The 43,289-nt window shown below is 63.4% G+C and carries 43 protein-coding genes; 16 read left to right on the top strand and 27 right to left on the bottom strand.

Features of this window, described 5'->3' with window-relative positions; translation table 11 throughout:
- The first annotated feature begins 50 nt into the window (after nt 1-50).
- From NA11_RS01995 to NA11_RS01980, 3 genes are all read left to right on the top strand, one after another.
- A protein-coding gene (locus NA11_RS01995; RefSeq protein ID WP_141717344.1) for an IS3 family transposase occupies nt 51-1,309 on the top strand; the annotation gives its coding sequence in 2 pieces (ribosomal slippage) (nt 51-324 and nt 324-1,309; 1,260 coding nt in all).
- A 271-nt stretch (nt 1,310-1,580) separates the two neighbouring features.
- On the top strand, nt 1,581-2,279 hold the full coding sequence (locus NA11_RS01990; RefSeq protein WP_141717343.1) for a hypothetical protein: 699 nt from the start codon (nt 1,581-1,583) through the stop codon (nt 2,277-2,279).
- Nucleotides 2,280-3,029: 750 nt separating this feature from the next.
- Nucleotides 3,030-3,365, top strand: coding sequence for a histone-like nucleoid-structuring protein Lsr2 (locus NA11_RS01980; RefSeq protein WP_069159966.1), 336 nt, complete (start codon nt 3,030-3,032; stop codon nt 3,363-3,365).
- A 721-nt stretch (nt 3,366-4,086) separates the two neighbouring features.
- Here the strand turns inward: NA11_RS01980 and NA11_RS44575 are convergent.
- The 4 genes from NA11_RS44575 to NA11_RS01960 form a co-directional block, all read right to left on the bottom strand.
- Nucleotides 4,087-4,860, bottom strand: a complete 774-nt coding sequence (locus NA11_RS44575; RefSeq protein WP_141717342.1) for a hypothetical protein — start codon at nt 4,858-4,860, stop codon at nt 4,087-4,089.
- A gap of 686 nt (nt 4,861-5,546) precedes the next feature.
- Nucleotides 5,547-6,593 carry a hypothetical protein gene (locus NA11_RS01970; protein WP_069159964.1) on the bottom strand — a complete coding sequence of 349 codons (1,047 nt, stop codon included), beginning with the start codon at nt 6,591-6,593 and terminating at the stop codon, nt 5,547-5,549.
- 43 nt (nt 6,594-6,636) lie between these two features.
- Nucleotides 6,637-9,327, bottom strand: coding sequence for a hypothetical protein (locus tag NA11_RS01965; protein ID WP_069159963.1), 2,691 nt, complete (start codon nt 9,325-9,327; stop codon nt 6,637-6,639).
- 973 nt (nt 9,328-10,300) lie between these two features.
- Nucleotides 10,301-10,900 (bottom strand): TetR/AcrR family transcriptional regulator, encoded by a 600-nt coding sequence (locus NA11_RS01960; RefSeq protein ID WP_069159979.1) that lies wholly within the window; start codon nt 10,898-10,900, stop codon nt 10,301-10,303.
- A gap of 65 nt (nt 10,901-10,965) precedes the next feature.
- Between NA11_RS01960 and NA11_RS01955 the strand changes: the two genes are divergently transcribed.
- Nucleotides 10,966-11,823 (top strand): alpha/beta fold hydrolase, encoded by an 858-nt coding sequence (locus NA11_RS01955; RefSeq protein ID WP_069159962.1) that lies wholly within the window; start codon nt 10,966-10,968, stop codon nt 11,821-11,823.
- Nucleotides 11,824-11,979: 156 nt separating this feature from the next.
- Here the strand turns inward: NA11_RS01955 and NA11_RS01950 are convergent, their stop codons facing one another.
- The 10 genes from NA11_RS01950 to NA11_RS01905 form a co-directional block, all read right to left on the bottom strand.
- Complete coding sequence (locus tag NA11_RS01950) at nt 11,980-12,993, bottom strand: WGR domain-containing protein (protein ID WP_167837534.1); 1,014 nt, start codon at nt 12,991-12,993, stop codon at nt 11,980-11,982.
- 168 nt (nt 12,994-13,161) lie between these two features.
- Nucleotides 13,162-13,374 carry a hypothetical protein gene (locus NA11_RS01945; RefSeq protein WP_069159960.1) on the bottom strand — a complete coding sequence of 71 codons (213 nt, stop codon included), beginning with the start codon at nt 13,372-13,374 and terminating at the stop codon, nt 13,162-13,164.
- Nucleotides 13,375-14,368: 994 nt separating this feature from the next.
- Nucleotides 14,369-14,734, bottom strand: a complete 366-nt coding sequence (locus NA11_RS47135; RefSeq protein ID WP_141717341.1) for a peptidase inhibitor family I36 protein — start codon at nt 14,732-14,734, stop codon at nt 14,369-14,371.
- 369 nt (nt 14,735-15,103) lie between these two features.
- Nucleotides 15,104-15,511, bottom strand: a complete 408-nt coding sequence (locus NA11_RS01935; RefSeq protein ID WP_069159958.1) for a nuclear transport factor 2 family protein — start codon at nt 15,509-15,511, stop codon at nt 15,104-15,106.
- On the bottom strand, nt 15,508-16,206 hold the full coding sequence (locus tag NA11_RS01930) for a YbhB/YbcL family Raf kinase inhibitor-like protein (protein WP_141717340.1): 699 nt from the start codon (nt 16,204-16,206) through the stop codon (nt 15,508-15,510). Before NA11_RS01930 ends, NA11_RS01935 begins: the two co-directional genes overlap by 4 nt.
- Nucleotides 16,207-16,308: 102 nt before the next feature.
- Entirely contained in the window at nt 16,309-17,373 is a 1,065-nt protein-coding gene (locus tag NA11_RS01925; RefSeq protein WP_069159957.1) for a phosphotransferase family protein, read from the bottom strand.
- Nucleotides 17,370-18,575 carry an acyl-CoA dehydrogenase family protein gene (locus NA11_RS01920; RefSeq protein ID WP_069159956.1) on the bottom strand — a complete coding sequence of 402 codons (1,206 nt, stop codon included), beginning with the start codon at nt 18,573-18,575 and terminating at the stop codon, nt 17,370-17,372. Before NA11_RS01920 ends, NA11_RS01925 begins: the two co-directional genes overlap by 4 nt.
- Nucleotides 18,576-18,711: 136 nt before the next feature.
- Nucleotides 18,712-19,539, bottom strand: coding sequence for an SDR family NAD(P)-dependent oxidoreductase (locus NA11_RS01915; RefSeq protein WP_069159955.1), 828 nt, complete (start codon nt 19,537-19,539; stop codon nt 18,712-18,714).
- Nucleotides 19,539-20,336 carry a crotonase/enoyl-CoA hydratase family protein gene (locus NA11_RS01910; protein ID WP_069159978.1) on the bottom strand — a complete coding sequence of 266 codons (798 nt, stop codon included), beginning with the start codon at nt 20,334-20,336 and terminating at the stop codon, nt 19,539-19,541. Before NA11_RS01910 ends, NA11_RS01915 begins: the two co-directional genes overlap by 1 nt.
- A 24-nt stretch (nt 20,337-20,360) precedes the next feature.
- Nucleotides 20,361-21,518 (bottom strand): acyl-CoA dehydrogenase family protein, encoded by a 1,158-nt coding sequence (locus NA11_RS01905; RefSeq protein WP_069159977.1) that lies wholly within the window; start codon nt 21,516-21,518, stop codon nt 20,361-20,363.
- Between NA11_RS01905 and NA11_RS01900 the strand changes: the two genes are divergently transcribed.
- On the top strand, nt 21,499-22,281 hold the full coding sequence (locus tag NA11_RS01900; protein WP_167837533.1) for a TetR/AcrR family transcriptional regulator: 783 nt from the start codon (nt 21,499-21,501) through the stop codon (nt 22,279-22,281). The genes NA11_RS01905 and NA11_RS01900 overlap by 20 nt on opposite strands.
- 194 nt (nt 22,282-22,475) lie before the next feature.
- On the opposite strand, the gene NA11_RS01895 is transcribed toward NA11_RS01900, so the two are convergent.
- Complete coding sequence (locus NA11_RS01895) at nt 22,476-23,204, bottom strand: AraC family transcriptional regulator (protein ID WP_069159976.1); 729 nt, start codon at nt 23,202-23,204, stop codon at nt 22,476-22,478.
- A gap of 100 nt (nt 23,205-23,304) precedes the next feature.
- Between NA11_RS01895 and NA11_RS01890 the strand changes: the two genes are divergently transcribed.
- On the top strand, nt 23,305-24,228 hold the full coding sequence (locus NA11_RS01890; protein ID WP_069159953.1) for a sterol desaturase family protein: 924 nt from the start codon (nt 23,305-23,307) through the stop codon (nt 24,226-24,228).
- A 229-nt stretch (nt 24,229-24,457) separates the two neighbouring features.
- Nucleotides 24,458-24,928 carry a hypothetical protein gene (locus tag NA11_RS01885; protein WP_069159952.1) on the top strand — a complete coding sequence of 157 codons (471 nt, stop codon included), beginning with the start codon at nt 24,458-24,460 and terminating at the stop codon, nt 24,926-24,928.
- A 27-nt stretch (nt 24,929-24,955) separates the two neighbouring features.
- On the opposite strand, the gene NA11_RS01880 is transcribed toward NA11_RS01885, so the two are convergent.
- Together NA11_RS01880 and NA11_RS01875 are read right to left on the bottom strand one after the other, a co-directional pair.
- Nucleotides 24,956-25,459 carry an STM3941 family protein gene (locus NA11_RS01880; RefSeq protein ID WP_141717339.1) on the bottom strand — a complete coding sequence of 168 codons (504 nt, stop codon included), beginning with the start codon at nt 25,457-25,459 and terminating at the stop codon, nt 24,956-24,958.
- Between the two features lie 98 nt (nt 25,460-25,557).
- On the bottom strand, nt 25,558-26,061 hold the full coding sequence (locus tag NA11_RS01875; protein ID WP_141717338.1) for a DUF6299 family protein: 504 nt from the start codon (nt 26,059-26,061) through the stop codon (nt 25,558-25,560).
- Between the two features lie 461 nt (nt 26,062-26,522).
- On the opposite strand from NA11_RS01875, the gene NA11_RS01870 reads away from it, so the two are divergent.
- Nucleotides 26,523-28,067 carry an MFS transporter gene (locus NA11_RS01870; RefSeq protein WP_069159950.1) on the top strand — a complete coding sequence of 515 codons (1,545 nt, stop codon included), beginning with the start codon at nt 26,523-26,525 and terminating at the stop codon, nt 28,065-28,067.
- Between the two features lie 13 nt (nt 28,068-28,080).
- On the opposite strand, the gene NA11_RS01865 is transcribed toward NA11_RS01870, so the two are convergent.
- Nucleotides 28,081-28,485, bottom strand: coding sequence for an SAM-dependent methyltransferase (locus tag NA11_RS01865; RefSeq protein ID WP_141717337.1), 405 nt, complete (start codon nt 28,483-28,485; stop codon nt 28,081-28,083).
- A gap of 173 nt (nt 28,486-28,658) precedes the next feature.
- Here NA11_RS01865 and NA11_RS01860 point away from each other — a divergent pair, with 173 nt between their 5' ends.
- Entirely contained in the window at nt 28,659-29,498 is an 840-nt protein-coding gene (locus NA11_RS01860) for a sigma-70 family RNA polymerase sigma factor (RefSeq protein ID WP_069159949.1), read from the top strand.
- Nucleotides 29,499-29,582: 84 nt separating this feature from the next.
- Here the strand turns inward: NA11_RS01860 and NA11_RS44565 are convergent, their stop codons facing one another.
- The 7 genes from NA11_RS44565 to NA11_RS01825 form a co-directional block, all read right to left on the bottom strand.
- Complete coding sequence (locus NA11_RS44565) at nt 29,583-29,969, bottom strand: hypothetical protein (RefSeq protein ID WP_141717336.1); 387 nt, start codon at nt 29,967-29,969, stop codon at nt 29,583-29,585.
- Nucleotides 29,947-30,519, bottom strand: a complete 573-nt coding sequence (locus NA11_RS44560; RefSeq protein WP_141717335.1) for a hypothetical protein — start codon at nt 30,517-30,519, stop codon at nt 29,947-29,949. Before NA11_RS44560 ends, NA11_RS44565 begins: the two co-directional genes overlap by 23 nt.
- Before the next feature lie 28 nt (nt 30,520-30,547).
- Nucleotides 30,548-31,750, bottom strand: a complete 1,203-nt coding sequence (locus NA11_RS01845) for an FAD-dependent oxidoreductase (RefSeq protein ID WP_069159946.1) — start codon at nt 31,748-31,750, stop codon at nt 30,548-30,550.
- Between the two features lie 84 nt (nt 31,751-31,834).
- Entirely contained in the window at nt 31,835-32,995 is a 1,161-nt protein-coding gene (locus NA11_RS01840) for an MAB_1171c family putative transporter (protein WP_084653942.1), read from the bottom strand.
- Entirely contained in the window at nt 32,992-33,513 is a 522-nt protein-coding gene (locus NA11_RS01835; protein ID WP_069159945.1) for a hypothetical protein, read from the bottom strand. Before NA11_RS01835 ends, NA11_RS01840 begins: the two co-directional genes overlap by 4 nt.
- Nucleotides 33,514-33,597: 84 nt before the next feature.
- Nucleotides 33,598-34,065, bottom strand: a complete 468-nt coding sequence (locus tag NA11_RS01830) for a helix-turn-helix domain-containing protein (protein ID WP_069159944.1) — start codon at nt 34,063-34,065, stop codon at nt 33,598-33,600.
- 267 nt (nt 34,066-34,332) lie between these two features.
- Nucleotides 34,333-34,722: a VOC family protein gene (locus tag NA11_RS01825; protein ID WP_069159943.1), complete on the bottom strand. Its 390-nt coding sequence runs from the start codon at nt 34,720-34,722 to the stop codon at nt 34,333-34,335.
- 516 nt (nt 34,723-35,238) lie between these two features.
- Here NA11_RS01825 and NA11_RS01815 point away from each other — a divergent pair.
- The 7 genes from NA11_RS01815 to NA11_RS01785 all read left to right on the top strand — a co-directional run bounded on the left by NA11_RS01815 (nt 35,239) and on the right by NA11_RS01785 (nt 41,450).
- The gene (locus tag NA11_RS01815) at nt 35,239-35,694 is read left to right on the top strand and encodes a hypothetical protein (RefSeq protein ID WP_141717334.1); all 456 of its coding nucleotides are present in this window, start codon (nt 35,239-35,241) and stop codon (nt 35,692-35,694) included.
- 143 nt (nt 35,695-35,837) lie between these two features.
- The gene (locus NA11_RS01810) at nt 35,838-36,194 is read left to right on the top strand and encodes a hypothetical protein (RefSeq protein WP_069159940.1); all 357 of its coding nucleotides are present in this window, start codon (nt 35,838-35,840) and stop codon (nt 36,192-36,194) included.
- Between the two features lie 217 nt (nt 36,195-36,411).
- Nucleotides 36,412-36,990: a Gmad2 immunoglobulin-like domain-containing protein gene (locus NA11_RS01805; protein ID WP_245745664.1), complete on the top strand. Its 579-nt coding sequence runs from the start codon at nt 36,412-36,414 to the stop codon at nt 36,988-36,990.
- A 149-nt stretch (nt 36,991-37,139) separates the two neighbouring features.
- A complete protein-coding gene (locus NA11_RS01800; RefSeq protein ID WP_069159939.1) occupies nt 37,140-38,318 on the top strand; it encodes a glycoside hydrolase domain-containing protein in 1,179 nt (392 codons plus the stop codon).
- A gap of 38 nt (nt 38,319-38,356) precedes the next feature.
- Nucleotides 38,357-39,667, top strand: a complete 1,311-nt coding sequence (locus NA11_RS01795) for an ABC transporter substrate-binding protein (RefSeq protein WP_069159938.1) — start codon at nt 38,357-38,359, stop codon at nt 39,665-39,667.
- A gap of 53 nt (nt 39,668-39,720) precedes the next feature.
- Entirely contained in the window at nt 39,721-40,593 is an 873-nt protein-coding gene (locus NA11_RS01790) for a carbohydrate ABC transporter permease (protein WP_069159971.1), read from the top strand.
- 23 nt (nt 40,594-40,616) lie between these two features.
- The gene (locus NA11_RS01785; RefSeq protein ID WP_245745667.1) at nt 40,617-41,450 is read left to right on the top strand and encodes a carbohydrate ABC transporter permease; all 834 of its coding nucleotides are present in this window, start codon (nt 40,617-40,619) and stop codon (nt 41,448-41,450) included.
- 21 nt (nt 41,451-41,471) lie between these two features.
- Here the strand turns inward: NA11_RS01785 and NA11_RS01780 are convergent, their stop codons facing one another.
- Nucleotides 41,472-42,575 (bottom strand): glycoside hydrolase family 183 protein, encoded by a 1,104-nt coding sequence (locus NA11_RS01780; RefSeq protein WP_069159969.1) that lies wholly within the window; start codon nt 42,573-42,575, stop codon nt 41,472-41,474.
- 169 nt (nt 42,576-42,744) lie between these two features.
- On the bottom strand, nt 42,745-42,954 hold the full coding sequence (locus NA11_RS46250) for a GNAT family N-acetyltransferase (RefSeq protein ID WP_245745662.1): 210 nt from the start codon (nt 42,952-42,954) through the stop codon (nt 42,745-42,747).
- Between the last annotated feature and the right edge of the window lie 335 nt (nt 42,955-43,289).

Genomic DNA, 43,289 nt, shown 5'->3' with positions numbered 1-43,289 from the left:
GAACCGCCCCGGGTTTCCGGCCGCTTCCTTCTCTGTGAAGGATGTGGGCCATGCCCAAGCGTTATCCGATCGAGCAGCGTGAGCGTGCGGTGAAGATGGTGCTGGACCGACTCGACGGGTATCCGTCGGCGTATGCCGCCTGTCAGGAGCTCGCCCCGAAGCTCGGTGTCCATGCCGAGACTCTGCGTGTGTGGGTGAAGCAGGCCCAGGTCGACACCGGGAAGGCTCCCGGGGTGAGCAGCGCCGAGCAGGCGCGGATCAAGGAACTCGAACGCGAAGTCCGAGATTTGAAGGAAGCCAACGAGATTCTGAAAGCGGCGTCGATTTTCTTTGCGCGGGAGATCGACCCGCGCCGCCGTTGATCTGTGAGTTCATCGATCAGATGCGTGCACGGGGTTTCCGGGTCGATCCGATCTGTCGCGTGCTCACCGAGCAGGGCGTGCAGGTCGCCGGACGCACGTATCGGAACTGGAAAACTGCTGGACCCTCGCAACGGACGGTGACTGATGCGTATCTGACCGACGCGTTGCGCGCCACCGCCGGGACGCCTGAGGGCATGTATGGGCGCCGCAAGATGACCCCGTATCTGCGTCGCCAGGGCCACCGGGTCGGGATCGGCACCGTTGATCGGCTGATGCGCGACGAGGGCCTGTCCGGGGTGATCCGCGGCGGCAACCATCGCACCACGATCGCTGGGAAAGGTGACGGTCATCGCCGTGCCCCGGATCTTCTCGACCGCGACTTCACCGCGGTGGATCCAAATCGTAAGTGGGTCACCGACTTTACCTATGTGCCCACCTGGTCGGGGTTTGTGTATGTGGCGTTCGTGATCGACTGCTTCTCCCGTTCCATCGTGGGCTGGCGGGCAGCCACGATCAAGGACACCGCGATGGTCACCTCCGCGTTGAAGATGGCGTTGTGGCGACGCGACCACGACGGTCACACCGTGACCGAAGGGTTGATTCATCACAGCGACGCCGGGTCGCAATACACCTCGATCAGATTCGCGGAAACACTTGTCGCCGAACAGATTGCGGCATCGGTAGGCAGTGTCGGCGACGCGTATGACAATGCGCTGGCAGAGTCCACGATCGGGTTGTTCAAGACCGAAGCCACCGCTCGTGACAGCCCGTTTCTCACCGGACCACTGCGCTCACTCGAGGACGTCGAGTACGCGACGATGGAATGGGTCGACTGGTACAACAACCGGCGTTTGCACAGCCTGCTCGGGCACATCCCACCCGTCGAGTACGAGGCCGCCTACTACGCTCAACAACAGCCATCCCAGCCGGTGATGACTCAACCATGAAGCCGGCCGGAAAGTGGGGACGGTTCATTCGCCGCAGCCATGGTGATGGAGATAGCGATCATCGCGCTCTTTCTCTCACTCCTGCCGTAGGCATGAATCGGTGGTCAGGGTTTCGACGGCATCACCCGGAACGAAGGAGTTGCCGAACACGGCCTCGGCGGCGCCCCTCGACCCTGTTCGACACGCGGTCGTTTTCCGAACCACCTGGCGGATGGCTCAGAATGCTGGGATGCCTACCGCACACAACCCCGCTACCAGGCTCGCAGCAGTTATGGAGAATCTGCTCCAGCACCAGGATCCTAGTCTCGGAATCAAAGAGGCATTCATGAACTCCCTTGGCTGCGAGTCCGATTCGGAGTTCGCCCGCGAGTTCGGCTACCTACAGACGCTTCCCGCAGCAGTTGCAGAAGCCGTCGAGGCCGTAGCCGATGAGCATGACGATCTGCAACTGCTCATGCAATGGCGCCCCAATATCGAATCGGCTTTGCAGCAGGCGTGGGCGATGACTTCGGCAGCTCGGACGGTCCAGTCCCACTACACCATGAGCGACATCTCGCACCTGCGGTACTGCAGCACTCTGTTGAGCAGAGCAGGCGGCGAAACCCGCGTCGACCAACAGGCCCTCAACGAACTCAGCGACAAGATCCAAGCCCTCTACGAGGACACCTTGGCAGCGGAGACTATCCCGGCCGACCTCCGCGATCTGGTCCTCGGGCAGCTCGACAACATCCGAGTAATGCTGCGGCACTACGCGCTCCGAGGAAGTGTAGGGCTCGCTGAGGCTTTCGAGCGAGCTGTCGGCGCGACAGTAATACGCCCTGAGGCCACCAGCGATGCGAACGCCGAGTCGCAAGGCTTCGTCAAACGGTACAAAGAAGTACTGTCCCTCATTCAACTCACCATTAGCACCGGTTCCAGCGTGCTTGCGCTACCCGGTGCGGTGGCCGTGGCCGAGATACTTCAGTCGTAGAAACGGCGGCCGTTGACGATGTCGCCATGGCAATAGAGAGAGTGAAGCAGCTGAAGAATCGATAGTCGTCCTCGAATTCGGTGGAGGCCCCGGGCGCCGGGTTGCACGAGACGCGCATGTTGAGAATCGATCGATCCGGTACTCACGCGGCTGGGCCCGGCGGGGTCGCGACGGTCGGCGGCCAATCGTGCGGTCCGACGTTGGCAGGCTTCTGGATCACGTCCTGGTCCCAGTCGAATGCCGGTGCTGGCGGGCCCACTGCTTCGGGACGGCAAACGAGATGCGCGAGACCCCGAAGGCGTCCCACACCAGCTGGGGAAAGCATCGCCATCAGACCCAGCAGATCAGTGACCGACGGGTAGGCGTTTGTGTGGGCGCTGTTCGGACCGCCCCCGAGGTCCGAACCGATACAACGATCGGCGACCGTCACAGCGCGAAGTCAGCTTCGAGCACCAACCGACCATAAAGAAGATGCTGGTCGGCACCGTTCCCATCTATATGGTGCCCCGCCGAGGAGGCGGCCCTCCGACCCCATGCGAATCCTGTTTGCAATCAACAGCTTTCATCCAACACACCTCCGCGTACAACACCCCAGGAGCTCCAGGTCGTTACAACAAAGGCCGCTCGCCAGGCACCGAGACCCCCTGCACCGAAACGACACCCGCTATCCGGGCAACCTGGCCTGCTTGCCTATTCGGCTACCATTGCCACCCGACACCCGCCGATCATCAGTTACGGAGGAAATTTCCTATGGCACGCCAAGTTGTTGTCACCCTCGTCGATGACTATGACGGCAAATCCTCCGCCGAAGAAACCGTCGTCTTCGGACTCGACGGGGTCAGCTACGAGATCGATTTGTCCGTGCTCAACGCCAGCACACTGCGCGGCATCTTCGAGCACTGGACTCCCCACGCCCGCAAGGTCGGACGCGCACCGCGGGGCAAGAGCTCCAAGACCCGGCCAATGGCCACCCGTGAGGACTCAGCCGCCATCCGCGACTGGGCAACCAAGAACGGACACAAAGTATCGGCACGAGGACGCATCTCCGCTGACATCACCGAGGCATACAACACGGCGAACGCATAGCCTGAACCTCGGCGCAAGGTACCGGCGAACTGCCGCCCCAACAGAATCGCCCGTGTACAGACACCCGACGCGAGCACGTCAGAGCAGCAGCCGACGCCAACAAGACGGGCGAGGGCGCCGCTGTCGGCTTACCGGTATGGCCAATATCGGTACCGCGCTTGCTCGCCAGGCTTCTTGGTGACACGGTGGCCGAAGGGGCCGATCGTTGTGTCCCACAACCTGCCCGAAAGAACGGGCTCAACAACACAGCCTGAACGTTTCGACGGTTTACCGGTGGCAGTCGTGGACGGGACGGTCTCGGCACTGCCGGACACTATCTTGAACAGGCCTCGCGTGACGCCGCGCAGAATTGGGCAACACCTTAGCTACGGGAATGCTGAACGGTGTCAACGGCGACATCGGTTGCAGAATCCGGCCACCGACGCAGCAAACGGCATCCGGCCTTCGCTTGGTCGATTGGCGGGTGGGATATCCCGATGTCGGCACTGCTCGTAATCGACCCACCGGTCCTTCGTATGCTCGTGTCGGACTTGGCGAATAGCTACAGCTACGGGGCAGATCACGGTGACACAGGAGCATCCAAGCCAATCCGAAGGCTGGCCTTCCACTTCACCACGAGATATATCAAACCCAATGCGGAACTTCCACGGCGGGGCGATTGACTGGCGAAACCCGTGCGTTGCTTGCCGATCCAAAGGAGGTCTCGCGATGCGGCTCAGAATTACAAGACTTTATAATTCTTAGCAATTCTGTAGTACAGCCGATTCTTCAGGAACTGCGGGAGTACCCGATACAGTCTGCTTTCTGCTCGCAGGACTCGATCGTTCTCCGGGCTGGTCACGTGGATGCGCATGTCGTATTTAACCGCCTGGACAAGTTGCGAGCGATGATACGAGATGTTGCGCCTCCCCTGTTTCGTTGCTATCCCGTCGTGTAGGCCGTCGGTTGCGTTCTGCGCTACCTCAGCTAGCGATCGACAAGCCTCGATCGTGCCCGGCGGGCCGATCAGATTCACGCGCTCGAAGATGTCATGAAGCTGTTCGCTCAGTTGTGATGCGCGAGGGTGAAGGGATTTGCGGTATTCTTGTTCTGGCGAAATAGGCAAGTCAGGCCGGGTGTGGCGGAGGCGTAGAGCCAGCTCTATCGGCGCGAATTTGCTGGGTTTTGGAAAACGGTGAACCCGAGCGGTCGCGTCCCACATCAATCCCCTGAGCTCGTCCGCGATCCTCAAAGCGTCGACGCATAAATCGCGAACCTCCTTATCCCATTGACGACGATCCTCTCGCTTCCGCTTAAGGTGCTCATTCAATGTAAGAAAGATTCCTGCTACGACTGCCGCGATTAGAGTCGCCAATGGAATCGCCCACCCACTTGACGAAGGCTGGACATACACGTCAGGGGGCCTCACGATGATTGTCGCAGGACTGACAGGAGGGGGCATCTCTGAGGAGGAATCAGCAACCAACAGTATCGATTGCCTCAGCAGCGCCAGCACCGGTCAATCCTACGATCGGGACAGACGAGTCATCGACACTTTCGAAGACTTTGATGCTCATGCTTCGACAACTCCCCGGGTAACTGAGCACGGCAAACATCGCAGCCTCGGAAGGTTGTGGAGAACAAAATGGCCAGTTGGTTTAGCAGGTACCGCTACATCGCTGGGCGCGCGTCAACCCGTTGCGGTGGGATGACGCGCCCGCTGTCGTGAACACCGCCCTACTATCGAACACCAGCGCCGTCGGCCGTCGCGAACAACCGCGCGGTCAGAGACGACGGGACAAAATCAGCGCCGCGCGGCCAACTCGTCTTCCGGCAATGGTGCCCGAGCATTGCCTGACACCCGCCGCGCCTAACCCAGCCCGGCCAAGACGATCGTGACGATGGTCGAGATGAGCGATAGCCGTGAGAGTCTCGCTCGCCGGAGACGAAGGAGTTGTGCAAAAACCGAATGCATGCACTCCGCCGGTTAAACGGGAGGAATTGACGATCGGACCGGGCGACAACGACTGACCAGCCAGGCCAACCGAATCACGAAAATTGTGCCTGATCCAGGATCGCGCCGAAATCGACAGTGGGCGCTGCCGGACAGTATCTTGAAAAATCCTCGCGTAACACCGCAGCAGAGAACGATTCTCAGGCAGTAATTACAGAAAGCACGTCGTCATACGCGTTCGATATTGTCTAACGTGTGAATGGTTGTTCTGCAAGGGCGTCTACGCGGCGGAGTTTGTCGAAAATGAGGTCGACAGTGTAGCCAGCGGCGAAGCCGATCGGCACGAGGAACCAAGCCAGTCGGCGGGCTGTGTCGGCAGTGAACGGGTCTGGATTCGTTAACTGTTGAGACGCCACATACAACGTGGCGGCAAGCATGCCGGCTCCGAGGCCACGTGCTGCTGACCACACCAGGTTCGGCTTGTCGGAACGGGTATCGCGCAGCAGAGCGCCTCCGATCGCGGTCAGCAGTGGGCCTAACAGGAGATACGCCACGGCCGTCGCAGCGGTAGCGGTGCCGAAACTCAGCCAAACGGTAAACGCGGCGAGAGCAAGCGCGAGAATGGCTGCTAGCCCGTGCACAGTTCGAGTCCATTGTAATTTCGCCTCGTTCCTTTTGCGCCGCCGGAGTATTTCATGCCGCCTGGCGAGTTGGTCGAGCAGGCTGCTCACCAGCGCGGCCGCTGAGTGCTCCGCCCACGGACCTGCCATCAGGTGTAGATCATCGTCGGTGACGTCGTTGCGATGGCGATCAAGGTGGTGCCAGACGGACAGGGCGCTTGCGCCGAAGGTGGCGAGAGCGATTATCGGGGTGTGTTGCGCGATGGCCAATATGCCCGCGATTCGGGTCGCCCGGCCGCCGCCGATCACGATTAACCCGTCAGTTTTGAACAGCTCCCGATAGAACGACACCTCCCACTCGGCGGCGGCGTCCGGCTTGATCTGGACGACGTGCTTCAGGTGTTCGGGGACGTCGAAGTTCACCTCTCGGTCGTAGGGTGTTCGCACGATTACCGTGCCTGGGTGGTTCATGTCGAGGGCGCTCAGGTAGCCGCGGACCACGTCCTTCTCGATGTAGTCTTCGCTGCTGGAGAAGACCACGAGGTCGCAGCCGCTCAGGACAAGTTCACGACCAATCGCCTCGCACGCGTCGGGGAGACCGGGCAGGTCTTTGAGTGGCGGGGTGTACTGCCGGTGGGGTGAGCCGCTGCCGGTGATGACGATCGACGGGCGCACGATGTCTCCGTTCGTTGCAAAGAGGCTGCTCTATTGTGAGCGGCTATTGGGGCATCAATATCTCGCTCATTTGACTGGACTTGTGTCCACAGATTTGGCACTTGGCCAAGAGATCTGGAGTACCCACGGCGGCGCGTTTCTCCGCCGTCCACAGTCCGTTGACAAAGAAGAACATTCGGTCAAAAGGCGCGCGGCAGTAGGGGCACCCGGTGGCGATCGCCTCGCGGTTCAGGATGGTCAGCACCTCGCGATGATCGATCTCCGTGATTTCTCCTTGCGGTAGGAACAGCACCATTTCGACGTCGGTGGAGCCGATAATCTTCGGCTGGTTGTCCGGTGGCAGTCGCCGTGGTGTCGGCGAGCGTCCCACCAGGTCCTGTGGGCGCCACGGCAGGGTCGGAGGCGTGAGGTCGGCGGTGCGCATGTCGGCCAGCGTTCGGCTGATCGCGTCGGACAAGCCGGGCAGCACCGCCGCTCCCTCGAGCCGTCTGTAGGTCAGGCCGCGGTACGCCTTGTGCAGGTGTCCGAGCTGCTTGTCGATCGCGGCGAATCGCGGCGTGACGAAGTTCCCCGCGAGATCTGTCGCATCACCCATCAAACCGCTGAGAGCGATCATGTCATCGAGCGTCTCCTGGTACCGGTCGTCGCAGATCACGATGGTCATCGGCAACCGGCGCAAACGGTTGAGGTAAACGACTTCTCGCAGTAGCCCAGGGCCGGTAATGGGACGTGACAGTGGCGCATCCATGATTCGTTCCCAGACCCCGTCACCGCCCAATTTAGTGCTGGGTGGTCCGAATGGGAACTCTGGAAAGTTCACGTCCTTCGGGGAGACGTGTAGGACGATTACATCGGTCAACGCGATCCGGTGCAAGATCTCCTGTCGCCAGCCATCCGGGGTGGACGCTACAAAGTTAATACGTTCGGTTGGTGAGCTGGCGCCGAACGCCGTCGTCCAGTGCCGCTCGATTTCACTCCGGTCGCGCAGGTCGCTGACGATGTCGATGCGGCCCACCCCGCCGTCGAGCGCCATCGCCAGGCTGTTCAGTACGACATAGCTGGCGTCGTCCGCAGTGAACGTCCGAAGGAATAGCACCCTCGGGTCACTCGGGATCGACCGACGCACTGGGTGATCGTCTGGACCGGCTTGTATCCAGGTCAAGCCGGAGTCGCGCGGCTCTCCTCGGTGCCAAGCGTTCATGTTCGCTAGCCCATGTGGGGAGTTGAGGTCCTCGCGGTCAGCTTCACCCATATCGGAGTGATTGATCAGCATCGGCGGGTCGGCGAGGTGCGCCTGCATCCCCTGTAAAGGTTCCACCATCTCCCTGCGATCCTCCGAGGAGTCGTCGGTCAGGGCGAGCGCTCGTGCCATGTACCGGGCAGCATCCTCCAAGTCTGATTTCCTGCGCCGCCGCCGAAAACGACGCGTCAGCGCAGTCGCTGCGTCCTTGAGGTGTGTGGCAGCCATATGCTGCGCCGATGGGTCGGTGCTTACATTGAGCAGCAACTCGATTGCCTCGTCCAGGTTCCCGCGTGCGCCACTGACCTGCCACCGCCGGATGAGGAGCTGTCCCCGCAGGCTCTGGTAGATCCAGGATTCGGCTGTGTCGCTGATGGCTTCGGCGGTAGCCAGAAGGTCTCCCGCTCCGTCGATGAGTCGAAGGTCGCGTGCCTTTGCGCCCGCATCCATGATGTCGATACTCATCCTGATGAGCCCGCGCGCATACGCGGACAGCAAGGAGTTGAGCAAATCGGCATCGATCGACAGGTCTCCGATGTGGCGACGTACCGCCTCGGCGAGCGTTCGGATGCTTCCCAGCCAACTTGGCTCCGGAAACCACCCTTGCTTGAGTAGTCCTAGTGCCTCGTCGAGTGCGATCGTGTCCCCGAAGCGGTCCAGGCGAAAGGCCAGCGTCACTAGCAACGTGGCGCCGTAGCTCAGTCGTTCCTGTTCGTTCGGGGCCGTGCGCCACGCTTCTCGGCTGTATCGGACCGACTGATCGAGGTCGTGCTCGGCACCCGAGCGCTGGAACCGTCCGCACAGGGCCGCAGCGAGATTATTCAAGTGCTGCGCCCGCGGCGGATCTCCATCCGGATACAGCGCGACAGCGGCCCGAGCAACTTCGACAGCGGCGTCGAAGTCCGTTATCTCGTGCGTTTCGTCGGCGAGTATGGTCAATGCGCCAAACAGGTTAGAGAGTCGGCGGCCCTGTTCTGCCGCGTCGTCGGCCGGAGTGCGAACGGACCGGCGGCACAGCTCGATCGCGGCGTCCAGGTCTGTCGATTCATGCGTCGAGTGGAACCGCTGCTGGCACATATATCCGATGGACGACAATCGATCTGGGTGGTCATCGCCGGTCAACGCCGCCAAGTCCTTACCGGTTGCCACGGCTCGACCGAGGTCGTCCAGTGACAGCTCCTGATTGGATCGCTGCCATAGCAACGTGGTCTGGCTCCACAGCAAGATTGCACGGTCCTCGTCATCGAATCGCCGGTCGCCGAGAAGGTCGTGATTAAGGTCGATGATCTCGTTCAGATCGGCGGCGGCCTTCTCAGCGCGCCAACGGTCGAGAAGTAGCTGGCGCATCGACAGGGTCGACGACAGCCAACTGTCGTGAACTTCGTCGTACTGGAATCGTTCCCTACGATAGGCGGTGATCGCTTGGTCTCGATCCGACGACGATCCGGACCGGTGGTACCGCTCGGTAAACGTTTCAGCGTCCCCCATCGACATCCACCCCGATCATCCTTGGCCGACGGGCCGTCACTATCCCGATCAGAGTCACCAGATCCGCTCCAACCGATTTACCGCTTGTAGCGCCATCATTCGGCCGAACGACATTGCCGCGTGCGTGCCAGCCGAGCGCATCGAAATTATTCCCCCACCACACCGGCGCCCGACAGTGAGCCGACCACAAAGTCGGCCGTACCCAATGCGCCTCCCGGAACCGCAGCCGTGAACTCCGCGGTGCCGTGCAGCGCAGCCGTTGCGCGCCCACCCACTAACTCTCACAGCATGGGTACGGAATGTCTGTCCACTGAACGCCTGACAACTCATCACCGTCGTCGGTCTCCATCGCGTCCAGTGCTTCACCGCAGCAGAGCCGACGCGGAGGGTGGGTGCGTCGAACCCCGCGCGTGAACACCTTCGGGTGTCACAGCGTGAAGTCCGCTTCGACCACCAGTTGGCCACCTACAAACGGCAGGTCGACGCTGTTCCCATCTATATCGTGCCCCGCCGGGGGCGCATAGCCCAGCACGGGCCATATGGCAAATATGGCGCCTACCAGGCGCTTTCCTCCTACGGGGAACTTGCCATATGGTCCGATCTGGGGCCTTATGGCGTTCAATGTGGAGAGTATATGGAGAGCCGTCATGGCAGGTTAAGGCTCACATGTAGCTGGTAGACCCGCATCACCCCAGTCGGATTCGGCCGTGGGACGGCACTAACTGCAACGTCTCCTTCTCCCTACCCACATGGCTGCGACGACAAACCTCCAGTCTCCCCATCGGCGTGCCGCCCTACCAACACGCCGATGAATTCGACGTCCAGCACCCTTCTAGCAAACCCCGCTTTCGGCGGCACCCCGCCTATGAGCGGAGCCGCTGTTGCGTCTCGCCGTGACGGTTCGGGTGTGCAAGCGCGCCAGACTCGGTCTGACGCCCGGACGCAGGGGTTCGGGTTGACCTCCCACGCGCAGATAGCCTTAGGTGCTGTCGAAGAGTCGGTCGAGGTAGTAATCGATGGCCGTCAGCGCGGCCTCGGGATCGATGACGTCGAACTCGAGCAGCGGGGTGAAGCCGGTCAGCGCGAGCAGGAGGTTCGTTTCGATCGCCGGTTCACGATCCGGGGGGAGGTGGCCGTCGGCGATCGCCTGTCTGATCAGGCGTTCGGTGAGTGCTCTGCCGTCGTGGAGTCCGAGGCGGGCCTGCTCGTGCAGCTCCGGGTCGTGGAGCGCCTCGAGGGTGTAGGCGGCGCTCATCCGGCTGGTGGCGCGGGCGTCCGGGTGCAGGGGGAGCATCTCCATGAGCGTCACTCGCAGCACGTCTCGGGGGTGCGCAGGTGAGCCGAGTCGGTCGAGGCCCTGGGTGACGCGCCGTGCGGTCTGTTCGGCAGCGAATTCCATCGCGAAGACGAGCATCGCTGTCCGGGAACGGAAATAGTGCTGGACCTGTCCCAGGGAGGCATCCGCCGCACGGGCGACCTCGCGCATCGTTGCACGGGCCCAACCTTGTTGTTCGACTACTCGCCACAGGGCGCGAGCGATGGTTTCGCGGCGTTCTCGGTGGTCGACCTGTTTCGGCACCCGAACCCCTTCCATTCGTTTCCATACACCTGACATAATACAGCTGACTTGCAAAAGGAGATGCGATGAGTACATTCGCCACCCCTGAGCTGGAGGCAACATATTTCGGCGCCTACGACGCGGTGCTGGCCCACTGGCCGGTACCGGTCGAGACGGTAGATCTCCCGGGTCGGTACGGAACGACGCGGGTCACCTCCGCCGGCCCGGCCGCGGCGCAGTCGCTGGTCCTGCTGCACGGATACGGCGGCACTTCCGGGATGTGGTATCCGGTCGTCGGTGCGCTGGCCGAGGAGCATCGCGTGCGGGCCGTGGACATCATGGGCGAGCCGGGCCGCAGTCGGCATACCGGCGCGGCCTTGACCAGCATGGACGATCTCGTGGACTGGCTGGCGGAAACGTTCGATCTGCTCGGGCTACCCGCGGCCGACCTCTGCGGCCAGTCCCTGGGCGGTCACCTCGCGTTCCGGTTCACGCTCGCCCATCCCGAACGGGTGCGACGGCTGGTCCTGCTCGACCCGCCCCTGGTCTTCGCCGGGCTCAGTCCCGAATTCGAGGAGCTGGGCCGAAACCGCGACCCGCACCCCACCTTCGAGGCCGCCCGCGCGATGCTGGCACCCGACGGCCCCGGCAGCGGACCGGCGCACGTGGAGGCCTACTTCGATCTGCTCGCGCACGGAGCCGCACACTTCCCGGCCTCGCCGATCGTCTATCCGCACCTGCCAGATGGGCTGACCCAGCTGCCGGTCCCGACCTTCGTCGCACTGGCCGGGGCGAGCGAGGTGCACGATTCAGCGGTGGCCGCGAAGACCGCGCGGCGCGCGGGGGCCCATACGGTGGTACTCCCCGGTGCTGGGCACGGCCTACTGGCCGACCTCGAACCCGTCCGCGGCCTCATCCTGGAACACCTCCGGCTGCACGACTAGGTGGTCCAGGCCGCCCAGGAACCGACCTCGCGAAGCGGGGCGCTCACTGGCTTCAGAAGGCATTGTGATCCTTCACCTAGGGACGAACGACATCGCTCGAGCCCTGGGCTTGCCGGAACTAGGCAAAGGACAACTGATGAGCTACCTCAGCCCTTACTAGCCTTCCAACAGGAACGAATCGATCGCACCACCGGTCCACGAAGTTACATCCGCAGGTCTGAGCACACTGATCGCCCCTCGATAGTTTCGGATCTCCAACCGACTGTCGGACGTAGCCTCAGCTAGAAGCCTGACACTTCGATCAAGCATTGAGCGCCGGTAGACCCTGAACTTCTTCTCTCGTAACAACTTTCTCCGGCCGAGCTCAGCGAAGCCGATGTCGCTGTGGAGGTCGAATCGCAGATCAATCACCGGAAAGGGCTCGCGATCCCACGTGCTTGACGGCATCGAGTCTCGCCCCCGCAGTCGAGCCTCGACGTAGGCTTCAGTGTCGCCATCGCCGATCTCGCAGTTGAGAATCGGCATGACTTGGCCGACCCGACCGTCGTAGCGGCTGTAGCACAACGACGGAGCACACATCAGCACGTGATCAAATCGGCCGATCGGCGTCTGCAAACGCAGCTTGTGGTGAGACCGACCGTCGAAGGCCAAGGCAACTCGTGGGCGGACGAATCCGAGAAAGTCCGAGACCAGCCGGTGATCATGGCCGGACTTCTTGACCACGAATTGGACAGCGCGGCGCTTATCGTCGCTGAGCACCAGGTAGTCATAGAAGGAACGCGATCCGTCACCGAAGTCGTGAAGCTTCGCATAGGCCCCCTCATGCCCGTCGACAGACTCGTACCCAGTCCAGTAGAAATCCCAGGCACCTGGATACCGCCGCTCCTCGTGTACCCGCATCACATCTAGAAGTGGGCCCGCATCCCAGACATCGATGACATCTGCAACCCTGTGTTGTTCGACCTCGACATACCCCTGGCGGCGCTTCTCGTTGGCCTTGTACTCGAAATGACGCACCGCGTGGGCCTCGTCATCGAGTGTCATGGTCATCCCCTGAATCTTGCCACCGACCCGACCCCAAGCCATGTGGCAGCGAACGCCTTCACGCCGGATCTGCCAGAACCTCGCTGAACCGTGGTTGCCCTTCTCGAAGTATCGAGTCTCAGACATCGATCCGCCTTTCCCCGCCCAGCATCCTCCCCTAGCGTCGTCAGGCTCCGTCGAGACACGGTCCATTGGTACTTAGGGCATGCAACTCCGCTTCGGGCGTCGCTAACCTACTCCCGGCCAAGGATGTTCCCATTCATGGGGATCCCGGCGTTCGAGTATCGGTGCCAGTCACGCGGCCTCGTGGTAGAGGTGCTCGAACACCCCCTCGCTCAACGTCACGCTCGTCAGCCTGGCTGCGGCGGTCTTCAGCAAGTCGAGTGCTACCGATGGATCCGGTGATGCGGCACGATGCACGTGATAGAGCCATCCCGAGGCCCGCAGTAGCTCGACAACTGCCTTGTCGAAATCGGATATGGCATTCGTCAGATCGAGATTGTTCACGAGATGTCCTTACACGGTACAGAAGAGAACCGACGCTACTCCCCCGCGAGAAGGAATTCGAAACGAGGAGTGGGATATTGCTCACACCAGGTCAAGTGCCCGATCCGTCGGATATTTGCGATTGCGCGCTTCGGCCCCGACCTGTTCGCACGACGCTGGGCGTCGTCCAAGCCGCTGGATTTCCTCGGCGGCGCCCACCCGGGGCTCTCGCAGGGTAGGGCACCCACCGCGACAGGCAAGTTCTCACGATGTCGAACGCCCGGTCGATTGCCTCGGCCGGGCGTTCGAATGCGCTTCAGGTGACCAAGAACTAGACCGTCGCCTTTGGATTCGGTTTGTATTCACGAGATATGACCAGGTCGTCTCGGGCAGATCCCGTGTGCACGCAGATGTTGCCCGGATCTCGGCGCGACGACCCGCCTCACACTCGTCAAACGTGTGGAATCTGATCGCCGCGTATGGCTTGCTGTAATCGAAGCCCGGGTCGGGTGGGCTGCCCATGGCGACGCCGGATCCGACGACGGTGAGCGCGACGCCGGCACCGAAAATGGCGAGTTTCTTTCTCAATTTTCCCCCTGGAAGTGGGATCACGGTTCAAAGTCCCCGGGGTGGGCCAAGCACCCCGCTCCGGTCATGCAATTCCTCGTACACTGGGAATAAATCTTCCTAGCTGTATCCAAATCGGCAGCTCCCTCCATCGCATGGGTGCACTGCAGGTTGCATACCAGCTTTTGGTCTCTGCAGTCCCGGACCGCCACCTCCACGACATAATCAGAGACAGTGAGCTGCGGAGGCGCCATAATGCAGATGCTCATTTCAGGCTTCTCGGTCGTGACCTCATGACCACCGAAACCGATCACGGCGGCAACGCCGGGTTGCGTCCCGGCCGAGGCAATCCCGCCACCAATCGATCCGGCCAACGTCAAGGCCAAGACCAAGGCAGGCAACACTCTCCTAGTGAACAACATCGCTTTCCTCCTCGATACGTCGTGGGTCACAAGAGGCCCATAGGTTTAAATGAGTGGATTTTGAACGGAGTATTCGAATACATATGCCCCGGGTCAAGTCCCGCCGGCTGACCAGCGCAATCCGAGGAATAGAACAGTAGGATGTGTGCTTGATAGCGATTGACTACGGATTGGCTGCCAATCAGCAATTGCCTGCAGTCAGTCCTGCCCTCGATATTGTGAAACCAAGACCTCTCTCCTTGAAAATCTGCCCCCTCCCAGAAACAGACCTCTGTCAAGCACAGTGGCTGACTGTGGGCAGACGGTGCCAAGCCGGTCGACCAGGCAAAGATTGCGGCGAGCAATCCGATACTCAGGCTCACGCCGGAAAACTTGCGAAGCGAAATACTCATCGAGAACCCCCGTGATAGGCATGTTTCATTGCAACCGGTATTGCAGAACTCTCCGAGCCGCTTCGTTGGGTCGGCGAGATCCCGAGCAAAGTCTGGCGCGGTGGCGGCTGCCTGCCGATCGTTTACTCGGATCGGAAGGGGCGAAGTTGCTGGCAGGAGGATGTTTCGTGGTTTTCCGGTCCGGCCGCCCGCGCGGCTGATGGACTGACACCTTCCATGCAGTATCTACGCTGGTGAAGTGCGTTTTCTGTCCGGACCGGGCAAATCTGACCAGGAATTATCCCGCTGCGCCTGCTCGCCGGTGAATGAGGTCCGATCCTGGCAGTGCCTCGCGGGCGAGCGAGACGAGGTGAACGGCCGGTTCAGCGTCTACTGCGTCGATGGGGCGAACAGCGTCGTCATCGCCAGTTGTGTGTCCGCATACTCGGTTATCTCCCGTAACTGTCCATCGGACATATGACATACCCAGCAGTAGACGTTGTTGTAGGGGCGTCCCTCAGTGGTGGTGGCCTGGCCATGGAATTGGACCGCCATGTAGTCGCCCTCGGCGATGAACCGGTCCGCGGTGAGGACGACCGGGCCGGTGAATCGGTCGTCGACGGATGCGAGAAAGTTCTCTATCGCCTGCTTGCCGACATTGGCTCCCGACCAGGGGGTCGTACCGATCAGGTTCCATCGGCAGTCCTCGGCGATGAGTTTGCGAAGGTGCGTCGAGTTTCCCTGTGCGAGCTCGGCGAAGGCCGCCATCATCAGCTGCTTGTTGTCATCGGCACTCATAGCTCGTCCTCCGTTACTGGTTCTGTGGGGAGATATCTGCCGCAGTGAACCGAAACCTCGCGAACTACAAAGTCGGATTCAGGGTATATCAGACCGACGATCTTTTCTTCATTCAGGATGTGATCCTGCATCGCTGCTAACGCCTGCGGTCCGGTGAACTTGCCGGTCACCGGCAATCGCGGAATGTCCAGCGCATACAACGTGAAGACGTAGCGATGCACGAGTTCGTCGTTCCAAGACGGACCGGGGCCGTCGTAGCCGAAGTAGTCGCCGGACATCGCCGGGTCGTTGGCGAACAAGCCGGTGTAGTCGTTCAAACCCTGGCGCAGGCCGGGGAAATTCTGGATTTCCGGGCCAGGCTTGCCGCGTGGGATGACGCCGTCGCTGAAGCTCGCTGCGGCGATCGATTGCATAGATGGCGGAAGGTCAACCAGTACCCAATGAAAGAACTCGACGCGCGGCAGGTCGGCAGGGACGGTGCGGCCTTCCTGGTTGACATCGTCGCCGCGTGACGGCACATCGGGATCGTGACAGATCAAGGCCATCGATTGCGTCGCGTCGGGTGGTTGCGCCCAAGCGAGGTGCGGGTTGCGGTTGTCCGACAAACTGGTGTGGGTCTCGGGATCGCTGACCGTGAACGCGAATTCCCCGGGGATGTAGTCGCCATCTTTGAAAGAGTTGCTCCACAAATTCAAAGTCGCTCTCCTGCCGATATTCGGTGATCTCAGGCTACAGGCACCCCTTATCATTTCCCGGGAGCAACATTCGCACGAGCGATGTAGTCCGGAGTGCGTGGATCACCCGATGCCTGCGATCGTCGAACACCGCCATTCCAGGTAGTTGATGAACATCCAGAAGTCTTTGAACGCGGGATTTGTAGTCTGGCCGTGGTGGTATCGGTAGTAGATCTGCTGGCCGATGCCTGCCAGCCTGAAGAGCCCGAACACTTCGTAGAATGGCCAGTGCTTATCGTCGACTCCCATTGCAGTGCAGTAGCGTTCGACGATCTCGCGGCGGGTCAGCATCCCTGGTAGGTGGCTGGGTTGGCGGCGCGCGCTGCGCATGACTTCGTCGTCGTCGGCCTGTACCCAATAGGCCAGCGCGCCGCCGAGGTCCATCAGCGGGTCGCCGAGGGTCGCCATTTCCCAGTCGAGGATTCCGATGATCCGGGTCGGGTCGGCGGGGTCGAGGACGAGGTTGTCGAGCCGGTAGTCGTTGTGTATCACCGTGATTGCGGTGTCGGCGGGCTGGTTCTGCCGCAGCCAGTCGATAACGGCGGTGAAGGTGCCGACATTGTCGGTGCGGGCATCGGTGTAGCGCCGCGCCCAGCCTTCGACCTGCCTTTCGACGTATCCGTCTCCCTTGCCCAGTTCACGCAAACCAACGGTGCTCGGATCGATCCGGTGCAGGTCGATCAGCCGGTCGACAGCGGCGGCGGACAGCGTCCGCGCCTCATCCGCGCCGAGGAGTAGCCCGTCGGGTAGATCCGAGCGCAGGATTGTGCCGGAGATCCGTTCCATGACATAGAAATCCGACCCGATCACCGAGGCATCGGTGCACAGCGCGATCATCTGTGGCACGTAGGGGAACCGAGGGCGAAGTCGTTGCTGGACGGTGAACTCTCGCGACATGTCGTGCGCGGACGCCGCCTTACGGCCTGCGGGCGGACGACGCAGGATCAGGTCGCGATGCGGATATCGCAGCAGGTAGGTCAGATTCGATGCGCCGCCGGAGAACTGCCGGACTCGCGGACGGCTGTCGTCCAGACCGGCAACGCGGTCACGCAGCCACTCGTGGGCGGCATGGACATCGAAGAGGTCCTCGTCGCGGACGTCGGTGGTGTTTTCGGTAGTCAAGGTCACGCCTCCTGATACGACCGCAGTTCCTGCCTGGCGACTAAACCGAGATGGACCTCGTCGGGCCCGTCGGCCAGCCGCAACGACCGCGCGCCGGCGAAAGCGCGCGCCAGCGGGAAGTCGTCGGACATGCCTGCGCCACCGTGTAATTGGATGGCCATATCGATGATGTCCTGCGTCATCCGCGGCACCACTGCCTTGATTTGCGACACCTCGCTGCGGGCACCGGCGATCCCCTTGGTGTCCAACAGCCACGCGGTGTACAGCACCAGCAGCCTGGCCTGGTTGATGGCGATGCGCGCCTGGGCAATTCGCTCGCGGTTGCCGCCGAGATTAACCAGCGGCTTCCCGAATGCCGTGCGTGACAAGCCACGTCGGCAGGCCAACTCCAGCGCGCGTTCGGCCAGCCCGATGGCGCGCATGCAGTGATGGATGCGTCCAGGGCCCAACCGGCCCTGCGCGATTTCGAATCCCCTACCTGGGCCGCCGATCACGGCGTCGAGCGGGAGTCGCACCTCGGTGAAGGACACCTCACCGTGCCCGTACGGCTCGTCGAAGTAGCCGAACGTGCTGAGCATGCGCTCGACCTTCACACCAGGTGTGTCCAGCGGTACCAGGACCATCGAATGTCGCTGGTAGGCATGGGCTTCCGGGTCGGTCAAGCCCATGAAGATCACGAACTTGCAGTTCGGATGACCGATGCCGGTACTCCACCACTTACGTCCGTTGAGGACGATCTCGTCGCCATCGACCTCGGCTCGGGCCGCCATATTCGTCGCGTCCGAGGAGGCCACATCCGGTTCGGTCATACAGAAGGCCGAGCGAATCGTGCCGTCCAGCAACGGCATCAACCAGTCCTGCCGCTGTTGCGGGCTGCCGTATTGCACAAGCACCTCGGCATTGCCGGTGTCGGGCGCATTGCAGTTGAAGATCTCCGGTGCCAATCCCGAACCACCCATGGCCTCGGCCAACGGCGCGTAGTCGACATTGCTCAGACTCGCACCGTGTTCGTCCCCGGGGAGGAACAGATTCCACAGTCCGGCCGCGCGGGCTTCGCGTTTCAGTTCGTCCACCACCGGCGGCACCGTCCACGGCGCGACCGCCAAGGCGGCCACGACCGCCGACTCCTGTGGTTCTATGCGTTCACGAACGAACCTACGCACCTCGTCGAGGAGGGTCGCCGCGCGGTCGGAGTGCGAGAAATCCATATCAGCCTCTTGTTGGAAGGATCGATGTCGGATCAGCGGAACAGTCGTATTACAGCTTCCGCGACGCAGGCTGGTTTGTCGGCGTCTTCGACGTAGATGACCGCAGCCAGTTCCTCGACCGATTCGAATGCACGCATCAGCCGACCAATCCACCACTGCAGGTGAGAGTTTCGCCGGTGATGTAGTCGGACTCCGGCAGGCACAGCAGGTAGACCGCGCCCGCCGCTTCTTCGGGTGTGCCGAGACGGCCGAGCGGTGTGATGTGTGGGGCGGCTTGCAGGATCATGGGGTTGACGCCGACTTTGATCTCGCGACCCGCGATGTCGATGGTCGCGTCCTCGGCGGCAGATCCGGTGAGCCGGGTTTGGATGAGGCCGAAGGCAACCGCGTTCACGGTGACGCGGTAGCGGCCCCACTCCTTGGCGATCGCCTTTGTCAGGCCGAGGATTCCGGCCTTTCCCGCCGAGTAGTTGGCTTGACCGGCGTTGCCGTAGAGACCTGCGAGTGAGGAGATGTTGACGACCTTGCGGGTGACCGGATTGCCTTCCTCGCGTTCACGTTTCGCGGCGGCGCTGATGACTGGCTGCGCGGCACGCAGGATCTGGAACGGTGCTTTGAGGTGAACATCGAGGATGTCATCCCACTGCTCGTCGGTCATTTTCTGCACGACGGTGTCCCAGGTATAGCCCGCGTTGTTGACGATGATGTCGAGTCCGCCGAATGACTGCACGGCGGTATCGACGAAACGGGGCGCGAACTCGGCATCGGTGACGCTGCCTGCGCAGACTGCGGCCCGACCTCCCGCACTGGCGATCTGATCGGCGACCTGTTGTGCGGCAACGGGATCGAGGTCGTTGACGACCACGGCCGCGCCGTTCGCGGCGAGTTTGGCGGCGATGGCGGCCCCGATGCCGCGCCCGCTACCGCTGACGATCGCGGTCTTACCTGCCAATGGTGCTGACATCAGGATGTCGGTCCTTCCGTGGTGAGCTTCGTGAAGTCGCCGTGCCTGCCCGCACCGGCGGCGAAGCGTGCGGCGCCGGCCAGGCTGTCGGCAAGAAATGAGATGGTGCCGTGCTCGAATTCATTTGCTAGAGCCTCGGTTTCGGTGAGGCCATGCTGTTCGAGCATGGACAGCCGGTCGTGTCGCATGCAGGTCTGCGGGAAGCGGGTGAGTTCGTGAGCGAGGTCGCGGGCTGCGGCCAGAGCTTGCCCGTGCGGCACGACCCGGTTGACCAGGCCGATCCGGTGCGCTTCGGCGGCGTCGACGGGGCGGCCGGTCAGGATCAGATCCATCGCGTGGCTCTCGCCGATCAGCCGAGGCAGTCGCACGGTGCCGCCATCGATCAGCGGAACACCCCAGCGCCGACAGAACACACCGAGGACAGCGTCCTCCTCGGCCACCCGCAGGTCAGCCCAGACGGCCAGTTCGATACCGCCGGCCACGGCATACCCGGAGATTGCCGCGATCACCGGTTTGGACAAGCGCATGCGCGTTGGCCCCATCGGACCATCGCCGTCGGGTGCCGCCCGGTTGCCACGCTCGGTGCCGAGTGCCTTGAGATCTGCTCCAGCACAGAATGTTCCGCCGATGCCGTGCAGCACGGCGACTGCCACATCAGGATCGGCGTCGAAGTCACGGAACGCGGTGGCCAGCGCCGCGGCAGTCGGGCCGTCGACCGCGTTGCGGGCCTGCGGTCGATTGATGCCGATCAGCGTGACCGGCCCGTCGCGCTCGATGAGAACGGTGTCGTCGGACATGGAACCTACCTCCATCAGGCTGGTCTACAGCGACCGTGCGATGAGTTCTTTCATGATTTCGTTGGTGCCGCCGTAGATTCGCTGCGCGCGTGAATCGGCGTAGAGCTGCGCGATCGGGTATTCCCGCATGTAGCCGTAGCCGCCGAACAGTTGCAGGCAGCGGTCGATGATTTGGCATTGAATGTCGGTGACCCAGTACTTCGCCATCGATGCGGTGGCGGTGTCGAGGGTTCCGGCGAGGAACTTCTCGACACAGTCGTCGACGAACACCCGCGCCACCCGTGCGAGGGTCGCGCATTCGGCCAGTTCGAATTTCACGTTCTGGAAGCCGAACAGCGGCTTGCCGAATGCGTTGCGCTCCTTGGTGTATGCGAGCGTCAGCTCGACGGCGAGCTCCGCAGCGACCACACCGACGACCGCGATCTCGAGGCGTTCCAGCGGCAACTGCGTCATCAGTTGGACGAAGCCCTGACCTTCCTTGCCGCCCAGCAGATTCGCGGCGCGCACCCTGACCTCGTCGAAGAACAACTCCGCGGTGTCACCGCTGTGCTGGCCGAGCTTGTCGAGGACGCGGCCCCGCCGAAATCCCGTGCAATCACGGGTATCCACCAGCAGCAGCGACACCCCGTGCGGTCCGGCGTCGACGTCGGTCTTCGCCGCAACGAGGACGAGATCGGCGGAGCCGCCGTTGGTGATGAAGGTTTTGGCGCCGGTGATCACGTAGTCGTCGCCGTCACGGCGCGCGCGGGTGGACATGTTCGCCAAGTCCGAACCACCGCCGGGTTCGGTCATGGCGATCGCCGCGATGACCTCGCCGGTGGCCATCGTCGGCAGCCACGCCTGCTTCTGCTCTTCGGTGCCGTATGCCACCAGGTAGGGCGCGACGATCCCGCTGTGCACGATGTTGCCGAAGCCGGGCTCGCCGATGCGGGCTTGCTCCTCCAGCATGATCAGGTCGTGGGCGGCGGTGCCGCCGCCACCGCCGTACTCCTCGGGTACGGCCATGCACAGCAGGCCCAACGCGCCCGCCGCTTTCCAGAAGTCCCGGTCGACGTGCCGCTGCTCGGCCCATCGGGCCATGTTCGGGCTCGCCTCGCTGGCGAAGAAGGATCGTGCCGTCGCCCGTACTGCGACCGCGTCTTCGCTCGCCGACCACCTCGATGTGGCCGTTGCGTTCTGCATGAATAGCTTCCATTCCTGGTATCGACTTGCCAGGTCGGCGATTGCCGACGGCACCTTCGACGTGCCAGCCGTTCGCGGCTCGGGCAGCGCCCCGGCTTGCGTCTCTGCTACCCGCAAAGTGAAACAGTCCGATCGTACTGTTGTCAACACCTGCGATGATGCAGCCATGGCACGCACGGAAGGACGTCAACACAGCGATGCGGCACGCAGCCACCAGACCCGCGAGCGCATCCTGCGCGCCGCCGTCGACTGCCTCATCGAGGACGGCTACGCCGCAACCAGCATCGGGGCCATCCAAGCCCGCGCGGAAGTCTCGCGCGGCGCGCTACTGCACCAGTACCCGAACAAGGCCCACCTGCTCGTGGACGCCGTGCGGCATCTGACCGATCAGCAGATGCGTGAAGCCGCCGACAACGCGGAAACAAAAGCCACTGAAGAGGATTGGACCGACATGCTGTGGCGCAGCTTCGCCACTCCATTGTTCGGCGCCGTCCTCGAACTATGGGTAGCCGCCCGCACCGACACCGAACTGCGCGAGGCATTACTGCGCCATCAGCGGGAACTGCACGACAACATCCGCGCGACCCTCGTCAGCAACGTCGAGGGCGCCCCGGAGAACCTCGACACCGTTTTCGAGATGACCCTCACCTACTTCCGCGGCCTGGCCCTGACGACCATTCTCAGCACCAACCACCGCGACAAGTTGCTCGCCGACTGGCGCCGTACCGTGCACGCCATGCTCACCACAGCAACGACTCGCTGAGCTAGCAGGACTCCGTCCAAGCATTCGATCATCGGCACAGGCGCGTGAGCTCCTGCCTTCCAGCAGGCAGAGGATCGTCAGCAGGGGCATCGCGCGATAGCCGGATACTTGTCATGCGCCGTCCGACCGCGGTCAAGACTGTCGGCAATCGTCAAGTGCGCCAACGCACCTGGTTTTGTCGCTCGCGAGCGGCGTCAGGTGAGGGTGATGGATTGGATCATATGAGAAGGGGTGAGGCCGAACATTTCGTGCACCACCCGATTGAGGTGTGCGCCGTCAGTGAATCCGGCGGCATGCGCCGCGTTGGTGAGAGTGTCTCCGGCGCGGGCGATCTCGGCGGCGCGGAGCAGCCGAGCCCAGCGCACATATGCGGGAAAGGACAGCCCCATGTCGCGGGCGAAGAGCCTGCCGAGCCGATCCGCAGAGATGCCGACCTCGGCAGCGATATCGCCGACCCGGACCGGGCCGTCGGCGAGCACGGCCGGAATCAAGGTGATGGCGGCGCTGACACAGGGGTGCGGGGCTGTCGGGCCCGGCGCCGGGCCGAGCAAGGCAGCCAGCAAAGTGGACGGGCTGAGATCCGCACCGGTCGGCAGGTTCTGGGCTGCGATGGTCCACGCGGTGACCGACGTCCGGTCGATCGGATCGATGCGCGCGACGGCCGCCCGCGCGGCCGGAGAGGTGGGGTCGAGGTAGATCATCACCCCGGTCACTGCTCCGGCCTGGACGTGATGACTGACGCCGGACGGGATGATCGCCGCGCGTGCGTGCACGAGTTCGCCTGCGTCATCACCGAATTCGACCTCGCCGTCGAGGACCGCGGTGATCTGCACGGCGGCATGACTGTGCGTGTGCGCGTCACCCAGGCTACCTACATAGGTCAAGCGACCGGGTTCGATCGCCAACGATCCAGACCAGTCCATGTACCAGAGCCTATCGGCGCGGTGATCGAACGCTGGACGGGTCACATATTCGCCGAATCGGTACAAGCCGCAGGTGCCGACCGTGTCCAAGACTGCTCACATGACTAGTTCACTCCTGCGGTACGGGTACGTGCCGTTCATGATTCTGGGGATCGGCGGCGCCGCATTGGCGCTCGCCCACACTCCGGCGGCGCCGCTGTGGCTGCTGCTGCTCGTGCTGGCCGGGGTGGGGATATCCTTCGCGGTCGAACGGATGATCCCGTACACCGGGGACTGGAACACCTCGCACAACGACGCGGGACGTGACGCGATCCACGGCGTGATCAACGAGGGCGGGTTGTTGCTCACGGTGTTGGTGGTGCCGATCGCCGCCGCGCTGTCGCCGTTCGAGTCGTTCTGGCCTAACGCCTGGCCGCTACCGGCACAGGTGCTGCTGGCAGTACTGGTCACCGACTTGGGAATCACATTGGTGCACTTCGCAAGTCACAAGATCGGCGTGCTGTGGCGGTTTCACGCCGTCCACCACAGTGTGCGCCGCTTCTACGGCTTCAACGGCCTCATGAAGCATCCGCTGCACGGTGGTGTCGAACTGCTGGTTGGCACGCTGCCGCTGCTGATTCTCGGCATGCCCGCCGTGGTGGCCGAGGTGCTCGCGGTGTTGATCGCGGTGCAGTTGCTACTGCAGCACTCCAACGCCGACTACCGCGTCGGCCCGCTGCGCTACGTGCTCGCGCTCAACGAGGGCCACCGCTTCCACCACCTCAAATGGGCCGGCATCGGCGACGTCAACTTCGGCTTGTTCACCTTGATCTGGGATCACCTGCTAGGCACCTTCTCCTTCGATCCACAGCGCCGGTTCACCAGCGACGACCTCGGCATGGCCGCCAAACCGAACTACCCCGACGCCTATCTCGCTCAACTGGCCGAACCGTTCCGCCGTAGCGGCGCCTGCACGTTCACCGACACACCCCAAATCCCCGCAGCGGAAAACCGCGCCGCAGAGTTGCCCGCGACCAACCGCTGACCGCCGTGTGCCGTGTCGCCGACCAGCTCACCGACCTGCCGCGCGCCGAGCGGGCGTTCCGCGGCCGAGTGTCCTGCATGTAGCCGATACCGCGCGCGGATTGTGCCCGACAGAATGAGCATCAGATTCGGTGCGCGTGGCGCCGGGTGCCCATCGATCGGCAACCGATAGTGCGGGCAATCGTCGGATCCACCATTACGGGTCGATCACCGCGGCGGGAAGGTACTCGATGGGGACCGCTGAGTTCGACAAGTGGGGGCGGCTTCGGAAGGTCGAAGTGTGGGTGGAGGGCCGCTCGGCGGAGGAGAACGCAGCCCTTTATGACACCACCTTCGAGGCGACTATGCGGCACGCCCGCGCTGTGCGTCGGTCGCCCTGGGTTTCAGGATCGTTCTATCTTGTTGTCGTCGTGACGGTGCTGGCCGTCCTTCTGGTCGTCACACGGGTGGCTCCCCCTTGGGCAATTTTCCCGGTTCTGGTCGGAGGGGTATTGCTGCTGGCCGTGGTTGGCGGATTTCAACTGAGACAAGACGACCGCCTGAGCGAAAAGAACTTCCTCGCGTTGATGGCGCTCGCGCTGGGCAAGCTCCCCGCGTTGGTTCGCAACGGACGCGCCGGCACGGTGATCACGGCCGAAAGGGTCGAGCCCGCCAATGACCCGGGCAATGAGGGGAATGAACACAGCGGGCCCGGGGCCTAAAACCTCTATCGCTCGGCAGATTTCCGGCTAGGCGACGGTCAGTGCAGGGTGGTGGCGGCGCATTGCTTCCAGGACGGTCTCCAGGGGGACGGGCAGGGTCCATGCGGAGATCGCGGCGGGGCTGTAGCCGGATGCGCGCATGAATCGACTGGTGGTTCGGACGAACCACGGCAGTTGCGCAAGGTACGTATCCGGGTGGTGCAGAACGAATTCGAGGATTCGTTGCCCTTGCATGCGGTTGAGGCGGACGCTGTCGATGTCCGTCCACAGAATACGGCCCTGGTCGACGTGTTCGATCCCGTCGGAGGTGATGATCAGTTCCGGGCGTCGCCCGATCAATCGAGGAGCACCGACGTAGATGCAGAAGCCGGAGCACGCAACTAGGACGGCACCGAGGACACCCCGCACAAACGAGACGTCGTTGACGGTCAGCAGGACACCGACCAGGGCCATGACCGCGATGAAGACGAGCACAAGTGCAGGCCCTTTGGGTGCGTAGTACCTGGTGGCAGGTAAGTCATCGATATCCACGAGCGCTGAGAGTAGCCAACTTTTGTGCAGTGTTCCTCCACACTCGGGGCGGTTCGGAACACCGCCCCGCTGCGGTGGCGGGCGCAGGCTCGAACCCCTCACTCCTGCAGGGTGATGGCGGCGTCGATGAGTTCGGCGGTGGGGTAGCTTCCGTCTGCGCAGTAGAGGCCCCAGTTCGTGCTGAATTCGGCGGGGCCGGGCTTGAATGGGAAGGACATCGTGTTCGGGATGTCGATGGTGTAGGGGTGCGCGGCGCCGTTGCAGGGGATCAGCACCATCGTCTTCATAGCGAAATCACTTTGAATTTCACCCTGCCGCAGCATGCTGCTCCTCAAGCTGTTGGTGCGGCCGCCGGTGCAAGTAAAGGTGCCTTTGATCGTCACGCTGCCGTCGGCGTTGAGGCGCTGGGTTTTGTCGACGGTGAGGCTGGGGGACGAAGCCGCTGTGGCCGGTCCCGCCTGCAGGACCGTGGCAGCGAGTGCCACTGCGGCGGCGACGGCCAGTTTTCCTGGGATGGTGGTCCACCGTTCGGTGGTCCGGAAATATTCGATCATTTCACGACTTCCTTTGTGCAGGAATAGAAATTCGAGGATCCAGACCATGATTGGGGCCGCCCTCTGCAACCGTAGAAGCGCCACCCCGGACGAACTACTCTCAGTTGCTTTCTGTGCCAAGCGAATACATTACCGACTTGGCTGATATCGTTGACGCTGCGTGGAATAGATTGTGTACCAATATCTTTCCGCTAATCCCCGATTATTTCAACTCGACTTCACGGCACTGCGCCGACTGCATCGAAACCCACTGCGAGCAGCATCAACGGTCGACTACATAACGACACACGTGGTGACTGCTCGACTTTTCAACCTCGAATGAAATGCAATGTCACTACATCGGCAGGATCCGCACAAAATGTTCACTTTCCCGCAACCACGAGTGCTACCACCTCTAACGCAGTGGGACACAACGAATCTCACGTGGAAGCGCCGACTGCCGCGACACTCCATGAGTGTCTCGAGGCGATCCGTTCGCCCTAGCCCAGTAGCCTGTGCCGGTGGGGCCAATGGACAAAACTCTGGGAACAACGACGCGACCAGGCACTGCACTGGCAGCGGTCACTGTCGTCCTGTTCGTCACCTTCCTCGACACCACTGTCGTCAGTGTCGCGCTCGGCGATATCCGGCGCGAACTCAGCGCCGACGTGACGTTGCTGCAATGGGTGGTCAACGCCTACACCGTGGTCTTCGCCAGCCTCATGCTGGCGGGCGGTTCGCTCGGTGACCGCTGGGGTCGCAAACGAGTCATGCTCATCGGATTGGTGATCTTCTGCGCCGGATCGGCGATCGCGGCGCTTGCGGCCAGCGTGCCGGTGCTCATCGCCGGTCGCGCGATCATGGGCTTGGGCGCGGCCGCGTCGGAACCGGGCACCCTTTCGGTGTTGCGACACATCTTCCCGGATGACCGCAAGCGCGCCAAGGCGATCGGCGTGTGGGCGGCGGTGTCCGGACTGGCGCTGGCGGCCGGACCGGTACTGGGCGGGGTGCTGGTCCACGCGTACGGGTGGCGCTCGATCTTCTGGTTCAATCTGGTGATCGGGGCGGTGGCGCTCGTTGCCGCACTGTGGTCCGTCCCGGAAAGCTCCGATCCTGGCCTCGGTCCCGTCGACTGGGCCGGAACCCTGCTCGGCGCACTCTTTCTCGGGTCGGTGATCTACGCTGCGATCTCCGGCGAGGAAAAGGGCTACTCCGCGCCCTCGGTGCTCGCACTGTTTGCGCTCGGCGCGCTCGCGTTCGCCGCTTTCGTCGTCGTCGAAACACGGGCTCGCGCACCCATCTTCGACTTTCGATATCTGCGCATACCGGTGGTGCGCGGTGCGCTGGTGGTCGCCTTCGCCGTCTACTTCGGCGTCTTCTCGATCTTTTTCTTCACCGCGCTGTATTTACAAGTGATGCAGTCGTATTCGGCGGCACACACGGCGACGGTCTTCGTGCCGATGGCGGTCGCGATCGTCGTCGGATCACTGGCCGCCGGCGTCTGGGTGGCGCACCACGGGGCGCGCACCCCCATGATCATCGGTTGTGTGGTCGGCGCGTGCGGGATCCTGCTGACCCGCCATGTCCTCGCAGGCCCACTGCACGATCTGCCGCTGGCAGGAGCGATGGCGGTGGCCGGGTTCGGCTTCGGTATCGCGGTAGTGCCGTTGACCTCGGCCGTGCTGTCCGGAGTGGCTCCGGAGCAATCGGGTATGGCTGCCGCAGTGACCAATACGATGCGCCAAGTCGGTTCGGCCGTCGGTGTCGCCGCGCTCGGAGCAATGGTGAGTGCGTACCTCACCTCGGATCTGAAGGCGCGGATGACCGAATTGGGCTTGCCGACCGCACTGCAACCCACCGCCATCGACGCCGTCGAACGTGGCCGGATACCCCCGGGTGTCGACGTCACCCCGTATCTCGCATACCTGTCGAAGGTGTCCGACGTGCTCAACACCGGAAAGGCGGCGTTCCATCACGGTCTCGATGTGGCACTGCTGGTTTCGGCGTTGTTGATCCTGGCGTCGGCGGCTTTCACCGCGATCGATGCGGCATGCCACCGAGCGGACTCCACCTGACGCCTGGGCAGACTCACCGCTCGTCGACACCGCCGAGCACCGGTTTCACATCGATGACCGGCGTACCATCGAGAGCTTCCAGATCACGGACGGTCAGCACCGGTCCGTCCACGTCGACAACCGTAACCCGGTGCAGACCAACCGGATTCGGCCGATGTGGCGAACTGGTCGCGAAGACTCCGGCGGGCGGCCTCGCCCGGCTGCAGCGCGGATACACCACCAGTACCGCACGGTCCGCGCGATGCAGCCAGGTCAGCACCAGCACCTCGCCCCCGGCACGCAGACCCACCGCGGCCTCGATCAGCTCCGCGCGCAGGCGGATTCGCGCGATCGGCGCTCCCCCGTCACCCTGCTCCGGGGCCGCTGCCCCGTCGATCTCCACCCAGCCGACCGGGGACACCAGATAGCCATCGTTCACGGCTGACGCAGCCCGATCACGTACAGTGCTTTCGCCTTGACCAGGTTGGTAACGGGGTACACGATGGTCTGCAGTCCGTCTGTCACATTCGCTCCTTGTTCGTTCCAGTGGGGTTCTCCGGCTGTCCCTCCGGTGACGACTACTTGACCGGCCCGAACGGGAAGATGTGACACATGGACCAGAATTTCCTTGCCGAGCGCTTCGAGGAGCACCGCACGCACTTGCTTGCGGTGGCCTACCGGATCCTCGGCTCGGGCACCGAGGCCGAAGATGCGCTGCAGGAGGCGTGGTTTCGGTTGAGCCGTTCCGATACCGCCGAAATCGACAACCTCGGCGGCTGGCTGACCACCGTGGTGGCCCGGATCTGCTTGAACGTGCTGCAGTCACGCAAGGTCCGCAACGAGGAACCGCTGGCGGATCACGAACCCGCGGACATCGCGACCGATCCGGAAACCGAAGCGGTGCTCGGCGATTCGATCGGTCTCGCGCTGCTGGTGGTGCTCGACACCCTCGCGCCGCCGGAGCGGCTTGCCTTCGTGTTGCACGACATTTTCGCGGTGCCCTTCGACGAGATCGCCCCGGTGGTCGGCAAAACGCCTGCCACCGCACGGCAATTGGCGAGCAGGGCGCGGCGGCGCGTGCAGGGCGCGCGAGCCGCCGCTGACCGCGACCGCCAGCGTCAGGTGGTCGCCGCGTTCCTCGCTGCCGCGCGCGGCGGCGATTTCGAAGCGCTGCTGACCTTGCTTGACCCGGACGTGGTGCTGCGGGCGGACGCCACCGCGGTGGCCACCGGCGCGGTCGCTGCGTCCGGAGCCAAGGCGGTCGCCGACACCTTCGCCGGTCGCGCCAAGGCCGCGCGGCTCGCACTGATCGACGGCCGCTCGGGTCTGGTGTGGACGGTATCCGGCACTCCCCGAGTGGTTTTCGACTTCACCATCTCGGACGGCCGGATCGTCGCAATCGATCTGCTCGCCGACGTGGACACGATCGACCAGCTGGAGCTGCGGGTGTAGCGCTGAAGGAATCGCCTTACGCCGGTACAGTTTTCGAGCTGACCGGGGCGGCAACCGCCTGTGGTCGAGTCCAGCGCCGGATGATCATCCCCGAGGGGCACGCTCATCGGCGGTGGCAAGCGCCGCCGCCAGCGTCGCGGCCAATCCTGCGGCACCGGCCGCGTCCAGATCACCGTCTTCGCCTGTCGTGACGACATAGCGTGTCGCGCCGCGCTGTATCCCTCGCCTGTCGCGATAGTCGGCGACGAGCAACATCACCGTCCCGCACGCGGTGCCGGGAATCGCGAATGTGCGCCAGTGACAGCGCATTCCGCCTGCACCGACACCGTCGTCTTCCCACGCGTGGTCGGCGGGACGCTCACACCAGTGTGGACAAGGCGGTGACTGCTGAGCGGGCGGACGAGGATCGGTGCCGCAATCAGCGGGTGCGGGCGTGGCGGGAATGGAGTCACCGCCGGTCAGCACGCCCACGACCTCCGTGGGCGCGGGGAACCAGCACGCCCATGCCTGCTCCTCGCAATTCACGTTCGATGGTCTCGGCGGCCACATGATTACCTGCGGCGTGCAACTCGTTGATCCGAGCCGCAATTGCCTCCATGCCGTGTGTCGCCGCGATCTCCCGCAAGTCGTGCGGCATCGATGGAGGTCCGAACTGCAACCGCAGTTTGACAGGTCCAATACTTGTAGACATCGTCGAAGCCAATCTTTCCTGGACTGTAATGCAATTCGACCAGTGCGCTCCTACTGGTCGGATCCCCTCCTCCCGATCAGCGCCGCGCGGCTGCTCGAATTCGGCGATCAGCTGAGTGTGCCGAGAGTTGTCGCCACCGCATCTCGAAGAATGGGGAATCTTCAATGGCGCGATCGGTTTCCACTCCCCCGAGGTCATGCTTGCCCCCTTGCGCATCGCGACCTCTACCCCACTCGCCCTTCCACTCCTGTCAAAGGAGCTGAAATCAAAATTATCGATGATGGTCAAAGCTTGTGCACCGAGAGTAGGCGTCGTCAGGAACACAGTCAACCCACATCAATAGCTTTACAGTGCACGTTTATCGATGCCAGTGGTTTGCCACGGATACCGGAGCAGCCCAGTCGATGTGATGGTCGGTGAGCCAGTCGGCGGTGTTGGCGGTGCGGCCTTTGAGAAGTTTGAGCAGCACGTGATCGCGGAGCAGGCCAGGTATGCGACCGGCAGGCGTGGCGGCTTTGCTCATTCGCGCACTGGTGACCATGGCACGTGCCACCCGGGGACGACGCAGCCGATCGTAAGCGGCGAAAGCGGTTTCGATGGTCGGCAGATCGCGCAAGCATTGCGCCAGTACAACGCTGTCTTCCATCGCCATCGACGCACCGTGGCCTGCCTGGGGTATCGCCGCGTGGGCCGCGTCGCCGACGACGATCATGTTCCGCGTGTGCCAGGCGGGAAGCTTGGGCAGGTGATAGGCCGTGACCGCGACAACGTTGTCGGTCGACCGGATGAATTCGGCGGCGGGCGTGTTGTCGCCGGCCACGCAATCGATCGCCTGCTGTTGCCAATACTCCGCCGCGGTCACCCCGTCCTCGGAGTTGCCCCTTTGTGGCCCAGGGATATTCGTGAACCACCAGGTTTGCCCGTCCGGGTCGGTGATGTAGACGAAAGCAACGCGGCGGCCGTAGACGATGCGATAGGTCGCCGGCTCGGTCGGTACCGGACTGTGCCGGGTATATCCGCAGACCATCGTGTTTCCGGTGTACTGCGCTTGGGGTGCGGCCGCGTCGATGAGGCCACGGACCGTTGAGTGCGCCCCATCCGCACCGATAAGTAGCTCGCCCTCGCTCTCGCTGCCGTCGTCGAAGGCAGCCACCACCCCGCCACCGGCGGCGCTGGTAGCCGTGATCAGCCGTTTCCCGTATTCGATACGCAGACCACGCCGGATAGCCTCGTCCCGTAGAACCCGATACAGCTGTGCCCGGCTGAGCGTGCGCGGGCCGACGCCGTGGCTGCCGCCCATATTGCCCTGTCCCAGAAAGCGACCCGTCTTGTCGTAGGCCTCGGAGCGTTCCGCGGCGAACGAACAGTCGAGTACGGGCTGGTCGGCCTCGAGCGTGCGAAGAACATCCATGCCATTGGCGAAGAGGGCGAGAAACGCACCCACATCATCGGCGCCGTGCGGATATGCCTCGTACACCACGGATTCGATGCCGGCTTTCTGTAGCGCCATCGCGGTGACCGGACCGGCGATGCCACCGCCGATGATGAGCGCCTTTGTCATGATTCGTCCCTCTGTTGGCTAGCTTTTGACGTGGCCGGTTGTCATGGCGGCAGTGTCTGTCGTCATGTCGGCCTTTTCGGGAGTTCAGCGTGCTGAGGCGCCTACAGGAGGCAATGCACTTGCGAGCGTGAGGAGTTCGCTGACGTCAGCGTCGAATCCGTCGGTTGCCGGGCTGGCGATCGGCACGGCAGGCCCTTCGACATCGATGCCTGCGGCGCGGGCATGCAGCGCACGCCGCAGTTGCTGCGCCAGCTCGGCGGGCGTTTCGGCGCCTCGCTGATCGTCGCCGCGGAGATGGGCGACGTAGGGGCTGATGCGGACCAGCCCGTCCCGGCATTCGATGACCCGCCGGTAGAAGCGACGGTGCACCCCGGTGAGGCGGAACCTGTCCAGCCGAGGGTCGGTCGGCACGCGGTTGGTCAGCGCGTCTTCCGGGAATTCGGCGTGCAGCAGCGTCCACAGCGGGGCAAGGTCTCGGTATGCGCGACGGTGGCGCAACCAGATCCGCGCCGCGGCCACTCTGGTGACCGCGGCAGGCAGCGTGATCCCGAGGAAGAACAAGCCACACCCCGGCAGCAGCAAGACGACTGCGGTCAGCTGAATGGCGGTGGGCAGGTTGATGTTCGCGAAGAGCAGTGCGCCGTTGAGCACGAAGATGACGCAGACGACCACCAACGTCGCCGACCCCGCCGTGGTGATCAGCAGCGCGCGCCGGAACCACCCCGCGGCGTGGCGCACCGCGCGGCCGGTCGAGACTGCCGCGGTCACTTCCGCATAGAGCATGAAGGCGTTCGCGGCGGTGTAGAACAAGGCGATGCTGGCCACGCCGCGGGCGGCCGGATCCTGGTACGAGGACAGGCGCGCGCCGATGAGCCGCATGTCGGCAGGCATGATCACGGTCGCGACGAGCAGCACGATCAGCACGGTGACCAGCACCAGCGCTTGCCGCTTTGCCCGGACGGCGGCCCGTCGTTCATCGAGCAACGTGAACGCGAAAAAGCACACCATGCAGTACGCACCGGTCAGCACGAGCACCTGGCCGATGAATTGCCACCACATCGGATCCAACCCCAGGAAAGCCTCGCCCTTGACGGCCTGGAGGATGCAGGGCAGGTTCCCACTCCAGCACGCGACCATGGCGGTGATCCAGCGCAGCCGCACGTCTCGCGGTCGGCGCACCACGAGCGACAGCATCCATACCAGGGCGGCTGCCTCCAGCCACGCCACGATCGGTATCAGGGTCACAGCCAGCCCAGCCTGTCGTTCAGTGAGGATCCGAGACGCCGTACCGATTCGTCCGATACCAGCTGCGGCGTGACCCGGTCCAGCACCGACGCCCACTCCAGGATGATGGTGGCCACCGTCTCCGCCTCACGTTCCTGCGCGGAGTCATACGAGGTGCGGCGCAGCGCGCGACGCACCGCATCGGGCGGTAGGTCGCCGCCGCGGAACAGCTGCGCCGAGAACGACTCGTCCTCCTGCTCGCTGCGGTGACCGGCGAGCAGATGTCCGAGCTCGTGCAGAATGATGTGGTCTTGGTGCGCTTTGGTGGTTTCCTGTTGATAGAGGATGTAGTCGGCTCGTTTGGTGGTGATCCACGCACCGAACGGACCAGGCACGATGATCGGGTGCGGCACCAGCCGAATCGGTTTTCCCCGTTGCTCGCCGACCCGTTCACACAGCGTGGTCACATCCAGCGGTGGCCGGATATTCAAGTCGTTGAGCAGTCGGCGACAGCGCCTGCGTAACTCCCGCTCGGTCATTCCGCGCCCCCCTTGGTCGCCGATGAACCTCTGGCAGTACGGATACCGTGCTGACTCAGTTGTTGCCGAATTCGCTGCGCTGGCTCAGCCGGATGTCTCGCCACGTTCAGCCTGTTCCAGGCGATACACCACATCCAGCAGTTCCATTACCTGCCTGCGCCTTTTACTGGATAACTCGCCTGCCCGCAGCGCCATCATTTGCGCTTCGCTGCTTTCGGCGATCTCGGCGAGGCGGCGCTGCTCGGCCCGTAATTCCGCCAACCGTTCGCCAACCTGGTCGGTGACCGCTTCCTCGAAGAAGTAGGCGGGCGGCACACCGAAGTAATCCGCAAGCGCCTGCACGTGCCGCAATGTCGGATTGACCTTGATGCCTTTGCGTAGCTGCCAGATGTAGCTCTGCGATATCGGCACGCCGTCTGTGGTGATCGCCGAAGCCACCTGCTCGTTGCTGTACTCGCGGCCCTCGGCCGTAGTCACTGTCGCGAACAGGCAATTCAACTTCTCGGCGAAATCACCGCCCGCGGGCTCCCCCCTCCGTTCGCCCTTGTGCATCACACCCTCCAGGACCGAGCATCGTGTTTCGACCCCAATCAATCGTTCTCGAATCGAGGCTGTCGACGATGGTTGAAGCGCTGTGGTACGAGATTAAACTTCTTGGCAATGTGAGTCAATCCACATACCACGCGGCGCACCGCGGCCAAATCGGCTGGGCCGTAGCCCTTCTCGATCAGGCGGGCAGGCCTGCCCGGTAACCGGGCTGGTCGGGCGCGTGCTCACCGCCAAGCCGCATGGCCATGAATTTCGATACCCGTTGCCGATCTACACCCACTCGGTGAGGCGGACGACGAGGCCGTTCGGGTCGCGGACCTGGAAGTATCGTTCGCCGGAATTTTCGGCCCACTGCGAGTAGGCGAGTGGCGTGACGATGTCGACGTTCGCTTCTTGCAGACGGCGGTATTCACCGTCCACACCGTCCACGACCATGACGATGATCATGCCTTTGCTCAGGGCGCCCGCCACCGAGGGCGGCTTGAAGTCCGGGAGCCCGACCCGCAGGAAGGCCAGTCGCAACCCGGCCTGCGTGTGGGAGACCACGGCCAGGCCGTCGTCGGACATGGTGTGCGTGAACTCCAGCTGATCGACCAGAAAGTTGGCCGACGCGTCCGGATCGGGGACGTTGAGCATGATGGCACCGGCAAGGACGTACACCCATCGCCTCCGCTCGTCTGCTCGATCTGAAGACCATCGATGTGCACAACCCGCAGGTGAGGAGTATTTCACGGGTCCGAACAGAGCTTATCCGGCCGCCTTCCGGAAACGCCGCAAGCATTCGAAGGGAGTGGCGCGATCGGCGCCGCCACCGTGATCATCGACGTTGATCCCGAGAACATCAGCGCCGTCCTCGTCGATAGTGGGGAAGAGTCGTCTCCTTCGGATATCCACACCGTCTACTCGAGATATCCACAACTGGCACTCCATCGTGCTGAGCGGCCGCGGCCCGCTAATAGATCGAAAGTCGAGCAGCCAATCGCGGTACGCCATAAGCACTTCCCTTCGTCGCTGGTGGGACAGGGTTTTGCCGAGCAAGGAGAAGGCCCGCGAAATCGAGTTGAAGTACCGAGCCTGGGGCTGAAAGATATAGATACGCAAGCGGATTGGCCTGTGCGACAATTCCTGCGACTCCCACGAGGGGGGAAAATCCATTGCTAGAGAAGGTATTTCAACGTGCTTAGATCCAGCAGAGCAGCTGTCACCACCGTGGCAACGCTCAGCGCGCTCGCTGCGGCGATCGCGGTCGCCGCGCCTCAGGCAGCGGCAGATGTCAGCGTCCGTGTCAACGCAGGACAGAGCTTCGGTAGCTCGGGCGGCGCCATCGGCACCGGCTGCGCCTACCCGATCACCGTGTACTCGGAACCCGGCAAGGAGCTCTTCCTCGTCGACATGATCGGCGATGACCAGCGGTCCGCGAAATGGGAGACGTTCCGCCCGTATCGGGTGGTCACGGATGCCTCGGGGACGGCGTACTCCACGTGGACCCCCAACAGGAGGGGGCCGCTCAAGATCGTCGTGCTCGAGGCGTCGGCCGACGACGAGGACGCCTTCGATGCATGGGTCCCGCGCAATACGACGAACGTGGGGACCGGCATCAACCTCGGCCCCGCTTGCGCCGTCTTGCCGTAGTCGTTTCGCTGCAGACCGGTGTGTTGTCCACGGCCGAACGCCGGACAACACCCGGTCTGTCTCGCGTTCGGCCACAAATGAACTGACCTGCCGCGCTCGCGTGACACCAGCCGCCAGTGCGGCGCTTAGGCGATACTGACGACATGTCACGCACGGACATCCCTGAGCCACCGGACGCACCTCGACCCGAACTGGATGCCCGACCCGACTGGCAGCGGACCTATCACGTGTGTTTCCCGGTCGCCGCCGTCGTCGGCACGCAACGATGGGTCCTGCGGATCAACGGCTTTCCGGACCACCCGCTGTGGACACTGTTCGTCGACGGCGTCCGACGATTCGATCTCGAAGGCTCACCGCCGGGTTGGGTGCTCCCCGCCGCCGACGCCGCGCCACCGATGGATATCGACCTCGCGCACGACATCATCCAACCGGTGGCAAGCTACGAGGCCTACGGCAGCGAGATCGGCGATCCGTGCGACGACCCGGTCTGCTGCCCATAACCACACCCCACCGCGCGTGGTACTGCGTTCGGGCAGACGGGATTCCGAATCCGCCGGAGTCGGCACCGCCGTCGGACGCATCGCGATAGTGTGAGAGCTGGCGCAGCCCACCGAACTGCCTCGATGAAGCAGCAGGCAGTCTTGCCGAAGGGGAGGGACCGTGCAGCCAGATCCGCAGTCCGAGTTCGGTTTCATGCCCTTGTGGCCCTTCCGGAGCGTGGCGGACGCTGTCGACTGGCAGACGTCGTATCGCACGAGCGGCGCCGAGGACTGGCATCTCGATGCCGACCTGACGGCGCTCACGTTCACCAGGGAGTTCCTCGGTCACGTCACGGTGAACAAGGTGGTCCGCGGCACCGAACGCAGTGGCGTCGGCGGCCGCGAGAGCATGGTCAGCGTCGGGTTCGACGCGCCGAACGGGGCGCCGATCACCGCCGCCGTGCTGCACCTGGTCCGCATCGGCGCAGGCGATGATGCGCCATGGGAAGTCGTGGGGAGCAAGGGCGGCACGCTGTCGGTGGACACACCCGAGTACGGCGCGACGGTGACCTCGCCCGTCGAGATCGGTGGCCGGATCACCGGCGTCGATGAGAATCTGAGCGTCCAGATCCGAGTCCAAGATCTGGCCGAGCCGGTGGGTCAGGTGTCCGGTATCGCAGCGGGCGGCACCGACGAGCCGTGGTCGACGACAGTCACTTTCACCGCGGAACCAGGCAGCGTACTCACTATCGCCGTGTCGACCGGCGGCCATATCGCCGAAGTCGAGCACTTCGCGATCACCGGCGTCCAGCACTGAACCCGGCGGCGCGCGATCGAGATCCGCCACGCCCGACGTCGGCAACTCCCCGTCAGCGCAGGCGAATTCGAGGACAGCTGCGACGGGTCGTCGTACGGTAAGGGTGTGGTGTGTGAGGACTACGCCGCGCCCACCCGGTGGGCAGAGCGGTGACCCAGCTGATCGACTTCTCGGCCGCACTCATCGAGCCGGCCGACATCAGGGCGGCCGGATTCGCGGGCGTCGTAGGCTACTTCTCGGAGTCACGCCCCGGAACGAACTTCGGAGCGAAACCACTGCGCCGCGACTACTGTGACCGGTTGCGCGCCGAGGGCCTCGAGATCGTCACGAACTATCAGTACGGAAAAGGCCCGACCGCGGACTGGCGCGGCGGCTACGACGGCGGCGCGCGCCATGCCGAGACGGCGCTGCGCTTGCATTTCGAGGCGGGTGGGCCCGGCTATCGGCCGTTGTACGCACCGGTCGACGACAACCCGACCCTCGACGAGTGGAACTCGCTCATCGCACCGTTCCTGCGCGGGTGGGCCTCGGTGGTCGGTCCGGAATGGACCGGCGTCTACTGCAATGCCCGTTGCATCGACTGGGCGTTGGAAGACGGTGTCGGCCAGTGGTTTTGGCAGCACAACTGGTCCGGTGACCCGTCCATCAACGGTGATCATCCGGCCGCGCACATGCATCAGATCGAGATCGATCAACGCGAAATCGGCGGTGTCGGCATCGATGTCAACAACGTACTGAAACCCGATTACGGACAGTGGTCGGCAGCACGCGACCCGGCCACCCCGGTCTCGCCGATCAGCAGGGAAGACGACCAGACCGGCATCAGTCCCAACACCTCGTCGCGGGGTGGCGCGCCGGTGCTGTGGTTCCTGCTGCACACGCAGGAAGGCAACGGCACCGCCCAATCGTTGGCGAACTATCTGCAGAACCCGAATTCCGGTGTCTCTTACCACTACACGGATGACAACACCGGCACCGTGATCGACGTGGTCGACACCGATCGGGCGTCCTGGTCCGTGCTCGGCGGCAACTCGCGGTCGATCAATCTGTGCTTCGCCGGATCGCGGGCGGCCTGGTCGCGGGACGAGTGGTTCGCGCGGATGCAGCGCGGAATCGACTGTGCGGCATGGCTCGCGGTGCAGGACTGCCGCAAGTACGGGATGCCGATCCGCACCATCTCCCCGGAGGAATTGGGCCGCGACGAGCGCGGTGTCGCGGACCACAATGCTTATACGATCGGCAAGCGCGACGGCTCACACACCGACGTCGGCCCCAACTTTCCGTGGGACTACCTGAACGACAAACTGGCGGAATACGGCAACTCGTAGTGACGCGCGGTCCGCCGCACTGTGTTTCGGAGGGTCGGATGCTGAATCGGCGAACAGTGTTGGCCGGCGGCGCCGCGCTCGGGGCGGCACTGGCCGCTCCGGCACTCACCGGCTGCGATACCGATGCGAACGCGTTGACGTTCTTCTTTCAGGCCGCACCGGCCGAGGCGCAAGTGCGCAGACAGATCATCGAGGCATTCGGCCGGTTGCATCCGGATATCGAGATCCGCGTACAGCTTTCGGGCCCCGACCCGCAGCAGCAGATTCTCACCTACTGCGCGGGCGGCAAGTGTCCAGACATTCTGATGCAGTGGGAGTCCTATTCGCGCTTCGCCGCGCTGGGCGTCCTGCAGGACCTGAACGTCATGCTCGACAAGGACCCCGCCTACGCCGCGCAGTTGCGTGCCGACAGCACCCCGAATCTGTACGAGACCTTCACCTTTCAGGGCGGGCAGTATGTCCTGCCCGAGCAGTGGGCCGGAATCTTCCTGTACTACAACAGGAAACTCTTCGACGAGGCCGGGTTGGCGCCCCCACCGGCGCGCTGGGCGGACGCCTGGACCTTCGACGAATTCCTCAACGCCGCACAGGCATTGACCAAACGCGACAGCAGCGGCAAGACCACCCGGTGGGGACTCGTCGACGCCTGGCCGGTGCCGCGCTGGTCGGCGGCGATCTTCGGGATGAACAACGGTGCGTCCTTCTTTACCCCGGCGATCGACCCGACCAGAACGAACATCGACGACGATCGCTTCATCGAGGGATTCCAGTTCTACGCCGATCTGTCGGTGCGCCATCGCGTCGCCCCGCTGCCTGCCGACCTGCAATCCCAGTCGGCCCTCGACCTGTTCATTCAAGGCAAGGCCGCGATGGTGCTGACCGGGCACTGGCAGTACAGCGGCTTCCTGGCCATGCCCGACCTGGACTTCGACGTCACCGTGCTACCGGTCGGCCCGCACGGTCAGAGCGCCAAATCCGATATCGGCACAACCGGGCTCGGCATCGCCACGTCCAGCCCGAAGAAGGACCTGGCGTGGGAGTTCGTGAAGTTCGCGACCGGGCCGGAAGGACAGAAGGCGGTCGCGGCATCCGGATTGTTCGTTCCTGCGCTGAAGTCCGCCCGGCAGTCCGCCGAATTCGCGCAGTCGCACACCAGGATTCGCAACATCGAGGTGCTGACCGACGGGCCGGACAACTCCAATCATCTTCCGGTGAGCCCGCGCTGGCCGCAGGTCGACGCCGCCTTCACCCGGTTCGCCGACCGGGTGCTGCGCGGGGCAGCGCCGGCGTCCTGGTTCAAGAGCGGACCCGCTGACGAACTCAACCGGCTGCTGGCAGGGACAGTGTGACCACGCGCTCGCACGGCAGCAAAGACGCGACCACCGAGCAGCGGAGGTCAGGACTGACGCGCCGCAAGGCGACGGCCGGTCGCACCTTCATCGCGCCGAACCTGGTGGCGGTGCTGGTTTTTCTGGTCTTCCCGCTGGGGCTGTCGCTGTATCTGAGCTTCCATCACTGGAATATGTTCAGCGCGCCGGAATTCGTCGGTGCCGCGAACTATCGCCGGTTGTTCACCGACGATCCGCTGTTCTACATCGCGTTGCGCAACACCGTGCTCTTCACCGTCGCCACCGTGGTTCCCACCGTCGTCATCAGCCTCGCGGTAGCCGCGGCATTGAGCGGAAAGGTCAGGGGAATCGGCTTTTTCCGCAGCATCATGTTCATGCCGCTGGTCGCCTCCACCGCGGCGATCACCGTCGTGTGGGGCTTCATGTTCAATACCGAAGGCGGGCTGTTCAATACGATGCTCGGCTGGATCGGGCTCGGACCGGTGCCGTGGCTGGTCGAACCCGGCTGGTCGCTGGTATCGCTGTGCCTGGTGAGCATCTGGAAGAGTGTGCCGTTCGCCGCCGCCGTGCTGCTCGCCGCGATGCAGGGGGTGCCGAACGATCTGTACGAGGCCGCGCGCATCGACGGTGCCGGTGGCTGGCAGCGGTTCCGGTCGGTCACCCTGCCGCTGGTCCGCCCTGCCCTCGGCTTCGTCTTCGTCATCTCGATCATCAACTCGTTCCAGGCGTTCGACCAGGCCTACGTGCTGACCGGCAACTACGGTGGGCCGGAAACCGGGACCTACCTGTTCGGCATCATGCTGTTCCAAAACGCGTTCACCTTCAACGATCTCGGTTATGCGTGTGCCCTGGCGTGGGTCATCTTCGCGATCCTGCTCGCCCTCACCTATCTGCAGCTGCGGCTCGCACGGACCGAGGAGACCTGACCGTGGCCGCCACCGCGAAATACCTGCGCGTCATCGCCCGCCGCACCCTGCGCGGACTGCTGGTGTATGTCGTGCTGGCGGCGATGGCCTGGTGTGCACTGCTGCCCATCCTGTGGGCGCTGGCGGGATCGCTGAAACCGCAAGGCGAAATCACCGGCACGTCGCTCGTCCCGACCGACCTGCACTGGTCGAACTACCGCCTCGTCTTCGAATTCGTGCCGTTCGAGCGCATGTTCCTCAACACGGTGCTGTACGCCGGACTGGTCACCGCAGGGCAGGTGTTCTTCTGCTCGCTCGCCGGATATGCGTTCGCCCGCTTGCCTTTCAAAGGCCGTGACGCACTGTTCCTCGCCTACCTCGGCACACTCATGGTGCCGTTGACCGTCACCGTGATACCGCAATTCATCCTCATGCGCACCTTCGGATGGGTGGACAGCCCGCTGGCGATGATCGTGCCCGGCCTGTTCGGCAGTGCCTTCGGCACCTACCTGATGCGGCAGTTCTTCCTGACCTTGCCCGCCGAACTGGAAGAAGCCGCCATCCTCGACGGCTGCACCATCTGGCAGACGTACTGGCGGGTGCTGCTGCCGCACACCACTCCTGCGGTCATGGTGCTCGGCGTGCTCACCTGGGTCACCGTCTGGAACGATTTTCTGTGGCCGCTCATCATGATTCAGCGCGACAGCATCTCCACCCTCAACCTCGGGCTGGTGTGGATGAAAGGTCAATACACCGCGAACTGGCCGGTGTTCATGGCGGCGTCGATACTGATGCTGGCGCCGATGCTGGTCGTGTACGCGCTCACCCAGCGCGCCTTCGTCCGCGGCATCGCCACCACCGGGCTCGCTGGACGGTGAAACTCGGTGGGCCGCAACCGGTCAGACGCTCAATCCGCTCCACTGCGTCACGGTGTACGGCCGGTGACCCAGCTGCCCGTCCCACGCACTGATGAGCACCGTCAGGTTCGTCGGGCTCTCGCTGCCGGGATGGATGTAGCCGCCGTACAGGAACGGCTGTGTCCGTCCGAAGAACCAATGCGACGGTGGCCACCAGGCATTGGCGACGACCTGAGTTTTCGGGGCAGTCCACACCTGGTCGGGTCGCGGGGCGGTGCGGGTTCGAATGCTGCCGTCCGACACGTCGAAATAACACATGACGTACAGGTCGCCGATCCGTTTCACCGAGAACTCGCCGATCTGGTTCTGTGGGCCGAACACCGACGAAGGACCGGCCTGATCGGCCGGAACCCACCGCCATGAGCCGTTCAGGTACGCCCAGTGCTCCCGCGCATCGAGCAGGCCGTTGAAGAAATCGCCTGGCCGGTAACGGAACAACTGGATCTGCCCGCGGTCACTCCGGTAGAAGTGGCTGCCGTTCCACGCCTTGCTGAAGATGTACAGCAGCCCGTCGGGGTCGACGCCCGCGAAACTCCACATCATCTCCAGGCTGCCGTTGCTGCCCTGCGCATCGCCGGGCCAGTGCCGATCGAAATCCTGCCAGGTCGCGCCGTTGTCGTCGGAATAGGCGATGCCGGACATGAGCGAACCGTCGGTGGTGGCGCCCGCCTTGATCCACTTGTGCACCGAGGTGTACTGAATGAAGATCCGGCTCCGCCCGCCGACGGTCAACGTGATCGCATCGTTCGGAATCCGCGTCACCTCATGCCCGAAACCGTTGTCCGCGTGATGCTGATAGTCGAACAGTTCCGCGCAGGTCTCCGGCGGCTGGGACGCCGTAAAGAAGATCGGGGTGTTTCCGGACCGGTCGAACTCGGCCTGATACAGCATCAACGGACACCCGGCGTACTCCCCCGCAGCCCCCTGCCCCCGAAACGTGTCCCCGAAGACATACCCCCACGTCCCGTCGTACCGCAGATAGGGAATACCGAGATCACTCGACCCCAGGCCGAACCGACTGGCCGAATCCCCCGCGATGTCAACAAGATACGTCCCACTCTGCAACCTCGCCACACTCCGCGGCATGGGCTCCTCCATCAGCATGTCGACCCCGATAGCCCCCTGGCTGGACCCGAACCCGACAGCACAGCAGGCAACGTCACCCCCGATCATCCCAGCCCACCCACCCAACCAAGACCGAAAACCCCGATCCCGGAATCGCTGATCTCGATGAGGCCAGATCGGCCTCCCGGGTTCAGGGGTTCACGTTCGCATCGGGCCGGTAGGTGTAGTGAATGAGCCCCTTCTGGTACTTGCCTATCTTGTCGTACAGGGCGCGAGCTGGGGCGTCCTCGAGCGTGTTCCAGTAGAGGCCCGGGAAGTTGTGCTCCTTGGCGTCCTGTGCGACCCACTTGATGACGGCCGTCGCGACACCTCGCCGACGGACTTCCGTGTCGACGAACAAGTCCGCCAGATAACAACTTCCTGGCGTACCAGACACTGGCGTGGAACACGTAGTGCGCGATGCCGACCATCCTTCCGTCCAACCAGGCAACGATCCCGCGTACCTGCTCGTCGTCGAGCAGGCGTCGCCACGTCCGTTCGTAATCGTCGTCGCTGCGTTCGACCTCGAAGTACGTGTCTTTGCCTCGGGCAAGCACTTCCCAGCGGGGACGGTCGGGTTCGGTCAGGGGTCTGATCTCCACCACGGAATCCATCCTGCCCCACGGTCAGGTGGGTGGTCGGTGGACATCGGCGGCCCATAGCCGTCGACACCATTCAGGAGTTGGTCGCCTGATC

This window comes from Nocardia altamirensis NBRC 108246, assembly GCF_001612685.1.
GTDB classification, from domain to species: Bacteria; Actinomycetota; Actinomycetes; order Mycobacteriales; family Mycobacteriaceae; genus Nocardia; species Nocardia altamirensis.
The sequence above is the reverse complement of the archived record's forward strand: the minus strand, read 5'-3'. Positions and strand labels throughout refer to the sequence as shown.

Coding starts and splice junctions, on each gene's coding strand:
- NA11_RS01990 (WP_141717343.1), top strand. CDS start 1,581: ATGGAGAATCTGCTCCAGCACCAGGATCCTAGTCTCGGAATCAAAGAG.
- NA11_RS01980 (WP_069159966.1), top strand. CDS start 3,030: ATGGCACGCCAAGTTGTTGTCACCCTCGTCGATGACTATGACGGCAAA.
- NA11_RS01965 (WP_069159963.1), bottom strand. CDS start 9,327: ATGTCGATGGGGGACGCTGAAACGTTTACCGAGCGGTACCACCGGTCC.
- NA11_RS01955 (WP_069159962.1), top strand. CDS start 10,966: ATGAGTACATTCGCCACCCCTGAGCTGGAGGCAACATATTTCGGCGCC.
- NA11_RS01950 (WP_167837534.1), bottom strand. CDS start 12,993: ATGTCTGAGACTCGATACTTCGAGAAGGGCAACCACGGTTCAGCGAGG.
- NA11_RS47135 (WP_141717341.1), bottom strand. CDS start 14,734: ATGAGTATTTCGCTTCGCAAGTTTTCCGGCGTGAGCCTGAGTATCGGA.
- NA11_RS01935 (WP_069159958.1), bottom strand. CDS start 15,511: ATGAGTGCCGATGACAACAAGCAGCTGATGATGGCGGCCTTCGCCGAG.
- NA11_RS01920 (WP_069159956.1), bottom strand. CDS start 18,575: ATGGATTTCTCGCACTCCGACCGCGCGGCGACCCTCCTCGACGAGGTG.
- NA11_RS01915 (WP_069159955.1), bottom strand. CDS start 19,539: ATGTCAGCACCATTGGCAGGTAAGACCGCGATCGTCAGCGGTAGCGGG.
- NA11_RS01910 (WP_069159978.1), bottom strand. CDS start 20,336: ATGTCCGACGACACCGTTCTCATCGAGCGCGACGGGCCGGTCACGCTG.
- NA11_RS01905 (WP_069159977.1), bottom strand. CDS start 21,518: ATGCAGAACGCAACGGCCACATCGAGGTGGTCGGCGAGCGAAGACGCG.
- NA11_RS01895 (WP_069159976.1), bottom strand. CDS start 23,204: ATGGACTGGTCTGGATCGTTGGCGATCGAACCCGGTCGCTTGACCTAT.
- NA11_RS01890 (WP_069159953.1), top strand. CDS start 23,305: ATGACTAGTTCACTCCTGCGGTACGGGTACGTGCCGTTCATGATTCTG.
- NA11_RS01885 (WP_069159952.1), top strand. CDS start 24,458: ATGGGGACCGCTGAGTTCGACAAGTGGGGGCGGCTTCGGAAGGTCGAA.
- NA11_RS01875 (WP_141717338.1), bottom strand. CDS start 26,061: ATGGTCTGGATCCTCGAATTTCTATTCCTGCACAAAGGAAGTCGTGAA.
- NA11_RS01870 (WP_069159950.1), top strand. CDS start 26,523: ATGGACAAAACTCTGGGAACAACGACGCGACCAGGCACTGCACTGGCA.
- NA11_RS01860 (WP_069159949.1), top strand. CDS start 28,659: ATGGACCAGAATTTCCTTGCCGAGCGCTTCGAGGAGCACCGCACGCAC.
- NA11_RS01845 (WP_069159946.1), bottom strand. CDS start 31,750: ATGACAAAGGCGCTCATCATCGGCGGTGGCATCGCCGGTCCGGTCACC.
- NA11_RS01835 (WP_069159945.1), bottom strand. CDS start 33,513: ATGACCGAGCGGGAGTTACGCAGGCGCTGTCGCCGACTGCTCAACGAC.
- NA11_RS01830 (WP_069159944.1), bottom strand. CDS start 34,065: ATGCACAAGGGCGAACGGAGGGGGGAGCCCGCGGGCGGTGATTTCGCC.
- NA11_RS01810 (WP_069159940.1), top strand. CDS start 35,838: ATGTCACGCACGGACATCCCTGAGCCACCGGACGCACCTCGACCCGAA.
- NA11_RS01795 (WP_069159938.1), top strand. CDS start 38,357: ATGCTGAATCGGCGAACAGTGTTGGCCGGCGGCGCCGCGCTCGGGGCG.
- NA11_RS01780 (WP_069159969.1), bottom strand. CDS start 42,575: ATGCCGCGGAGTGTGGCGAGGTTGCAGAGTGGGACGTATCTTGTTGAC.